The organism is Roseateles sp. L2-2, from assembly GCF_050613215.1.
GTDB lineage: Bacteria > Pseudomonadota > Gammaproteobacteria > Burkholderiales > Burkholderiaceae_C > Roseateles > Roseateles noduli.
In genome coordinates this window covers 2475214-2532069 of sequence record NZ_CP192509.1, presented here as the reverse complement: position 1 = coordinate 2532069, position 56856 = coordinate 2475214, and the positions used below count along the sequence as shown (strand labels likewise).

General features: G+C 68.5%; 47 protein-coding genes (2 of these 47 cut by a window edge). 16 read left to right on the top strand and 31 right to left on the bottom strand.

Going from position 1 to position 56856, the window contains the following annotated elements:
* The 7 genes in view from ACQZ13_RS11370 to ACQZ13_RS11340 are tightly spaced (at most 39 nt apart) and all read left to right on the top strand, a layout consistent with a single transcriptional unit that may run on beyond the window.
* A protein-coding gene (locus tag ACQZ13_RS11370; protein WP_431051967.1) for a hydrolase 1, exosortase A system-associated crosses the window boundary here: on the top strand, positions 1 to 681 show its 3' portion. The gene continues 324 nt to the left of window position 1, outside the view; only the last 681 of its 1005 coding nucleotides appear in the window; its start codon lies off the left edge, out of view; its stop codon occupies positions 679 to 681.
* A gap of 39 nt (positions 682 to 720) precedes the next feature.
* A complete protein-coding gene (locus tag ACQZ13_RS11365; RefSeq protein ID WP_431051965.1) occupies positions 721 to 1563 on the top strand; it encodes a hypothetical protein in 843 nt (280 codons plus the stop codon).
* A 16-nt stretch (positions 1564 to 1579) separates the two neighbouring features.
* Complete coding sequence (locus ACQZ13_RS11360; RefSeq protein WP_431051963.1) at positions 1580 to 2857, top strand: DegT/DnrJ/EryC1/StrS family aminotransferase; 1278 nt, start codon at positions 1580 to 1582, stop codon at positions 2855 to 2857.
* Between the two features lie 9 nt (positions 2858 to 2866).
* Positions 2867 to 4189 (top strand): glycosyltransferase, encoded by a 1323-nt coding sequence (locus tag ACQZ13_RS11355; RefSeq protein WP_431051961.1) that lies wholly within the window; start codon positions 2867 to 2869, stop codon positions 4187 to 4189.
* Between the two features lie 11 nt (positions 4190 to 4200).
* A complete protein-coding gene (locus tag ACQZ13_RS11350; RefSeq protein WP_431051959.1) occupies positions 4201 to 5403 on the top strand; it encodes a GNAT family N-acetyltransferase in 1203 nt (400 codons plus the stop codon).
* Positions 5400 to 6854: a lipopolysaccharide biosynthesis protein gene (locus tag ACQZ13_RS11345; protein ID WP_431051957.1), complete on the top strand. Its 1455-nt coding sequence runs from the start codon at positions 5400 to 5402 to the stop codon at positions 6852 to 6854. The genes ACQZ13_RS11350 and ACQZ13_RS11345 overlap by 4 nt, the downstream gene beginning before the upstream one ends.
* Complete coding sequence (locus tag ACQZ13_RS11340; protein WP_431051955.1) at positions 6847 to 8289, top strand: 3-deoxy-D-manno-octulosonic acid transferase; 1443 nt, start codon at positions 6847 to 6849, stop codon at positions 8287 to 8289. The genes ACQZ13_RS11345 and ACQZ13_RS11340 overlap by 8 nt, the downstream gene beginning before the upstream one ends.
* A 50-nt stretch (positions 8290 to 8339) precedes the next feature.
* Here ACQZ13_RS11340 and ACQZ13_RS11335 read toward each other — a convergent pair whose 3' ends face one another.
* Positions 8340 to 9554 (bottom strand): glycosyltransferase WbsX family protein, encoded by a 1215-nt coding sequence (locus ACQZ13_RS11335; protein WP_431051953.1) that lies wholly within the window; start codon positions 9552 to 9554, stop codon positions 8340 to 8342.
* 5 nt (positions 9555 to 9559) lie between these two features.
* The gene (locus ACQZ13_RS11330; RefSeq protein WP_431051951.1) at positions 9560 to 10705 is read right to left on the bottom strand and encodes a hypothetical protein; all 1146 of its coding nucleotides are present in this window, start codon (positions 10703 to 10705) and stop codon (positions 9560 to 9562) included.
* Between the two features lie 256 nt (positions 10706 to 10961).
* On the opposite strand from ACQZ13_RS11330, the gene ACQZ13_RS11325 reads away from it, so the two are divergent.
* The gene (locus ACQZ13_RS11325; protein WP_431051949.1) at positions 10962 to 12626 is read left to right on the top strand and encodes an asparagine synthetase B family protein; all 1665 of its coding nucleotides are present in this window, start codon (positions 10962 to 10964) and stop codon (positions 12624 to 12626) included.
* Positions 12627 to 12654: 28 nt separating this feature from the next.
* Here the strand turns inward: ACQZ13_RS11325 and ACQZ13_RS11320 are convergent, their stop codons facing one another.
* The 18 genes from ACQZ13_RS11320 to ACQZ13_RS11235 form a co-directional block, all read right to left on the bottom strand.
* Positions 12655 to 13929 carry an AAA family ATPase gene (locus tag ACQZ13_RS11320; RefSeq protein ID WP_431051947.1) on the bottom strand — a complete coding sequence of 425 codons (1275 nt, stop codon included), beginning with the start codon at positions 13927 to 13929 and terminating at the stop codon, positions 12655 to 12657.
* A gap of 36 nt (positions 13930 to 13965) precedes the next feature.
* Positions 13966 to 15198 carry an AAA family ATPase gene (locus ACQZ13_RS11315; RefSeq protein ID WP_431051945.1) on the bottom strand — a complete coding sequence of 411 codons (1233 nt, stop codon included), beginning with the start codon at positions 15196 to 15198 and terminating at the stop codon, positions 13966 to 13968.
* A gap of 221 nt (positions 15199 to 15419) precedes the next feature.
* Positions 15420 to 16382, bottom strand: coding sequence for a polysaccharide deacetylase family protein (locus tag ACQZ13_RS11310; protein ID WP_431051943.1), 963 nt, complete (start codon positions 16380 to 16382; stop codon positions 15420 to 15422).
* Positions 16382 to 17698, bottom strand: a complete 1317-nt coding sequence (locus ACQZ13_RS11305) for a putative O-glycosylation ligase, exosortase A system-associated (RefSeq protein WP_431051941.1) — start codon at positions 17696 to 17698, stop codon at positions 16382 to 16384. Before ACQZ13_RS11305 ends, ACQZ13_RS11310 begins: the two co-directional genes overlap by 1 nt.
* Complete coding sequence (locus ACQZ13_RS11300; RefSeq protein ID WP_431053193.1) at positions 17691 to 18917, bottom strand: glycosyltransferase family 4 protein; 1227 nt, start codon at positions 18915 to 18917, stop codon at positions 17691 to 17693. Before ACQZ13_RS11300 ends, ACQZ13_RS11305 begins: the two co-directional genes overlap by 8 nt.
* 5 nt (positions 18918 to 18922) lie before the next feature.
* Positions 18923 to 20134, bottom strand: coding sequence for a glycosyltransferase family 4 protein (locus tag ACQZ13_RS11295; RefSeq protein WP_431051939.1), 1212 nt, complete (start codon positions 20132 to 20134; stop codon positions 18923 to 18925).
* A gap of 58 nt (positions 20135 to 20192) precedes the next feature.
* A complete protein-coding gene (locus tag ACQZ13_RS11290; protein WP_431051937.1) occupies positions 20193 to 22109 on the bottom strand; it encodes an XrtA/PEP-CTERM system amidotransferase in 1917 nt (638 codons plus the stop codon).
* A 24-nt stretch (positions 22110 to 22133) separates the two neighbouring features.
* A complete protein-coding gene (locus ACQZ13_RS11285; protein ID WP_431051935.1) occupies positions 22134 to 23327 on the bottom strand; it encodes a TIGR03088 family PEP-CTERM/XrtA system glycosyltransferase in 1194 nt (397 codons plus the stop codon).
* Entirely contained in the window at positions 23324 to 24970 is a 1647-nt protein-coding gene (gene xrtA, locus ACQZ13_RS11280; RefSeq protein ID WP_431051933.1) for an exosortase A, read from the bottom strand. Before xrtA ends, ACQZ13_RS11285 begins: the two co-directional genes overlap by 4 nt.
* Positions 24971 to 25049: 79 nt before the next feature.
* Positions 25050 to 26321, bottom strand: coding sequence for a TIGR03087 family PEP-CTERM/XrtA system glycosyltransferase (locus ACQZ13_RS11275; RefSeq protein WP_431051931.1), 1272 nt, complete (start codon positions 26319 to 26321; stop codon positions 25050 to 25052).
* Positions 26322 to 26331: 10 nt separating this feature from the next.
* The gene (locus ACQZ13_RS11270; protein WP_431051929.1) at positions 26332 to 27390 is read right to left on the bottom strand and encodes a FemAB family XrtA/PEP-CTERM system-associated protein; all 1059 of its coding nucleotides are present in this window, start codon (positions 27388 to 27390) and stop codon (positions 26332 to 26334) included.
* Positions 27387 to 28256, bottom strand: a complete 870-nt coding sequence (locus ACQZ13_RS11265; RefSeq protein WP_431051927.1) for an XrtA system polysaccharide deacetylase — start codon at positions 28254 to 28256, stop codon at positions 27387 to 27389. Before ACQZ13_RS11265 ends, ACQZ13_RS11270 begins: the two co-directional genes overlap by 4 nt.
* Positions 28253 to 29341: an XrtA/PEP-CTERM system-associated ATPase gene (locus ACQZ13_RS11260; protein ID WP_088403734.1), complete on the bottom strand. Its 1089-nt coding sequence runs from the start codon at positions 29339 to 29341 to the stop codon at positions 28253 to 28255. The genes ACQZ13_RS11265 and ACQZ13_RS11260 overlap by 4 nt, the downstream gene beginning before the upstream one ends.
* Before the next feature lie 13 nt (positions 29342 to 29354).
* Positions 29355 to 30971 carry a TIGR03016 family PEP-CTERM system-associated outer membrane protein gene (locus ACQZ13_RS11255; RefSeq protein ID WP_431051923.1) on the bottom strand — a complete coding sequence of 539 codons (1617 nt, stop codon included), beginning with the start codon at positions 30969 to 30971 and terminating at the stop codon, positions 29355 to 29357.
* Between the two features lie 4 nt (positions 30972 to 30975).
* Positions 30976 to 31995: an XrtA-associated tyrosine autokinase gene (locus ACQZ13_RS11250; RefSeq protein ID WP_431051921.1), complete on the bottom strand. Its 1020-nt coding sequence runs from the start codon at positions 31993 to 31995 to the stop codon at positions 30976 to 30978.
* Between the two features lie 13 nt (positions 31996 to 32008).
* A complete protein-coding gene (locus ACQZ13_RS11245) occupies positions 32009 to 33601 on the bottom strand; it encodes an XrtA system polysaccharide chain length determinant (RefSeq protein WP_431051919.1) in 1593 nt (530 codons plus the stop codon).
* 160 nt (positions 33602 to 33761) lie between these two features.
* Positions 33762 to 34400, bottom strand: coding sequence for an XrtA/PEP-CTERM system exopolysaccharide export protein (locus ACQZ13_RS11240; RefSeq protein ID WP_431051917.1), 639 nt, complete (start codon positions 34398 to 34400; stop codon positions 33762 to 33764).
* Positions 34401 to 34700: 300 nt separating this feature from the next.
* Complete coding sequence (locus tag ACQZ13_RS11235) at positions 34701 to 35582, bottom strand: ThiF family adenylyltransferase (RefSeq protein WP_088403730.1); 882 nt, start codon at positions 35580 to 35582, stop codon at positions 34701 to 34703.
* Positions 35583 to 35996: 414 nt separating this feature from the next.
* Between ACQZ13_RS11235 and ACQZ13_RS11230 the strand changes: the two genes are divergently transcribed.
* Positions 35997 to 36956: a PEP-CTERM sorting domain-containing protein gene (locus ACQZ13_RS11230; protein ID WP_431051915.1), complete on the top strand. Its 960-nt coding sequence runs from the start codon at positions 35997 to 35999 to the stop codon at positions 36954 to 36956.
* Between the two features lie 61 nt (positions 36957 to 37017).
* On the opposite strand, the gene ACQZ13_RS11225 is transcribed toward ACQZ13_RS11230, so the two are convergent.
* From ACQZ13_RS11225 to ACQZ13_RS11210, 4 genes are all read right to left on the bottom strand, one after another.
* Positions 37018 to 38436, bottom strand: coding sequence for a TolC family protein (locus ACQZ13_RS11225; protein ID WP_431051913.1), 1419 nt, complete (start codon positions 38434 to 38436; stop codon positions 37018 to 37020).
* Positions 38437 to 38635: 199 nt separating this feature from the next.
* Positions 38636 to 39844: an HlyD family type I secretion periplasmic adaptor subunit gene (locus tag ACQZ13_RS11220; RefSeq protein ID WP_431051911.1), complete on the bottom strand. Its 1209-nt coding sequence runs from the start codon at positions 39842 to 39844 to the stop codon at positions 38636 to 38638.
* 56 nt (positions 39845 to 39900) lie between these two features.
* Positions 39901 to 42300, bottom strand: coding sequence for a type I secretion system permease/ATPase (locus ACQZ13_RS11215; protein ID WP_431051909.1), 2400 nt, complete (start codon positions 42298 to 42300; stop codon positions 39901 to 39903).
* 19 nt (positions 42301 to 42319) lie between these two features.
* Positions 42320 to 44176 carry a tetratricopeptide repeat protein gene (locus ACQZ13_RS11210; protein WP_431051907.1) on the bottom strand — a complete coding sequence of 619 codons (1857 nt, stop codon included), beginning with the start codon at positions 44174 to 44176 and terminating at the stop codon, positions 42320 to 42322.
* A gap of 442 nt (positions 44177 to 44618) precedes the next feature.
* Here ACQZ13_RS11210 and ACQZ13_RS11205 point away from each other — a divergent pair, with 442 nt between their 5' ends.
* Entirely contained in the window at positions 44619 to 45140 is a 522-nt protein-coding gene (locus ACQZ13_RS11205; protein WP_431051905.1) for a hypothetical protein, read from the top strand.
* Here ACQZ13_RS11205 and ACQZ13_RS11200 read toward each other — a convergent pair whose 3' ends face one another.
* Positions 45141 to 45653 carry a DUF1993 domain-containing protein gene (locus tag ACQZ13_RS11200; RefSeq protein WP_431051903.1) on the bottom strand — a complete coding sequence of 171 codons (513 nt, stop codon included), beginning with the start codon at positions 45651 to 45653 and terminating at the stop codon, positions 45141 to 45143.
* Between the two features lie 134 nt (positions 45654 to 45787).
* Here ACQZ13_RS11200 and ACQZ13_RS11195 point away from each other — a divergent pair, with 134 nt between their 5' ends.
* Genes ACQZ13_RS11195 through ACQZ13_RS11175 form a run of 5 tightly spaced genes read left to right on the top strand, consistent with a single transcriptional unit; the run spans position 45788 to position 49213 of the window.
* Positions 45788 to 46795 (top strand): D-2-hydroxyacid dehydrogenase family protein, encoded by a 1008-nt coding sequence (locus ACQZ13_RS11195; RefSeq protein ID WP_088403723.1) that lies wholly within the window; start codon positions 45788 to 45790, stop codon positions 46793 to 46795.
* Positions 46792 to 47448, top strand: a complete 657-nt coding sequence (locus tag ACQZ13_RS11190; RefSeq protein WP_431051901.1) for a chromate transporter — start codon at positions 46792 to 46794, stop codon at positions 47446 to 47448. Before ACQZ13_RS11195 ends, ACQZ13_RS11190 begins: the two co-directional genes overlap by 4 nt.
* Positions 47445 to 48065 carry a chromate transporter gene (locus ACQZ13_RS11185; RefSeq protein ID WP_431051899.1) on the top strand — a complete coding sequence of 207 codons (621 nt, stop codon included), beginning with the start codon at positions 47445 to 47447 and terminating at the stop codon, positions 48063 to 48065. The genes ACQZ13_RS11190 and ACQZ13_RS11185 overlap by 4 nt, the downstream gene beginning before the upstream one ends.
* Positions 48066 to 48089: 24 nt before the next feature.
* Positions 48090 to 48572, top strand: a complete 483-nt coding sequence (locus ACQZ13_RS11180; protein WP_431053191.1) for a GreA/GreB family elongation factor — start codon at positions 48090 to 48092, stop codon at positions 48570 to 48572.
* Positions 48560 to 49213: a glutathione S-transferase gene (locus ACQZ13_RS11175; RefSeq protein WP_431051897.1), complete on the top strand. Its 654-nt coding sequence runs from the start codon at positions 48560 to 48562 to the stop codon at positions 49211 to 49213. Before ACQZ13_RS11180 ends, ACQZ13_RS11175 begins: the two co-directional genes overlap by 13 nt.
* Before the next feature lie 33 nt (positions 49214 to 49246).
* Here the strand turns inward: ACQZ13_RS11175 and ACQZ13_RS11170 are convergent, their stop codons facing one another.
* Positions 49247 to 49786, bottom strand: a complete 540-nt coding sequence (locus ACQZ13_RS11170) for a hypothetical protein (protein WP_431051895.1) — start codon at positions 49784 to 49786, stop codon at positions 49247 to 49249.
* A 193-nt stretch (positions 49787 to 49979) separates the two neighbouring features.
* Positions 49980 to 52619: an AAA family ATPase gene (locus ACQZ13_RS11165; protein WP_431051893.1), complete on the bottom strand. Its 2640-nt coding sequence runs from the start codon at positions 52617 to 52619 to the stop codon at positions 49980 to 49982.
* 257 nt (positions 52620 to 52876) lie between these two features.
* Between ACQZ13_RS11165 and ACQZ13_RS11160 the strand changes: the two genes are divergently transcribed.
* Positions 52877 to 53743 (top strand): lipase family protein, encoded by an 867-nt coding sequence (locus ACQZ13_RS11160; RefSeq protein WP_431051891.1) that lies wholly within the window; start codon positions 52877 to 52879, stop codon positions 53741 to 53743.
* A gap of 183 nt (positions 53744 to 53926) precedes the next feature.
* On the opposite strand, the gene ACQZ13_RS11155 is transcribed toward ACQZ13_RS11160, so the two are convergent.
* The 4 genes from ACQZ13_RS11155 to ACQZ13_RS11140 all read right to left on the bottom strand — a co-directional run.
* The gene (locus ACQZ13_RS11155; RefSeq protein WP_431051889.1) at positions 53927 to 54508 is read right to left on the bottom strand and encodes a hypothetical protein; all 582 of its coding nucleotides are present in this window, start codon (positions 54506 to 54508) and stop codon (positions 53927 to 53929) included.
* 55 nt (positions 54509 to 54563) lie between these two features.
* Entirely contained in the window at positions 54564 to 55196 is a 633-nt protein-coding gene (gene upp / locus ACQZ13_RS11150; protein WP_431051887.1) for a uracil phosphoribosyltransferase, read from the bottom strand.
* Positions 55197 to 55281: 85 nt separating this feature from the next.
* Positions 55282 to 56058, bottom strand: a complete 777-nt coding sequence (gene rlmB, locus ACQZ13_RS11145; protein ID WP_431051885.1) for a 23S rRNA (guanosine(2251)-2'-O)-methyltransferase RlmB — start codon at positions 56056 to 56058, stop codon at positions 55282 to 55284.
* A gap of 25 nt (positions 56059 to 56083) precedes the next feature.
* Positions 56084 to 56856 carry the 3' portion of a DUF1624 domain-containing protein gene (locus ACQZ13_RS11140; RefSeq protein ID WP_431051883.1) on the bottom strand. It continues 13 nt past the right edge of the window, so 773 of the gene's 786 nt are visible here — the last part of the coding sequence; the start codon falls outside the window, past its right edge — the gene reads right to left on this strand; its stop codon occupies positions 56084 to 56086.

The following is a 56856-nucleotide window of genomic DNA, read 5'->3' as shown; positions in this document are numbered from 1 at the left end:
GATCAGCGCGACTTCGAGCAGGTCGACGCCGACATCGCCGCCGCGATCGACGCCTGGCAGCGCGAGCACCCCTCGCTCCAACGCGTGGTGCTCTGGGGCCTTTGCGACGCCGCCTCCGCCGCGCTGCTGTACGTCCATCGCCGCCGCGACCCGCGCGTCGCCGGCCTGTGCCTGGCCAATCCCTGGGTCCGCACCGCGACCAGCCTGGCGCGCGCGCAGGTCAAGCACTACTACCTCGACCGGCTGCGCCAGCCGGCGTTCTGGCGCAAGCTGCTCAGCGGCCGCGTGGGCCTGGGCGCCGTGCGCGAACTGCTGGGCAAGCTCGCGCAGAGCCGCGCGACCTCGGCCTCCGCCAACGCTGCGAATGCTGCAAAGGCTGCGGGCGGCGCATCCGCCGCGCGCGCCGCGGACACGCGTCACTACACCGAGCAGATGGCCGACGGCCTGCGCGCGTTCGGCGGCCCGGTGCTGCTGATCCTGTCGGGCAAGGACGTCTGCGCCAATGAATTCCTGGACCGCTGCCGCGACGGCGGCCCCGCCTGGCAGGGCCTGCTGGACCGCCCCGGCGTGCGCCGCGAAGATCTGCCCGACGCGGACCATACTTTCTCGACCGCCGCCTGGCGCGCCCACGTCGAACGGCTGACCGCCGCTTTCGTGCGCGGCGTGCCGGCCGCCGCCTGACCGCCTGACCGGTACACCCGGCCTCACCGGAGCTCCGCCATGTCCGTCCCGTCTTCCCTCCGTCCCGGCGCCCGCTGGCGCACCCTCGCGCTGGCGCTCGCCGGCGCCGTCGCCGCCCACGCCGCCGTCGCGCAGGGCGTCGGCTGCGGCGGCCTGGCCGCCAGTTACGGCCCCTTCGACTACCGCCAGTACAAGGACGCGCCGCAGATCGATCCGGTGACGCAGCAGATGTCGCCGCTGCAGATGGTCGAGGGCGCCCACTTCATCGACACCTGCGAGGCGCTGGTCAAGTGCAAGCGCGGCACCATCGGCAGCGACATCGACTACACGCTGCGCGCCTTCCCCAACCACCATCGCGCGCTGGTGGCGATGATGCTGTACGGCGACCGCGTCAAGCGCGACCAGCCGCCGGACGCGCTGTTCACCGTCGACTGCTACTTCAAGCGCGCCATCGCGTGGAAGGCCGACGACGTCATCGTGCGCCTGATCTACGCCGGCTTCCTCAACGGCAAGGGCAAGACCGGGCCCGCCAAGGAGCAGCTGGACGCCGCGAACAAGCTGGCCTCGGCCGGCGACAACGCGTTCTCGGTCTACAACGTCGGCATGGTCGCCATGGACCTCAACGAGGTCGACATGGCCGTCGAGGCCGCGCGTCGGGCCTACGGCGCCGGCATGACCCACCCGATCCTGCGTCAGCGCCTGATCGCGATCAACCGCTGGCCCGCCGACATCCGGATGCCGGGCGAGGCCGCCTCGGCCCCCGAGTCCTCCCCCGCGTCGGCACCCACGGGATCGGCCCAGGCGGCGCCTGCGGCATCGACCGCCTCGGCGCCTGAATCGGCCGCACCGGCGGCGCCGTCGACACCGGCCGTCGGCCATTGACCGGGAGGCCGCCGACTTGACTCCGCCGCCCACCCTGCCCGCGCCGCGGCTGCCGGTCATCGGCTGGCGCACCTTCGCGGGCGCCGCGCACGTCGACCAGCACAGCCTGCTCGACCACCCGCGCCATCTGCCCACCACCAGCGGCCGCGCGGCGATCCTGCTGGCGCTGGAGTGCCTGGACGTCGGTCCCGGCGACCTGGTGCTGCTGCCGACCTATCACTGCCCGACCATGGTCTCGCCGGTGAAGACGCTGGGCGCGGATGCGGCCTTCTATCCCATCGACGAGCACGGCGCGCCGCGCCTGGACTGGCTGTCGACCCATGCGCCGGCCAGCACCAAGGCGCTGCTGGTGCCGCATTACTTCGGGCTGCCGCAGCCGATGGAAGCGGTGCGCGCCTGGTGCGACGCGCGCGGCATCGCGCTGATCGAGGACTGCGCCCATGCGATGTTCGGTCGCGCCGGGTCGCGGGCGATCGGTGCGTGGGGCGACGTCGCCATCGCCAGCCTGACCAAGTTCTTCCCGACGCCCGAGGGCGGCATCCTCGCGCTCAACCACGCCGGGCTGACGATGCCGGCGTTGACGCCGGCCTCGCGGATCGACCAGATCAAGGCGGGGTCCGACATCCTGCACATGGGCGCCGCGCACGACCGCCTGACCGGCCTGAACCGGCTGATCCGCGGCGCGTTCGCGCTCAAGAGCCTGCTGCGCCAGCTGGTGCGCGGCGGGTCCGGCTCAGGCGCCGGAGCGGGCGGCAAGACCGCGGCGCCGAGCCGCCACGGCGAGCTCGACGAGGCCGAGGAGATCGACGCCAACATGGCGCTGATCGACCTGCCGCTGTCGCACCGCGCGCTGACGCACGCCAGCGGCTGGATCTCGCGGCGGGTGCCGCGGCGTCGCATCGTCGAGGCGCGCCGGCACCACTACGCCTTCTTCACCGAGGCTTTCTCGGGGCGCGACGGCGTCCGTCCGCTGCTGCCGGCGCTGCCGGCGGACTGCGCGCCCTACGTCTTCCCGCTGTGGGTGCGCACGCCCGATCCGGGCTACGCGGAGATGCGCAGGCTCGGCGTGCCGGTGTCGCGCTGGGACCGGCTCTGGCCCGGCGTGCCGGCGCTGCCCGGCGACGCCGGCAAGTCGTGGTCGCACCACGTGCTGCAGCTCGCCTGCCACCAGGACCTCACCGACGCCGACCTGCGCCGCATCGTCGAGCAGGTCGAGCGCCTCTTCATCACGTCGCCCGAGACGACGCTCGAGACGACGCCCGCTGCTTCGCCCCCCGTTGCGTCCGCGCCCTGAGAGCCAGCGATGCGACGCGTGCTCATGGTCTCCTTCCAGTTCCCGCCGATGGCGGGCACCAGCGGCGTGCAGCGCGCGCTGCGCTTCGCGCAGCAGCTGCCCGCGCTGGGCTGGTCGACCAGCGTCCTGACCGCGCATCCGCGCGTGCACGCGCAGACCGGCACGGACCTGGTCGACGAGATCCCGACTGACCTGGTCGTGCGTCGCGCCTTCGCGCTGGACGCCGCGCGGCACCTGTCGATCGTGGGCCGGTATCCGGGGTTCCTCGCGCGGCCGGACCGCTGGCACAGCTGGCTGCTCGGCGCCGTGCCGGCCGGACTCAAGCTGATCCGCGAGACCCGGCCCGACGCGATCTGGAGCACCTACCCGATCCCGACCGCGCACCTCGTGGGCTACTGGCTCTCGCGGCTCAGCGGCCTGCCCTGGGTGGCCGACTTCCGCGACCCGATGGCGCATGACGGCTACCCCGCCGATCCGGTGTTGTGGCAGAGCTTCGCGGCGGTGGAGCGCAAGGTCTTCGCGCGCGCGTCGCGCTTCACCTTCACGACGCCCGGCGCTGCGCGCCTTTATGCGAAGCGATTTCCCGCCGCCGCCGATCGGATCCGCGTGATCGAGAACGGCTACAGCGAGGACGCGTTCCGGCAGGCCGAGCGTCACGTGAACGGCGGCGTGAATGGCGACGCTCACGGCAGCGCGGGCGTCGACTCGAACCGCACGTCCAGCACCGCCTCGCGCGGCCCGCGCGTGCTGCTGCACAGCGGCGTCATCTATCCCGACTGGCGCAGTCCGGTGCGGCTGTTCGAGGCGCTCGCGGCCGCCAAGGCCTCGGGGCGTATCGACGCCTCGCGCTTGAAGCTGCGGCTGCGCGCGACCGCGCACGACGACTTCGTGCGCGAGCTGGCCGCGCGCCTGGGCGTGGCCGATCTGGTCGAGATCGCGCCGACGATCCCCTACGCCGAGGCGCTCGCCGAGATGCTCCGCGCCGACGGACTGCTGCTACTGCAGTCCAACGACTGCAACGACCAGATCCCCGCCAAGGCTTACGAATACCTGCGCGCGCGCCGGCCCGTGCTCACGCTGGCCGATCCGGCCGGCGACACCGCGCAGCTGATGCGCCGCGCCGGCCTGCCGCACAACGCGGCGCTGGAAGACGGCCCCGGCGTCGCCGCCGTGCTGGACCGCTTCCTCGACGACCTGTTCCACGACCGCGCCGCGCTGCCCGCGCCGCCGGCCATCGCCGCCGCCTCGCGCGAGTCCCGCACCGGCGAACTCGCCCGCGTGCTCGACGAGGCTTGCGCCCCCCGGATGCCTACCGCCGAGGCCCACCCATGACCCCGACGCCCATGACTTCCCCGCCCGCCAGCAACGCCTCCAGCACGTCGCCTTCCAGCGCCTCGCTGCGCTGGACCCTGATCCCGCTGCCCGACGCGGCCGCCTTCGCGCCGCATGCCGCGGCGTGGGACGCGCTGCAGGCGCGGGTCGCCGGCCTGCCCTTCCTGGAGAGCGCCTTCCTCGCACCGCTGTTGACCGTCTTCGGCACCGGCCGCGAACGTCTGGCGCTGCTGGGCGACGCGAAGGCGCCGCACGCCGCCGCGATCGTGACGCCCGCCGGCACCGCGCAATGGACCACCTTCCAGCCGTCGCAGCTGCCGCTGGGCGCCTGGCTGAGCGCGGGCGGCGAGCCGCTGGAGCCTTTGGCCGAGGGCCTGCTGCGCGCACTGCCGCTGCCCGCGCTGGCGCTGGGCCTGACGCAGATCGACAGCCTGTTCCATCCCCGCCCTGCCGATGGCGCGCGCTGGCGCGGCCAGGACTACATCGACACCGCGTGGGTCGACCTGACCGGCGACTTCGAGACCTACTGGGAAGCGCGCGGCAAGAACCTGCGCACCAACCTGAAGAAGCAGCAGAAGAAGCTGGACGCCGCCGGCACCGTCACGCGGCTGGAATGCCTGACCCGCCCCGAGGACGTCGCCCCCGCGCTGACGAACTACGGCCGGCTCGAAGCGAGCGGCTGGAAGGGTTCGGAGGGCACCGCGATCGCGCCGGGCCATCCGCAGTACGAGTTCTATCGCGCGATGCTGGAAGCCTTCGCGCGCGCCGGCCGGGTGCGGCTGTACCAGTACTGGTTCGACGACGCCGTCGTCGCGATGGACCTGTGCATCGAGTCCGGCGGCAAGATCGTGATCCTGAAGACCGCCTACGACGAGGCGCACAAGGCCGTGTCGCCGTCGACGCTGATGCGCCAGCTGCAGTTCCAGCAGCTGTTCGACGCGGCGGCCGCGGGCGGCCCGATCCGCCGCATCGAGTTTTACGGCAAGGTCATGGAGTGGCACACGCGCTGGACCGCCGACGCGCGGCCGGTCTATCACGGCACGCTGTACCGCTGGGGCTGGGTGCCGGCGCTCAAGCGACTGCTGCGCGGCGGCGGCGCCAAGCCGGCCGGGGACGCTGCCGCCGAGGCAGCCGGTGGTGCGGCCGGTGGCGCTGTCGGTGGTGCCACCCCGGCCGCCGATGCCGCCGCCAAGAAGGAAGAAGCCCCGGCATGAGCAAGAGCCCGTCCGTGCGCGGCGCGCTGGCCTGGTCCTTCGGCGAGCGCTACCTGAGCCTGCTGATCACCATCCCGACGACGATGATCCTGGCCCGGCTGCTGACGCCGACGCAGGTGGGCGTGTATTCGCTCTGCGCGGTGGTCACCAACCTGGCGTCCATCCTGCGCGATTTCGGCGTCAGCGAGTACCTGATCCAGGAACGCGAGCTCGACCGCGAGAAGCTGCGCAGCGCCTTCACCATCACGCTGCTGATGGCCTGGAGCATCGCGCTGGTGACGCTGGGCGGCCGCTTCCTGCTGGCCGACTGGTACCACGAGCCGCTGCTGGCCGACCTGCTGCTGGTGCTGAGCCTCAACTTCGTGATGCTGCCGCTGGCCTCGCCGTCCTTCGCGCTGCTCAACCGCGAGATGGCCTTCCACAAGGTCTTCATGGTGCAGGTCAGCGCCAACGCCGCCAACTCGGCGACCAGCATCGCGCTGGCCTGGACCGGCCACGGCGCGATGAGCCTGGCCTGGGGACCGGTGGCCGGCATCGCGGTGCAGGTGGCCATCCTCGTCTGGCTGCGCCCGCGCGACGCGCTGCTGATGCCGCGCCTGCGCGGCGCCGGCCGGCAGCTGCGTTTCGGCGCGATGTTCACCGGCTCGCGGCTCGTGGAATCGGGCTCGCGCAACGGGCATGAGCTGATCATCGGCAAGGTCTTCGGTTTCACCTCGCTGGGCCTGTTCAGCCGCGCGACGGGGCTGATCGACCTGCTCGGACAGACGGTGAGTTCGGCCATCCTGCGCGTGGCGACGCCCGCGCTGGCCGCGGATCATCGCGCCGGGCACAGCCTGGTCGGCCCGTATGCGAAGGGCACCGCCATCTTCACCGGCATCGCCTGGCCCTTCATGGGCGGCGTGGCGCTGATGTCGGGCGACATCATCGCGCTGCTGTTCGGCGCCCAGTGGCATGAGGCCGCGCCGCTGGCCACGCTGCTGGCGCTGGCCGGCCTGCCCTACGCGCTGGTCATGCTCGGCCCCAACGCGCTGGCCGCCACGGGCCAGATCCGCCGCCGGCTGTCGGTGGCGCTCTGGTACGGACCGACCCACCTGATCTGCGTGGGCATCGCCTCGTTCTGGAACCTCTACGCCGTCGCGAGCGTGTTCGTGATCGGCAACCTGGTGCAGGTCGCGATGTACACGCGCCACCTGACCGAGGTGCTGAAGGCGACGCCGCGCGAGCTGTTCGCGCCTAGCTGGGTCAGCGTGCAGCTGACGCTGGGCTGCTGCGCCGGCCTTGGCCTGGCGCAACTGGCCAGCTACGAGCTGGGCCTGCCGCTGATCCCGCGCATCGCCCTGTGCGTGGTGGCCGGCGCCTGCGCCTGGCTGGGCTGCGCCGCGCTGTTGCGGCATCCGGCGATGACCGAAGTCCGCCGAGCCCTCACCCACTTGCGGAGCCGCCATGCCTGAGTCGACCCCTTCCCGGGCCCCGGCCTCCGCGTCCACTGCGACCGCAACGACCGCAACGACTGCGGCGACTGCGGCGACCGCGTCCCCCTCGACGACCGCGGGGACGGTTGCCACCGTCCCGCTCGCCGCCGCTGCGCCGGTCCGGCCCGGCGAGGTCCTGCGCTGGGCGATGTTCCGCGCGTTGGAGCGCCTCAGCGACCTACGCGGGAACAACACGCTGGGCGCGTTCTCGGTGACGCCTGCGGACGCGTCGGGCCCGGCGCTGTGGTTCTACGTGACCACGATCGGCGAGCTCAACGCGGTCGCGCCGATGATCGAATGGCTGATCGCGCAGCGGCCCGATCTGCGGCCGGTGCTGATCACCGAGCACCCGCACTACCGAGACGCCTATCTGGCGCGGCTGCCGCAGGCGGTGGTCTGCACCAGCCGCGGCCACAGCGCCGACGCGGCCCGCCTGGCGCGCCTGCTGCCGCCGGCGATGCTGGCGGTGGCGGAGATCCCCTGCCTGCCGTCGGAGGCGCCCTGCCGCTTCTCCTACGCCTTCCTGCGCGAGGCCCGCCGCCACCACGCCGCGACGCTGATGCTCAACGGCTGGCTATACCACTACGACCCGCCGGCGCGGCTGGACCAGTTGGAGCGCCGGCTGCTGGAGCGCGATTTCCTGAACGCCTTCGACGTGCTGTGCGTGCAGGACGCCGAGACCGCGCGGCAGCTGGAGGCGCGCGGCGCGGCGCGCGAGCGGCTGCAGGTGACGGGCAACATGAAATTCGACGCGATGCGCCGTGCCGACTGGGGTGTCGAGCAGGCCACGCGCAGCCCGCGGCTGCTGGGGCATCTGCTCGCGTCGGCAAGGCCCATCGTGGTCGGCGGCTGCGTGACCGAGCTGCCCGAGCAGCGTCAGGTGCTGGGCGCCTTCGAGCGGCTGCGTCGCACGCATCCCGACGCGCTGCTGATCCTGGCGCCGCGCCATCCGGAGAACCTCGAACGGATGGGCGAGCTGCTGGCGCAACTGGGCGAAGCCGGACTGCGCGTCACGCGGCGCTCGCAGATCGAGGACGCGCCGCTGGCGGCCGAGGTGCAGTGCCTGGTGCTGGACACGGTCGGCGAGCTGCGGGACTTCTATGCAGCCGCGACGGTCGCGCATGTGGGCGTCGACCACAACGTGCTGGAACCGCTGGGACTGAACAAGCCGCTGACGATACGCGGCGGCTGGGACACGACCTATCCGTCGTATCCGGTCTACCGGCTGCTGCGCGATCGCGGCGTGCTGCACGAGTGCGACGACGAGGCCTCGATGTGCGAGTACTGGCTGGCCGCGATCGAAGGCGCACCGCGCATCGCCGAGGATCTGCGGCGTACCGAAGAGGCGCTGGCGTCGATGCGGGGCTCCGTCGCGCGGCACCAGGCCGCCTGCGCGCCCAGAATCGGACGCTGAGCACATCCAAGAGCCCCTCTCCCGCACTGCGGGAGAGGGAGCAAGAGGGGTCAGTCCTTGTGCACTGACGCCGCCGTCAAAGCATCACGCGTCGCTTCCAGCAGCGTGCGGCCGTTCACCGCGTCGGGCTCCAGGTGGTTGCCCTCCGCCCATTCATTCCACGCGTTGATGAACACCACCTGCCGCTGCGGCGGCTGATGCTGGCGCGTCCACGCGAGCGCCGCCTCCAGCCAGCGCCGATACCGCTGCGGCGTGTTGTTCATCAGGATGGTCGCGCCGCCGCTGGACCGCCTCGCGCTGTTGTCGAAGCCGGGGCTGACGCAGCGCAGGAACGGATAGTTCGGCGCGGGCTTGGCCAGCACGCCGTCGACCATGCGGTCGTAGTCGAAGAAGTTGTGCTCGCCGTAGGCCTTGGGCAGGAAACCGAGCTTCATCGCCAGCCGCGATTTCCAGCCGGTGAAGTGCTTGCCGCCCAGCTTGCGCCAGTCGGGCGCGAATTCGATCGACAGGTCCAGTCCGACCTCGCGCGGATCCGCGCCGGAGCCGCTGCCGCTCCATTCGAACTGCGCCAGCGTCAACTCTCCGACGCCCTCCTCGCGCGCGATGCGACGCCAGGTCGCCAGCGTGCGCTGCGGATCCGGCAGGTGATCGACCTTGTAGACGATGAACAGCGGCCTGCCGTCGATGCGGATATAGCGCGGATCGCGGAAGTGCGGCAGCAGCGTGCGGATGTGGGCCTCGTCGTCCTCGTCCGAGTAGCGCTGCTCGATCAGCATCTCGCGGTCCTTGCCGTTCCACGCGCGGGTCCAGTTCTCGTTGGCCCAGGCCAGGCAGTACGGGAAGTCGGGCTCGCCGCTGGCGAGGATCTCCTCGACGGGGCGCTCCATCAGGCGCTCGCCGTTGAACCAGTAGTGGTAGTAGCAGAAGCCGCCGATGCCGTGCTCGCGCGCCAGCTCGGCCTGCGCGGCGCGGGCTTCCGGCAGGCGCAGGTCGTAGAAGCCCAGCTCGCCCGGCAGGCGCGGCTGGTAGTGCCCTTCGTACAGCGGCTTGGCCTTGGCGACGTTGCGCCACTCGGTGAAGCCCTTGCCCCACCAGGCGTCGTTCTGGCGGAACGGATGGAACTGCGGCAGCACGATGGCGATGGCCAGCGGATCGTCCGGCGATGACGCCGGCATGGACGACGGCTCCGGGGACTGCACCGACGATGTCATCGTCGACGGCACGGCGTCCGCGCGGTCCGGCGGGGCGAGGGAATCGGGCGTCATGCGGTTCATCGGGAAACGGCTCGAGAAACGGCTTGGGCGTCGGCTTGGGGGGCGTCAACCTGGGAAGCGGAGGCCAACAGCGCCTCGCGCCATTGGGCGGCGATGGCGCGCGTGGAGTAGTCGCGCTCGATGACGGGCATCGCGGCGCGGGCACGGGCGGCCAACGGGGTCGGATCGGCGATGTGCTCGGCCAGGCGGTCCCAGTCGTCCAGCGCGCAATGCGCGCGCCAGGGCTGGTAGTCGGGCAAGGGATCGGCCATCACCGGCACGCCCTGGGCCAGCGCCAGCAGCATGCGGTTGTTGCTCTTGGCCATCGTGAAGGCGGTCATGCGGGCGGGCAGCAGCACCAGGTCCTGCTCGCCGAGCAGCGACAGGAAATGCAGCCGGTCCCAGGGCCGGTAACGATGCGGGAAAGCGGCCCGGCCAAGCAGCTCGCGGTAGCGCTGCTCGGAGTTGCTGATGACCGTCAGCCGCAGCGGCTGGCGCCGCGCGGCGGCCTCCAGCAGCGGCAGCAGCGGTTCGAGTTCGGCCATGCCGCCCGTCGCATACGCGCTGCCGTGATTGCCGAACCACACCAGCTGCCGGGCGACACGGCGTTGCGCGCGGTGCTCGCGCAGCTCGCGCCAGGCGCGCCATTGCCCGGCCCAGCGGCCGGGGTGCATGCGGTGCGGCCAGGATTCGAAGTCGCGCGCGGCGGCCGGCGTCTCGACCGGATCGCCGACGACGCGCACCGGCGCGGCGGCGCGCAGATCCGGCGGCAGTTCCGCTTCCAGCAGCGGCTTCAGGCCGGGCGAGGACACGGTGAACAGCGCGAAGAGCGGCAGCGCCTCGCGGTAGGCAATCAGGAGTTCGGCCCGGGCGGGATCGCCGGACTCGTTCAGGAAGTAGTTGTCGAAGCTGTCCAGCACCAGGCGGACGCCGCGATCGCGGGCCGCGGCCAGTCGCCGTGCCCGCTCGCGCAAGGCGGCGGGCGAGCCGGCGTCGAGCAGCCATTTCGCCTGGACCACGAGCACGCCGTCACCGGGCAGCGGCTGGGCGTCGGACGCCGGATCCAGCACGCGCGACACGAGACCCGAGCGGCGCAGTTCGCGGCTCGGCATCAGGCAACGCAGGCGCACGCCGGCATAGGCCGGGTTCAGCGCGTGAGGCATCCAGTGAATCTGCAAACCGGCTCCAGCGCCCGCCTCCGACAGCGGGCAGGCCGCGATTGTGCGGCATGGTCGCAAGCCTCCCCCCGAAGGCGGCCCTCCAAGTGGGTGGGGTCGGGGACGGGCGTGCCGACGCATTTCCACGCCAGAATCCGGCGGGGGCGCTCCACGCTGCGTGGCGCCCCCTTTTCCTGTCTCACTGCCTCACCGCTTCATTGCCTCACTGCCTCCTGGCCGCATCGCCGGTCCGTACACAACGATGACGACGAGCACCGCCACTTTCCTCTCCACGGGCCAACCGGTGCTGCCGGGCCTGCCCGCCGACGCCCCGGCCGCGCAACGCGACGCGGCGTGGCAGACGCTGCTGTCGGCGAGCCATCCCGCACCGGCGCTGGCCCAGGTGGGCGGACGCTTCTCGGTGGCGTGGCGCCAGCCCGGCGGACGCACGCTGCTGGCGACGGACCGCTTCGGCATCGAGCCGCTGTGCTACCGCATCGTCGGCCATGAACTGCAGTTCGCGACCCGTGCGGACGACCTGGCCGGCGACGACGTCGACCTGGACCCGCAGGCGCTGTTCGACTACCTCTACTTCCACGTGATCCCGTCCCCGCGGACGGTGTTCCGCAACATCTTCCGGCTGCCGCCGGGACACGTGGCGATCTTCGAGCGCGGCGAGCTGCGCGTGATGCCCTACTGGACGCCGACCTTCCGCGCCGATCCGGCACCGAAGCTCGAAGACCTGAAGGTCGAGTTCAAGGAGATCCTGCAGCGCTCCGTGCAGCGCGCCATGCACGCGCCGGACGCCGCCTGCTTCCTGAGCGGCGGCACGGACAGCTCGACGGTCGCGGGCATGCTGAGCCGCGTCGCGGGGCGGCCGGCGGACACCTATTCGATCGGCTTCGAGGCCGAGGGCTACGACGAGATGGCCTTCGCGCGCATCGCGGCCAAGCACTTCGGCGCCCGGCACCACGAGTACTACGTGACGCCCAAGGACCTGGTCGACGGGATCGCGAAGGTCGCGACCCACTACGACCAGCCCTTCGGCAACAGCTCGGCGCTGCCGGCCTACTACTGCGCCCGCCGCGCCTACGACAACGGCGTGCGGCACCTGCTGGCCGGCGACGGCGGGGACGAGCTCTTCGGCGGCAACACGCGGTATGCGAAGCAGACGGTGTTCTCCTGGTACGACAACGTGCCGGGGCCGCTGCGGGACTTCGTGCTGCAGCCGGTGTTCGGTTCGCCGATCGGCAAGCTGCCGCTGCTGAAGAAGGGCGCGAGCTACATCGATCAGGCGCGCGTGCCCATGCCCGACCGGCTGCAGAGCTACAACCTGCTGACGCGGCTGGGCATGGCCGACGTGCTGGAGACTGATTTCCTGCGCCGTGTGGACCCGCTGGGGCCGCAGAAGCAGCAGCGCCAGGTGTGGGGCGGCTTGAAGTCCGGCAAGCTGGTCGACCGGATGCTGGCCTTCGACTGGCGCTACACGCTGGCCGACACCGACCTGCCCAAGGTCGTGGGCACGACGCGGCTGGCGGGCACCTCGGTCGGCTTCCCGATGCTGGACGACGAGCTGCTGGCCTTCTCCGAGCGACTGCCGGCGGACTACAAGCTCAAGGGCCTGCAGCTGCGCTGGTTCTTCAAGGAGGCGCTGCGCGGCTTCCTGCCCGACGAGATCATCGTCAAGAAGAAGCAAGGCTTCGGCCTGCCCTTCGGCGTCTGGGCCACGCGCGACGCCAACCTGCGCGCGCTGGCGGAGGACTCGCTGGGCAGCCTGTCCACGCGCGGCATCGTCCGGCCGCCGTTCATCCAGAGCCTGCTCAAGGAGCGGCTGCCGGAACACCCCGGGTACTACGGCGAGATGGTGTGGATCCTGATGATGCTGGAGCAGTGGCTCAGAGGGCGGCGGCCGAACTACCGGGTGTGAGCCCACCGACCTTCGGCCCCGCCAGACATCAAGACAGCAGCACGGGGAACTCAGCGTTCTGCCCCGCCAGAATGTGTTGCGGGGACTCGTCGTGGTCGCCTCGAAAGTCCGCGAGGGGATCGAGCGAGAGCAGCCAATCCGCTGCACGCTGGTTCTCGAAGGCGAATCCGAGCTCACGCCAGAGAATGCCCCGAGCCACCAATCGGCTGAGGGCCGATTCGATGTCTTCATCTGAACGCTCCGGGTCTTGCGGCGAACCGAGCAACATCTCCATGATCGCGGCGATGCGTCGACGGCACCACGTGGCGTGTGGCGAGAAGCGTGGCCCGGTTTCTGCCATCACGCGCAACAACGCCAGCTCCAGATCGGTGAGCGACCGAAGCTTCGCGACAAATTCCTCTTTGCCCTCTGCAGCGCGATCGGCGACCAGCAACTGGAACAGCTGATCGACCGCACCTTCCGACCGGATATCGGTCCGTCCCAACCGCTTGCAGACATCCATCAGGTCGCGAGGCCGATACAACAGCAGCTCGAAGCCCTTCACCATCAGCTCGGGGTCAAGCCGCAGCAGTCCCGGCAACTTGCCCTTGAGCCAGAAGACGAACTCGGTGCCGAGGCAGGGCAACTCCATCACCGTGGCGTCGAAGAAGGCCTCCTCCTTGGAGGACATCAGCTTCCTCAGCTTGTGCGCATGCGATCCGGTCGCCACGACACGAACGCCGGCTCCCCGCCCGATGTTCAAGTAGTCGGAACAGCGCATGAGGGCAAAGAGTACGTGACGCCCGTGCTCGGTAGCCTGGCTGCGCTGCACTTCGTCGATGACGATGACCAGGCGCTTTCCGGCCTTCTGCGAGAGCGCCTTGAGCAGGTCGAGAACGCCGTCCGTGTACACCGCCTGGGCTTGGGCCACATTCATTTCCAGCCCTCCTAACCGAACGTTCGTCAGCCCGAGGCTGCGTGCCGCGCGCAGCACCAAGCCATCGAAGCGCTGCAATTCCGTCCTCAGCGCATGCAGGATCGCTTGGCCAGGCTCGGCATTCCGGTAAGCCGCGAGATCAATCTGGACGACGTGCACGTCGTGCTCGCTACGCAGCGCAGGCATCAGATCCTCGCGGACGAAGGTACTCTTGCCGGTACGACGCGGACCGGTGAGCAACAGCCCGGACTCGCGAGGGCGTGACATCAGATCGTTCGCGATATGCGACGCGAGCTGCCGACGCGGAAAGATCAGTCCCGCATCGACCCGGTCAAGATCGGAGGACTCCAGAACACGTTGACCGATCGGGGACGACATTTGAAGCATGAATCACCTCCTGACCACCAAGACTTGGCGCGCGGTTCACGCCGCCTCGACCGCACGCTGTTCATGCCCGAACAGCCTCGACAGATCCATCTCCCTGAGCCAGCCGACATGCCGGGCGTCCTCGATGACGTAGATGCGGCGGTGCCACAGCAGTTCCAGCTCCGCGAGTCGTGCCAGCGTGGCGTCGACGCCCTGCATGCTGAAGTCGGGGCGGATGGCCGTCTCGCCCATGAGGGCCAGCAACTGCATCACCCGCTCATGGGAACGCGAGAAGTGCGGCGCGAACTGGTGGCCCATCTCGGCCTTCAGCACGAGGAACGCGGTGCTGAGCGGCCCCGCCGAGATCAGACGCTCCGCAAAGATCCGCTTGTCGCGAGCCAGCGAAGCGTCGACCTTCTCGAACAACGAGCGATCGGCCTCCTCCGCATCAGGGAGATGCGCTCCTCGCGACGCGTCGCACACGTCGATGAAATCCTCCACTCGATGGAACAGGCGTTCGAACGCCTGCGCCATGACCGGCAGGCCGGGGCGCGCGTTCTCCGGCCAGAGCGCGCGCTGCCACTGGAGGAAGTCCTCCCCCATCACCGGCAACGCCCGCGTCCTCGCGCAGAGGAAGGGCTCCTGCTTCTCGCGCACCATGTGCTCGAGCTTGTGCGCGTGCGAACCCGTCGCCAGGAATCGGAAACCCGGGCCCGGCGTCAGCAGCAGGGCGTCGCGCGCGGCCTTCAGTCCATGGAGTGCCACACGCCCCAGCTCCGTCGTCTGCAGACGATGGGCCTCGTCGACCACCAGCACGACACGTCGCCCGGAGAGCTGCGTCAGTCGCCGCAGCGAGGTCGTGAGGGACTCGACCCGGCCGGCGTTGATCTGTTCCAGGCTGATCTCCACGCCGCACAGCCGCACGCCCTTCAGCCCGATGCGCCTGGCCATCCGGACCAGCAGTCCGTCGAAGGCGTCCAGTGCCAGCGCCAGCGCTCGATAGATCGCCAGGCCGGGGTCCATCTTCTGGTCGTCCCAGAGATCGACGTAGATCACGAGCGCTTCGTGTTCGCGCTCCAGCGCGGCGACCAGATCGCCGCGGACGAAAGTCGTCTTGCCCGTGCGGCGCGGTCCGGTCAGGAACAGGCCCGACTTGAAGCTCTCGGACATGAGCTCGCCGGCCACGGTCGACGCGAGGACAGAACGATGGAACAGGCGCGACGGTGCGCTCAGGTCCTCGTTGGATGCGATGGACGACGTGCGATTCGGAACGTTTTCAACTTGCAGCATGGAACACCTCCAGACCACAAATTCTTAGCCCGTCCGAACACGTCGAATTTCAGCGGAGCCGGCGAAACGGGGTCAGTCGTTGCGCCGCGCCCACGAACCGGCGGGAATCTTTTGGGGGTGTTTGTCGACCGACATCCGAAGTTCCATCCCTAGAACTTTGGCGTCCGGAAGCGGTGATTTTCGGCGGCAATTGCAGCGGCATCCGAAGATGCCAGGCGCTGTCAGACGACGGCTGCGGGTCCGCCAATGCGCGCGTTGCGCATCATCCGCGCCGCAAACATCGCGGTGGAGTTGCCCCACGGCGTGTACCGCGGCAGCTGGAACGGATCGGCGCCCGGCAGCGCCACACCCGGCGAGGTGCTGACCGCCGCCTCGAAGCCGAGCTCCCGCAGCATCGCCGGATGTCCGGCGTCGTAGTCGCGCACCGGCCGGCCGTTCGGGTAGGCAAAGCTGCGCACCGGGCGCCCCAGCAGCGCCGCGAGGTGATCGCGACCCGCCTGCACCTGCGCACGCGCACCGTCGAGCGAGAGCGTCGTCAGCACCGTGTGGTCCACCGTGTGTCCGCCGATCTCATGGCCCGCGTCGGCCAGATGCCGGAGCTGCGCATCGGTGAGCATCAGATCGTCCGGCAGCGCGCCGACCGGCTGCGCCGCCAGCATCCGCCGCACCTGCGCATCGCGTTCCTCCGGCGCCAGGTACTTCAACTGCACCTGAAGCGCCGAGACGGCCTTCAGGCGCTCCTCGTCCGTCGCCACCGGATGCACGCCCATGCCGACCGAGGACAGGTCCAGCACCGGTCCCGGCACGCGGCGCACGAACTCGATGACCGTGTCGCTGAACATGCGACCGCCGTTCAGGTAGCCGGTCGCGATGTAGATCGTCGCCCGCGCGTCGTGACGGGCCAGGATCGGATGCGCCACGGTCCAGTTGTCCGCGTAGCCGTCGTCGAAGGTGATGCAGGCCGCGCGGCGCGGCAGGCGGCCTTCGCGCAGTGCGAGCGCCGCGTCGCTGACCGTCATCAGCGAGAAGTGCTTCGCCAGGAAGGACACCTGCGCCTCGAAGCGCTCGGCGTCGATCTCGCCCGGCCGCATCGCGTCGGGCGCGGGCAGCACGCGGTGGTAGATCAGGATGCTCAGCGCGGGCTCGCCCCGCGGCCAGCCGAGCAGGCTCAGCGACGCCAGCATCAGGTGCCTCCCCAGTACGGCGAATGCACGTCGCGCGGCACCTGCCCTGCGGCGACCGCCGCCTTCTTCCGGTCGGCCACCTCCGCGACGACGACGCGGTTCACCACCACCACGATCAGCACGAGGTAGTACGGCAGGTCGAAGTACACCAGGCTCAGGAAGGCCCCGCCCGTGGCGTACCCGATCAAGCCCACCTGGCTCATCGCCGCGAGGTCCCGCGCCCATTGGAGATCGGCGTGGTCCTTGGCGGCGCGGATGGTCGCGCTCGCCAACCGCCAGGTCGTCACGAAGATGCCGACGAACAGGAACAGCCCCATGAAGCCGTGCTCGCCCAGCGCCTGGAAGTAGATGCTGTGCGCCGTCAAGGGCACCGTCGGATCGGGCGCGTATTTCGCGAACACCGCCTGCCCCGCCACCGTGAAGCCGCCGCCGAACGGGAACAGGTCCAGCGCCAGCCGCCACGCCATCTGCCACGCATTGATCCGTCCCATCGCCGACGAATCCTGGTCGTAGGTCTTGATGGTCTCCATGCGGTCGGTCCAGCTTTCGGGCATGAACACGAAGATCAGCGGCAGGGCCACCAGCACCACCAGCGCCAGCGGCAGCTTGTTGCGGCTCTTCATCCACATGAAGAAGGACATCGTCAGGATCGCCAGGAAGGCGCCGCGCGACTGAGAGCCCACCGCCGACGCCATGCACAGCAGCATCGCGCCGGCCGCCAGATGCCGCTGCCAGCGCTTGCTCGCCTGCAGCTGCAGGTAGCGGATCAGCGGCACCGTCATGATGGTCGCCAGCGCCAGCGAGTTGTTGTCCTCGATGAAGGAGCCCTCCGGCCCCCACACCCGCGCCGAGCCGCCCGACAGCACCGTGAACACGCCGCCCTTGATGCCGTAGTACCCGATCGAGATCACCAGCACCAGCACCAGCCAGTCCAGGTCGCGCCGCCGTTTCACCACCAGCAGCGACACCAGCACCATCAGCAGCACCTTGAAGGCGCGCGACCAGAAGTGCATCTCCTTGTCCGGATAGAAGGAGAACAGCAGCGGCGACACGCCGATCCACAGGATCCAGATCGACAGCAGGATGGTCACCGCGTTGACCGGGAACTTCACCAGCTTGTCGCGGTGCACGATCAGGCTCGCGAACAGCGCCAGCGCGATCACCATGGACCACGGCGCGTCGTGCGCGAAGCCGTAGGCCAGCCGGTGCGGGTTCATCACCCCCATCCAGACCCAGCCCAGCACGCCCCAGATCGGGTCCTTGAAGGTCTTGTAGATCAGGGCCACGAACAGGCCCAGCATCAGCAGGTCACGCATGGCGCAGCTCCGGCGACCGCCGCGCGGCCAGGATGCGGTGGAACAGGTCGAGCTGGCCTTGCGTCGTCGCATCCCAGCTGAAGCGCTCGGCGTAGCGCCGGGTCGCCGCACGGTCGCGGGGCGACGCGCGCAGCCGGCGCACCGCTTCGGCGACGCCGGCCGCGGTGCGCGCGGGCATCAGCTCGCCGGCCTCGGGGCTGGCCACCACCTCGGGCGTGCCCCACACGTTGGACGCCGCCACCGGCGTGCCGCAGGCCATCGCCTCCAGCAGCACGTTGGCCCAGCCTTCGCGGCTGGACGCCAGCACCAGCGCGTCGACGCCGACATAGACCTCGCGCAGCCGCGCCTGCGGCAACGCGCCGAGGAAACGCACGCGCGAGGCCACGCCCAGCGACTCGGCCAGACGGCGCAAGGCGCCCTCCTCCGGGCCGGCGCCGGCGATCAGCAGATCCACATCGGGCAGCTCGGCCAGCGCGCCGATGACCAGCTCATGGCCCTTGCGCTCGATCAGGTGACCGACCGAGGCGAGCGTGAAACGGCGCGTCGTCGAGTCGGCGGCCGGTTCGACCGCCAGACCCAGTGCGGCACGCGCCTCGTCCCGACCGGCGGGATGGAAAAGCGTCAGGTCCACGCCGTTGCGCAGCGCGGTCACCTTGGCCGGATCGGCGCCCAGCGCGACCAGTTCCTCCCGGAGCGCCTCGCACACGGTGATCATCGCGTCGGCCTGTCCGGCCGCGCGCAGGATCAGCTTGCGCGGGAAGGCGTGCTGGGGAATCAGGTTGATGTCGGTGCCGCGCGCGGTGATCACCACAGGCTTGTTCAGCGCCCGCGCCACCATCGCCGCGGCGACGCCGTCGGGATAGAAGTAGTGCGCGTCGATCAGGTCGAAGTCGTAGCCGCTCGCCTGCAGCTGTCGCGCCGCGCGCAGGAAGGTCCAGGCCAGCGTGTACGGCGCGCTGCTCATGCCCACCTTGGGCAGGCGCACGAAGCGCGGATGCGTGATGTCGAGCCCGTGGCGAGATTCGCGCGCCGGCGTCGCGGCGAACTTGCCGTACTCGCCGAAGCGCTCGCCCTTGAGCGGGAACCACGGCACCGGCGCGATGACGCGAGACTCCGCCTGCCCCGAGGCGATCAGGTGGCGCAGACGCGTCTCCACGAAGATGCCGTGGCTGGGCATCACCGCACTCGGATACAGCGTCGAGAAGGTCAGCAGCTTCAGCATGCTCAGGCCTTCGCGTCCTCGACCGGCGTCGTCGCCGCACGCACGCCGCGGCCGCTCTTGAGCGCCTGTCCGATCGCCACGACGCGCGCGGCGTTCCCGTGCCAAGTCAGTTGCTGTCGACCGATGGTGGCACGGGCGCCCTCGCCCAGGCGGCGGCGCAGCGCCTCGTCCGAGGCCAGCTTCGCCAGCAGCGCTTCCAGCGCGCCGGACTGCGTCGGGTCGAAGAGCAAGGCGTTGAGGTCGTCGTCCAGCACTTCCTCGATGTTGGGCTGGTTCGGCGCGACGATGGCCTTGCCGAGCGCCAGGTATTCGAAGAGCTTCAGCGGCGACGCATACGCGACGACCGCCGGCTGGAGCGCGATGTCGAAGGCGGCCACGTAGGCCGGCACCGCGTCGCGCGAGACGACGCCGGTGAAGCGCACGCGCTCGCCAAGCTTCAGCTCGCCGGCCAGCGCCTCGAGGTCGGCCCGCGCCGGACCGTCGCCGACCAGCAACAGCCGCGCATTCGCGGGCGCCGCGTCTGTCGCCATCCAGCGGATCACGCGATCCATGCCGTGCCAGTCGCGCACGAAGCCGGTGAAGCCCAGCACCAGCGCGCCGTCCCAGCCGAGCGCGCGTTTCGCGTCGTCGGGCGTCGGCGCCGCGTCGAAGTGTTCTTCGTTGATGCCGTTGGGAATCACGACCAGCCGGTCCTGCGGCACGCCGCGCGCGCTCACCATCGCGCCCAGCACCTTGGTGACCGGCAGCACCGCATCGGCGCCGCGCCAGACGGTGTCCTCGGCCCAGCGCGCGATGCGCGGCAGGGCCAGTCCGCCGAACTTGGTCCGCTCGTCGACCAGCGGGGCATTCACCTCCAGCAGCAGCGGCACGCGCAGGCGTCGCTTGAGCATCAGCCCGCTCAGCAGGAAGAGGTTGTAGCGCTCGTAGATCAGGTCGGGCTGGAAGTCCTTGGCCGCTGCCGCCAGGCGTCGGTAGGCCACCAGCGAATACGCCAGCTCCAGCAACTCGTAGACGAACTTGGGCAGCTTCGCGCGCAGGCGATGCACCCAGCCGGTGTCGTCGCCCATCTTCGCCTTGTCCTCCGGCGCGGACTCGCCGCCGGGCGCGACCACGCGCACCTCGTGGCCGAGCGCGCGCAGCGAGCCGATCATCTCCTCGATGTGGACCGCCTGGCCGTCCTTGGACGCGGTGCGATGGTGGTAGAGGATCTTCATTCGGAGCGGAGGGACATCGGGGACTCAGGGATCACGGGACTCACAGCACTCACAGGACTCAAGCGGCCTCGCGCATCGAGGTCGCGCCCATGACATTGCGCAGGAAAGCGTCGTACATCAGCAGCGTCCACAGCGGCGTGCTGTGGTCGCGGCTGCCGTTCTCGTGCTGCTCGACCATCTGGCCGACGGTCTTGAGGTCGAACATGCCAGAGTCGGCCAGCGGACCGCCCAGCAGCGAGTGGCGCACGCGCTGGCGCAGCGGACCGCGGAACCAGCGCGACAGCGGCACGGCGAAGCCCATCTTGGGCCGGTACAGCACGTCGTTGGGGAGATGCGGTTCCAGCGTCTTCTTGAAGAGGTACTTGCCCTCGCCGCCGCGCAGCTTCAGGTGGGACGGCAGCGTCGCCAGCCACTCGACCAGCGGATGGTCCATCAGCGGCTCGCGGACTTCCAGCGAATGCGCCATCGACGCGCGGTCGACCTTGGTGTTGATGTCGCCGACCAGGTAGGTGTGCGTGTCGATGTACTGGATCAGCGCCAGCGGATCGTCGGTGTTGGCGCGCTGGGCGTGCTGCAGGAACAGGTCGCGCGCGTTGTAGCCGCCCAGCTCCGACTTGAAGCGCGCGCTGTACAGCGGCATGCGCTCGTTGTCGCGGATCACGGACATCGTGTGGAAATAGGCCTCGACCGAGTTGCGCGCCAGCGCCTGGAAGGTCGTCTTCGCGCGGAACACGCGCGGCGCCCAGTCGGCCTTCGGATAGAGCCGGCCCAGCGTGCCGAACAGCGGCTTGCGCAGCCCCAGCGGCAGGCTGGCGCGCATGCGTTCCTCCATCATGTGCAGCTTGTAGCGGCGGTAGCCGCCGAAGCTCTCGTCGCCGCCGTCGCCCGACAGCGCCACCGTCACGTGCTTGCGCGCGAGCTGGCAGACGCGGTAGGTCGGGATCGCGGAGCTGTCGGCATAGGGCTCGTCGTAGAGCCGCGCCAGCGTGTCGATCAGGTCGAAGTCGTCGCTCTGGACGGTCTCGACGTGGTGCTCGGTCCGGTAGCGGTCCGCGACCATCTGCGCGAACTCGGACTCGTTGTACTGCGGGTCGTCGAAACCGATCGAGCAGGTCTTCACCGGGCCGTTGGTCTCGCCGGCCATCATCGCCACGACCGCGCTGGAATCCACGCCGCCCGAGAGGAAGGCGCCCAGCGGCACTTCGGAGATCAGTCGCAGCTTGACCGCCTCGCGCAGGCGGCGGGTCAGCTCTTCCTGCGCCTGGACCTCGTCGATCCTGTTGTCGGTCGTGAAGTTCACGTCCCAGTAGCGGCGCGGCTGGCCCAGCGCTTCACCGCGCTTGATGACCAGCGTGTGCGCCGGCGGCAGCTTGAGGGCCTGGCGGAAGATGGTGCGCGGCTCGGCCACGTAGCCCAGCGCGAAGTACTCCTCCACCGCCTGCGGGACGATGTCGCGCTTCATGCCCGGATGCGCCAGCAGCGCCTTCAGCTCGGAGCCGAAGACCAGCGTGCCGTCGTCCAGCAGGCCGTAGAACATCGGCTTCACGCCGAGCCGGTCGCGCGCCATGAAGAGCTGGTCGCGCGCCTTGTCCCAGATCACGAACGCGAACATGCCGCGCAGCTTCTGCACGCAGTCCTCGCCCCAGGCGGACCAGGCGTGCACGATGGCCTCGGTGTCGCTCTTGGTCTGGAACTGGTAGCCCAGCGCGGTGAGTTCGGCGGTCAGTTCGCGGTAGTTGTAGATCTCGCCGTTGAAGACGATGCCCACCGAGTGGTCCGCGTTGAACAGCGGCTGCTGGCCGGTCGCGATGTCGATGATGGACAGCCGGCGGTGGCCGAAGGCCAGTCCGGGCTGCAGGTGGATGGAGCCTTCATCGGGGCCGCGGTGGTGCAGCGAGTCGTTGATGCGATGCATCAGCGCGCCGTCGAAGTCGCGCCGTCCCCGGGTATCGAAAAGTCCGCTGATTCCGCACATGGTCCTACCCCGCGTCCGTCCGTGTCAGTTCTTGTGGCTGCCGGCATTGTGGCCGCGCAGCGTGTCATACAGGCCCTGGTACCGAGCGACCATGGCCCGCATGCTGAAATCCTGCTCCACCCGCGTTCGGCCGGCTTCGCCCATCGCGGCGGCCCGCGCAGGATCGCGCGCCAGGCGCAGCAGCGCGGCGGCCATCGCGTCGGGCTCGGCGGCCGGCACCAGCAGGCCGCTGACGTCGCGCGTCACCAGGTCCGCATTGCCGCCGACCTCGGTCGCGACAACCGGCAGTCCGCTGGCCATCGCCTCGAGGATGGTGTTGGAGATGCCCTCGGCCAGCGAGGGCAGCGCGAAGACGTGCAGTCCGCGCATCACTGCGGGCACGTCGGTGCGCTCGCCGGGCAGCCAGGCGAGTTCGCTCAGGCCGGCGTCGTCGAGCAGCGCCTGGCACTGCGCGCGCAGCGGGCCGTCGCCGATCAGCACGAGCCGCGCCTGATCACGCAGGTCCGGCGCCTGGCCGATCAACGCGATGAACGCGCGCGTGAGCATCAGCTGGTCCTTCACCGGCGCCATGCGGCCGACGGTGCCGATCAGCCAGTGCGTGGCCGGATCGAAGGGACAGCCGGGGATGGCCTCGACCTGCTGACGCTGGAAGCGCGTCGTGTCGACGCCGTTGACGAACTGGCTCACGCGCGCCGGCGGCACGCCGACCGGACCGGTCAGGTAGTCGCCGAGGTCGCGCGACAGCGCGATGTAGTGCGAGACGAACGGCTTGTAGAAGCGGCGCACCCGCTGGTAGGCGCGGTTGCGGCCGTCGAGGTCGCCGACGTCGCGGCCGTGCTCGCCGTGGATCCGCACCGGCACGCGCGCGGCCCAGGCCGGCAGTTGCACTTCCAGCGCCGCCAGGTTGCGGCTGTGCACGATCGCGGGCTTGAGCGTACGGAACAGCTTGTAGAGCTTGGGATAGAGCCAGAAGCCCTGCCCCGGCGGCTTGTTCAGCGCGTAGCACTCGACATCATCGCGCTGCAGCCGCTTGCGGAAGTCGGTCACCTCAGTCAGCGCGACGATCGCATGGCGGTAGCGGTCCGCCGGCATGTGGTTGATCAGATTGACCACGCCATTCTCGAGACCGCCCGTGTCGAAGCGGTACATCACATGCAGCACCAGCGGCCGCTCGTCGGCGGTCGCCAGCGCGCGCCCGACGCTCAGGCCGGCGCTCATGTCGATGCCCCCGACGCGCCCTGGGCGCCCGGCAAGGAGGTCGAGGATGGCTTCGCCCCCGCGTCGCCATCCCGCACGCGGCGCAGCTGCGCATCGATCGCGCCCCAATGCTGGCGCAGGAACAGGCTCAGGCGCTGCGGCGCCTGCTCGTCGGCCTCGGTATAGACCAGCACCAGCGCCGCGTCGTCGCCGCGGCCCTGCAGACGCTCCAGCGCGCCGCGCACGCGCGCCTGCCAGGCGCTCGTCATCGGACGGCCGTTGATCCAGTACACATGCCACACCAGCATCCGAGGCGCGGTCACCGCGTCCAGCGACGAGGCGCGCACCTGCGTGGTCAGCACCGGGACAGCGGCCGCCGAACCGCCCGTGACCGGCGCGAACTCCGCCTGTCCGCGACCGGTGACGGCCCACTGCTTGTCCTCGGCCGACACGACGGCATTGCTCGAACTCACCAGCTTGCGCTCGTAGTCCTGGTCGCGGAAGTACTGCAGATGCAGGCCGACGCGCGCCTTGTCGGCGCCGACCTGGGCCGGACCGGTGAATTCCTGGTGCCGGGCGACGTTGGCGCCTTCGAAGTCCGGCACCCAGGCGTCGGACGGCACGACCTGGTCCTGCCAGCCCGGCTCCACGAGCACTGCGGGCAGCGCGGCGATCGGGGCCGAGTGTCCTTGTCGCAGCCAGCCGCCGGCGGCGATCGGCAGCGCGATGGCCAGCAGCACGACGACGGCGGCCGTCCAGCCTGTGCCGGCTGCGGACGGCGCGAGATCGCGCGGCGGCGGCACCAGCGGCAGGTCGGGCTGAGCCCAGCGAGCGCCGATCAGGAACATCGCCAGCATCACGATGCCGAAGAACAGCCAGCCGTAGATCAGGTGGTCGACGCCGACCGCGAGCGTGTTGCCCGACAGGTGGCCGATCATCACGATCAGGTAGGCGCGCGCCCAGTTGGCCACCAGCGGCAGGGCCAGCGCGAAGGCGATGAATCCCAGCCGGCGGCGCGTCGAGTGGTAGCTGAGGTAGGCGTACAGCGTGCCCACCATCGCCGAGGCGATCAGGTAGCGCACGCCGGAGCAGGCTTCGACCACCGACCACTGGCCGCTGGGGATGATGAACTGCAGGCCTTCCTGGTAGACCGGCAGGCCGCTGAGTCGCAGCGCGACGACGGTGAACTTCGCGGTCCAGTCCATCAGCTGGGGCAGCAGGAACTCGCCCACCGGCACGCAGAAGAACAGGAAGCCGAGCGGGAAGGACATCTCCCGCGCGACGCGCCACCCCAGCACCGCCGGCACCAGCAGCACCAGCATCGCGACCAGCGTGAACTGGGTGACCGCGTTGATCGCGGCGAAGTCGGCGAACAGCCAGACCGCGCCCAGCGCCACGATGGGCAGCGCCAGCCACGGCACCGGCCGAGGCGTCAGCGGCGCGACCATCGCGCGGCGCCGCCAGGCGAGCCACAGCACGATGGGCGGCACCAGGAAGGCATGCGTGAAGGTGCCGGAGCGCCACCAGATCGTGACCATGCCCAGCGCCGTCTGCCGGTACAGCAGCAGCAAGGCGACGACGAGCAGCACCAGCACCGCCAGCGGACGGCGCCATGCATCGGGAATGCCGCGCTGCTGAAGCGCGGATGAGGTCGTCGCGCTCATGTCTGCCCCTCGTCTGCGTCAAGCCGCAGCCGGTCCCTCGAGGGGACTCGAGCTTGCTTGGGACGGTCCTGCGCTGCGCTCATGCCGGTTGTCCCTGCACGTGGCCGGGCAGATTCCCCGGCGTGTTTCTCTGTCCGTTGCCTTGAGGCAGGTAGCCGTCCAGCTTGGCGAGGTGGGCCTGCCAGCTGAACTGGCGCAGCACGCGCTCGCGCGCCTGCTGGCCGATCGCCTGCGCGCGGGTCGGCGCGCTCAGCAGCGCGTGGACCAGTTCGAGGTAGTCGGCGGCGCTGTCGGCCGACAGCAGGTCCTGGCCGGCGAGCACGCCGTCGGCGCCCAGCGCCTCGACGCAGCTGCGCGCCGCCACGACCGGACGGCCCACGGCCATCGCCTCGAGGATCTTGTTCTGCACGCCGCGCGCCAGCCGCAGCGGCGCGACGACGGCCGCCGCGTGCTGCAGGTAGGGCCGCACGTCCGGCACCGTGCCGGTCACGCGCACCGCATCGCCGGCCAGCGCCAGCACCGCAGGCGTCGGCGCCCGGCCGACGATGGTGAAGCGCAGCGTCGGCCAGCGCTGGCGCAGCTGCGGCAGCACCTCGGCGGCGAACCATTGCACCGCGTCGACGTTGGGCCAGTAATCCATCGCGCCGGTGAAGACCAGCGGCAGCTCGTCTTCGGCGAACGGATTCGCCTGCTGCGGCAGCGGGGCGAAGTAGCCGCTGTCGACGCCGTTGCCCAGCGCCTCGATCGGCGCGCCGGTGGACGACAGGCGCTGGAACAACGCCTTCTCGCCCTCGGTCACGAAGAAGGAGCAGCGCGCCTGCTCCGCGACGCGGCGCTCGTAGGCCAGCAGCTCGCGGCCTTCGCGGCGGTACAGCCACGACATCGGCCAGCGGTTGGCCTTGGCGTAGTCGGTCCACTTGGCCGAATCCACGTCGACGAAGTCGACCAGCATCGGCACCGGGCCGGCGATCTCGCGCAGCTGTTCGGCGTACTGCGCCATCGTCGACGAGAACACGACGATCGCGTCGAAGCGCTGCGTCTTGGCGATCTTGGCGATCCAGTCGCGCATCGCGCGGTGGCGGTAGTACGGCAGGCTCAGCGCCTCGCCGGTCGCCAGGCCGCGCAGGCTGGCCACGCGCGCCAGCAGCGGATTCAGGTCGACGGCGTAGAGCGCCTCGCACTGCGCCTGCAGCGCGGGCACGTGGGCCCAGTCCTCGGCGTCGTCGACGAAGGTGCCCAGCCAGACCTTGTGATGCGCCGTCAGGTGCTTGAGCAGGTGGTACGAGCGCAGCTTGTCGCCCTTGTTGGGCGGGTACGGCAGCCGGTGGACCAGGTAGAGGATGTTGGCCATGGCGGCGTCCTCAGCCCAGGCTGCGCACGATGTGCGGGCCCAGCCAGTTGGCGACGGCGATGGGCAGCTTGCGCCAGGCCTTGATCATGAGCTGGTACTTGGCGTTGCTGGGGTTGTTCTGGGGCACGGCCTCGCGCTTGTAGAGGCAGTACTCGTAGTTCAGCGGGGTCGGCTCGAAGCCCCAGTTCTTCTTGAACGAATAGCTGCCCGTGCCCTGCTTGCTGCGGCCGTAGTCGAAGACCTTGAGGCCTCGGCCGCAGGCGCGGCGCATCAGTTCCCAGTACTTGAAGTCGTTGGCGGCCAGATCGCGCGCGGCGACCGCGTCGCCGGCGTAGTACGGCAGCACCTCGTCGCGGAAGTAGAAGCTCAGCACGCCCGACAGCGGCTCGCCCTGCGGGCTGCTGACGATCAGCACCTCGGCCGCGTCGCCGAATTCGTCCAGCAGCGCCTGGAAGTAGCGCCTGGGCATGGCCGGCGTGCCGTGGCGGTGGACGTTGTCCGCGTAGAGCGCGAAGAAGCGCGAGACGTCGCGCTCGACCTCGGCCTTCAGCTCGTTCTTGATGCCCTTGCGCACCATCGCGCGCTGCTTGCGCGGGATGGCCAGCATGTTGGCCTCCTCGTCCTCGAGGATCTCCTTGCGGAAGGTGACGTAGAGGTCCTGGTGCGGCCAGTCGAGGTGGCGGCGTTGGACGTTGCGCAGCTCCAGGTGCTCGACGCCGAGCTGGCGCGCCAGCGCCTGGGCCTCGCCCTCCAGCGCGGCGGCCGCCTCGTCGTTGACCGCGGCGACGCCGCCGTAGACCGCGAACGGCAGGCCCACCAGCGCGTGTCCGAAGAGCCGGCTCTTGTTCTCGGCCAGCGGCAGCACGCCCTCGATCACGCCGTCGCGCTCGGCGTAGAGGAAGTAGCCCGCATGTCCGAACTGCTGGCGGATGATGCGCTGCCACGCGGCCAGGTGGAAGAAGGTGGCCGACGGGCAGCCCTGCACGAACGCGTCCCAGCGCTTCGCGCCGTCCGCGTCCTTCAGCGCCAGCCGCTTGACCTGGACCGGACTCGTGGGCACCGGGCTCATGCCGCCAACCGCTCGGCGCCCGGGGGCGCGAGGAAGATCTCGTCCATCCGCGCCCAGGCGAAGTCGCCGAGCAGCTGCTCGATGCGCGACTCGGTGCGGCCGATGTTGACGTAATGGCGGAAGCGCGTCTTCGGGTCGATGCCGGGGATGCGCGGCTGCTCCGGATCGATCTCCCACGGGTGGAAGTAGAAGACCGCACTGCGGCCCTCGATCCGGTTGAAGCGCTCGATCATCCAGCGCGACACGCCGTAGGGCAGCAGCCGGAACCAGCCGCCGCCGCTGCTGGGATAGTTCTTCCCGCGCCAGCGCAGCGTGGTCACCGGCACTTCGATCAGGCCCGGACGCACCTCGTAGGCGAAGCGCGGCGAATCGGGCATGCCGTAGTGGTCGTGCTCGATGGGATAGACGCTGGAGCTGTAGCGGTAGCCGCATTCGGCCAGCACGTCGAAGGCCCAGAGGTTGTCCTTGCCGATCGAGAAGCTGGGCGCGCGGTAGCCCTTGACCTCGACGCCGCCCAGGTCCTCCAGCAGCGCCTTGGCGTCGCCCACGTCCTTCAGGAATGAGGCGCGGTCCAGGTCGCTGGCGCGCTCGTGGCCGAAGCCGTGGCTGGCCAGCTCGTGACCGCGCGCGACGATCTCGCGCACGATCTGCGGATAACGCTGCGCGATCCAGCCCAGCGTGAAGAAGGTCGCCTTGACCTGCTTGGCGTCGAGCAGGTCCAGGATGCGCGCGATGTTGCGCTCGACGCGGCACTCGCGCGCGTCCCAGTCGCCGCGGGCGATGTAGGGGGCGAAGGCCGAGACCTGGAAGTAGTCCTCGACGTCGATGCTCATCGCATTGCGGATCACAGGACGGTTGGTGCTCATCGCATCGCTCCCACGAGTTTCTGCAGCAGCGCCAGCGTCTGCTGGTTGATCCGTTCCAGACGCGTCAGGCTGTCCTCGATGCGCTGCAGGCGTGCGTCCTGGTCGTCCAGGTTCAGGCCCGCGAGGCCGTCGGCCAAGGCGCCGAGTTCCCCGTTCAGTCCGCCGCCCGCCACGCGCGAGCGCAGCCGCGTCAGGTCCAGGTCGACCGCGAGGTCGCCGTCGGACGCATCGCCGTTGATCTGCGCGCCATGCACGGCCGGCGCCGTCGCGGAGGCCGATTCGGCGGCCAGGTCCTGCACCACCTCTTCCACGTCGGCCGCGGTCAGGTGCGGGTTCTCGTGCATGAAACCCAGCAGCAGCAGCCGGTCGCACAGGGTGTTGATGCGGCGCGGGATGCCGTGGCTGGCGCGGTGCAGCGCGGTGAAGGCGTCGGCGTCGAAGCGGGGCTTGTCGGCGGCGCCGGCGCACTTGAGCCGGTGCTCGATGTAGCGCTGCGTGTCCTCTTCGTCGAGCGGGCCGATGTGGCAGCTCGCCGCGATGCGCTGGCGGAACTGCTCCATCTCGGGCCGCTGCAGGATCGCGCGGAACTCCGGCTGTCCGACCAGGAAGGTCTGCACCAGCGACTGGTTGCCGAACTGGAAGTTGGACAGCATGCGCAGTTCCTCGACCGCGCGGGCGCTCAGGTTCTGCGCCTCGTCGACGATCAGCAGGCAGCGCTTGCCGCGGCTGGCCTCGCTGACGAAGAAGGCCTCCAGCGCCATCAGCACTTCGCTCTTGGGCAGGTCCTTGACCCGCACGCCGAAGGCCGCGCCGACCAGGCGCAGGGTGTCCTCGGCGTCCAGCTGCGTGGTGACGATGTTGCCGATCACGACGTTGCTGCGGTTCAGGCTGTCCAGCAGCCCGCGCACCAGCGTCGTCTTGCCGGCGCCGATCTCGCCGGTGATGACGATGAAGCCGTCGCTGCGCAGCACGCCGTAGTCGAGGTAGGCCTTGGCGCGGCGATGCTGCTTGCTGCCGAAGTAGAAGCTGGGGTCGGGACTGAGCTGGAACGGCTTGCTGGCCAGCCCGTAGAAGGCCTCGTACATGTCGGTGACTTGCTTAAAAGCGCTGGGTCAGCGATGCGTAGATCGCGTGTTCCTGATAGCTGGAGGCGAACAGGCTGGTGTCGTCGAACTTCGTCTGGCGCAGGCCGAAGGCCGCGTCGGTGCGCGGTCCCAGCCGGTAGGTGGCGTTGGCCGTCAGGGTGCGCATGTCGTTGCCGCCGAAACCGCCGTCGCCGCGGGAGTTCTGCCGCGAGTAGCTCACGTTGGCGTTGGCCAGCGGCGTCAGCCGGTAGCCCACCGACAGCGTCGCGCCGCGCTGCCGCACCCGGTCCGTCAACGCCAGGTCGCCGGAGCCCACGCCCAGCGCGGAGTTGATCAGCCGGCGGCTGTTGTTGTCGTTGCCGCTGAGCGTCAGCGTCATGCGCTGGCCGGCCCAGATCATGGACAGATCGGTGCGGCGCTGCAGCGTCGCGGTGTTGCTCAGGAAACCGGCGCCGCTGAAGGAGTTCGGATCCAGGCCCAGCGCCGCCAGCAGCCCGCGCACGAAGGCGTCGCGCTTGACCGGATCGGGCTCGACGCCGCCGAACTGCAGGTCCAGCAGCTGGTAGTTGGTCGCCTGTGTCGGCGTCTCGCCGCTGCTGACGCTCTGGCTGCTGTTGGCCCGCACCGAGAACTGCGCCATGCGGTGCTCGAAGGTCAGGTTGTGGCTGGCGCCGTAGCTGTGATGCTGCCAGTCGGCGGAGAGCTTGGTGCGAGGCCCCGGCGACCAGCGCAGGTTGGCGCCGTAGACGGACGTCGTCTCGGGGCCGAAATAGTCGCTGCGCTCGCGGCCGCCGGTGAGGCCCACGCCCCAGTCGATGTCCGGCGCCCAGTTCAACGAGGCCAGCACGCTGGTGGTGCGGTAGTCGATGCCGGTCTGCTCGAAGTGCATGCGGGTCGTCGACCCGCTCAGGCCCCAGTTGAGCTGGCGGCCGACGGGGCCGAACAGGTTCAGCGACAGCGCGCCCTGCTTGCTGTTGCCGCTGCCGCTGGTCGCGCCGGCACCGCCTTCGCTGGTGTCGCGCATCTCGCCCGTCGCGCGCAGCTCGAAGCCGGCGAAGCTGCCCAGCCGGCCGCGCCAGTACGGCGACACCTGCAGGGTGCGGGTTTCGGTACGGTTGGGGCTGTCCAGCGAGCCGTCCGGCGACTGCTGGCCGAAGGCCGAGATCGATTGCTGGCTGATGTTGCCGGTCACGTCCACGAACAGTGCGGACTGCACCAGTTCCGCCGTGAGACGCGTGCTCAGCTGGTTCTGCAGCCGCGCGTCGCGGTCGCTCTTCGTGTAGACGATGCCGTCGAGCGTGTAGTCGAAGGTGCCGCGGATCATGCCGCTGCCGCTGGAGATCGTCAGTCCGGGAGAGACCGTGGTGATGAAGCCGCGGTCGCGCGAGTTGTCAGGCGACAGCGCGAGGTTGTCGCTCCAGGTCTCGGACACGCTGACGCGCGGCGTGAAGGCGATCCCCTTGCGCGCGCCTTCCGCGCCGGTGCCGGCGTCCTGCGCGGCCGACGGCGCGTGGGCCATGGCGGCCGCCAGGCTCAGCACGGCCATGCAGACGCCGCGGACTGGACGGGCCGCGGCGACTGCGGTGACCGGGAACGTCGGCCGGCGGCGGAGGTCGTTGGCCCGCGTCATCGTGTCAGGCCTTGTCCGATGCGCCAGCGGCCGGCGCGCCGTCCGCCGCGTGGCCTTTCCCGTCGGCCTCGCCGTAGCCGTACCCGTAGCCGTAGCCATACCCGTAGCCATAGCCGTAGCCGCTGCTGCGCTTGTTGCTGGCCTGGTTGAGCAGCAGCATCTTCAGCGGGCAATGCTCGATCGCGGAGACCGCCTGCTGCACCGCGCTCTGCGGCGTGCGCTCGGCCTGCACCACGATCACGATCTGGCCCATGTGCGTGGCCAGCACACGCGACTCGGTGGTCAGCAGCAGCGGCGGGCTGTCGAAGATGATGATCCGGTCCGGATAGCGCTTGGCCATGTCGTCCAGCAGCGCGGTCATCGCGTCGCTGGCCAGCAGTTCGGTGGCGCGTGCGTGGGGACGGCCGCTCGGCAGCAGCGTCAGCTTGTCGACGTTCGTCTTGAGCAGGACGCTGGCCATGTCGGCCTCCTTCTCCAGCACGTCGAGCAGGCCCGGGCCGGGCGGCAGGCCCAGCATGCGCAGCATCGACGGCCGCGCGACGTCGGCGTCGACCAGCATCACGGTGCTGTCGAACTCGGCCGCGATCGACATCGCCAGGTTCAGCGAGGTGAAGCTCTTGCCCTCGCCGGGCAGCGCGCTGGTCACCATGATCAGGTTGGCGTGATTGAGCGACGAGGCGCCCTTGTTCATCGCGTTGCGGATCAGCGGGCGCTTGATGTTGCGGTACTGGTCCGCCATCACGGTGCGCGGCGCGTTGGGCGTCAGGAAGCCCTGCGCCGCGAGCGCTTCGAGGTCCAGGTCGACCCGCTTGGAGGTGACGTCCGGGGAGCGGATCACCGCCGGCGCGGCCACGGGCGTCGGCGCGGCGTGGAGCGCCGGCTGAACCGTCGGTTGGGGCACGGCTTGAGGCGCCGGCTGAGGCACCGGGCTGGGCGCGGCAGCGGCCGGCGCCGGGCCGACGTCGACGCCGGCCTGCTTCAGTTGTTCCAGCCGCGCGGCGGCTTGTTCGATCAGGCTCGTCATGTGGAAGCTCCCCTCACCCGGCCTGGCGGCTGATCCAGATGGCCATGCCGATCAGGCCGACCGCATACAGGCTCACCAGGCTGCCCGACGCGACGCCGAAGCGCAGCAGGTCGACCTTCTGGCGGCGCCGGTCCTCGCGCGTCTCCTGGCGCGACACGGCGCCCAGGATCGGCAGCTCCAGACGGTGGCGCAGTTCGTTGAGGTCGTGGAAGACCGGGCGGATCTGGCTCGCGGCGAAGGCCGTGACCAGGCCGGCCAAAGCGGCCACGACGAGGCCGGCGGCCAGCAGCATCAGGCGGTTGGGCGACACCGGCTTGGGCGAGGCGCGCGGCGGATCGATGATGCGGAAGTCGGCGACACCCGAGGTGTTGTCCAGGTCGTTCGACAGCGAGGCCGACTCGCGGCGCTCGACCATCTCCTGGTAGTTCTTCTTGATGATGTCGTAGTCGCGGTTCAGCTGGGCGAACTCGGCCTCCAGCTGCGGCGCCAGCTTGATCGCGCCCTGCGCGGAGCCGTAGCGCGAGCTGTACTCGTCGACGCGGGCGCGGATCTGCGCGACCTCGACTTCCTTGGCCGCGAGGATGCGGGCCAGTTCCTGGTTGGCTAGGCTGTCGTTGGCGCCGCCGGTCGGCACCGGGTTGGCCAGCGCGGCCTTCTGCAGATCAGCCACTTCCTTGCGACGCTGCTCTTCCAGATCGCGGATCTGGCGCTTCACGTTCATGATGTCCGGATGCGCGTCGGTGTAGCGCTGCTGCAGCTGGTCCAGCCCGCGCTTGAGTTCGGTGATGCGGTTGTCCAGCTCGGGCGTCGCGAACTTCTGCGCGCTCTCCTGCATCAGGCTCTGCAGGCTGGTGCCGGGCTGGGCGCGCTTGCGCTCCGCCTCGATCTGCTGGCGGGCGGCGTCGCGGGCGTTGACGGCCTCGCGCAGCTGCAGCCGGGCGGCTTCGAGCTGGTTGCTGGTCTCGGCCAGGCGCGCGGCGGCGTCCTTGCCGTCGGCCTGCGTCAGCTGCAGGTTGCGCAGGCGGAACTCCTTGCGGCGCGCCTCGGCTTCCTCCAGCTTGGTCTCGTAGGTCTTGATCTGCTCGTTCAGGAAGGTCGCGGCGGTCGTGCTGTCCTTGCGGCTGGCGCCCAGGCTGGACTCCATGAAGATCGACAGCAGCGAGGCCACCACCTTCTTCGAGATCTCCGGCGACGAGTCGCGGTAGGACAGCAGGTACAGGTTGTTGGCCGAGTTGCCGGCGGTCTGGATCGACAGGTTGCGCGTGACGCGGTCGATCAGCGCGTCCTGGTCCGACTTGCTGGTCGCCTTCAGGTCCAGGTCGGCCATGCGCACCAGCTTCTCGACGTTGGGGCGGCTGATCAGCGTGCGGCTGAGCATGTTGACCTGCTGCTCGGTATTGGTCAGCACGGCCATGCCCGACATCAGCGGCTTGAGGATGGACTGCGTGTCGACGTAGACCCGCGCGCTGGCCTCGTAGCGGTCGGGCACGACGAACACGACCACGGCCGCGGCGATCGCGGCCAGCCAGGAGGCGATCAGCCCCGGCCAGCGGTAGCGCCACATCCGCTTGAACACGGCCATCAATTGCGCGATGAGGGAATCCATGCGGCGATCTCGGTTGCACCGGCGGGAGCGCCGGCGGGGCCCGGTTCGGGGCGGGCCTGTACTGCTGAAGGTTCTGGAAGCGCGGTCGTCGACCCCGGGGCCGTCGCCTGGACGTCGCCGCCGGCCCGGAGGTCCGCGCGCGCGGCCGTCCGGGCGGGGATCAGAAGAAGCTCTGCGGAATGATCAGGATGTCGCCCGGGCGCATCTCGACGTTGGCGGACACGTCTCCGCGGCGGATCAGGTCCTTGAGGCGCACCGAGTACTGCTTGTTGCCTTCGGCGGTGCGCAGGATGGAAGCCGAGTTGCCCGCGGCGAAGTCGGTCAGGCCGCCGACGGCGATCATCACGTCCAGCAGCGTCATCTTCTGCTTGTAGGGCAGGAACATCGGCTTGGCGGCTTCGCCGACCACGCGGATCTGCTCGCTGTACGGGCCCACGAAGCTGGTCACGATCACGGTCACCACCGGATCGCGGACGTACTTGCCGAGCTGCTTCTCGATATCGCGGGCGACCTCGACGGAGTTCTTGCCCTGCACCGGCATCTCGTCGATCAGCGGCGCGGCGATCTTGCCGTCGGGGCGGACCGGCACCGTCAGCGACAGCTCCGGGTTGCGCCACACGATGATGTTGAGCTGGTCGCCGGCACCGACGACATAGCTGTAATCCGCCTGCGACGCCGCGATGGGCGCGGGCGGCAGATTGCCGGTGGTCGAGCAGCCGGCGAGCACCGCGGCGGCGGCCAGCAACGCAGCGTGTGCCGCCTTGATGGAAGCGATCTTCAATCCAGTGTTCTTCATCATGTCCACCCCTCTGGAAGCTGACCGGATTGCACCTCAGCGCGCACGGGTGTGGAACCCCCTGGACTGAGGGCGATCCCTCCCTGGCGTGATCCAATTCCGTGCTAGCGGATCGGCGTCGGGAACCGATCGGATACAACCCCGAAACAACTCGGCGCGCGGCGCGTCGAAAACCCGGCAGGAAGCGCCCCGGAACCGCTCGCGACAATCCTTGAAACAAACCTTGCAGGATCCTTTGCTGGACCCTTCACGCGCCCCTTCCGGAAACCTCACGGCCCGATCCAGACCGGCGCTCATCGCGGCCTATTTTCCACGCAGTACCGGCTTGATCAACGCAATCAGCAGGCGCTGCAGCGGATGGGCGTTCCCCCAAGGTCGCCAGGTGTGCTTGAGCTTGCCCCGATAGGCATCGAAGTGCATGCCCCAGGGGGCCGCGCGCAGGTCACCGCGATTCAGCAGCAGCTTCAGCACGCTGGTGCCCATGAGCCCGGCGCACAACTCGCAGGCCATACCCGTGGAGGGGCCGCGCTTCTCCTTGAAGTTGACCGCCTCCGGGGCGACCAGATACTGGCGACTGAGCATTGCCGGCGATACCCCGGCGATGAAGCGCGCATACTGGTCCTCGTGGTCTCGGCCCTCGACCTGGAAATAGTCGTCGAAACTCATGCCGGTCGGGCTGAAGTACAGGAAGGCGGTCCCCATTCCCAGAGGGGCGGCGGTCATCGCCGGGATGCCCAGCTCACGGCAGCGGCGGAAAACCTTGCGGCGCACTTCGAGGACGAAGAAGTCGAGGCTGTCGACATACACGTCGACGCCCTTCAGGAATTCATCGAGGTTGGCGTCGGTGACGCCCTCGCGGAAAAGGCGGATGTCGCTTTCCGGATTGATGTCGCGGGCCATTTCCGCCACCACCTCGATCTTCGTGCGCCCCATCGACGACATGAAGGCCGCGGCCTGGCGATTCATGTTGTGGACGTCGAACTCGTCGAAGTCGGCGATATTGAAGTTGGCAATCCCCAGGCGCGACAAGGTCAGCGCGTGCGCACCGCCCACGCCGCCCAATCCGGCGATCGCCACGCGAGCCCGGCGCAGCCGCTGCTGCTCGTCCTTCGTCACCCAGCCGATATTGCGCGAGAACGCGCGGTCGTAATCGAAGACGAATCCGGAGGGGTTGTCTCGCGTCATGGGATCTCCCTTTATTTGAATCGCACCGCCAGCGGATCGCGAGGAACCGGCTGTTGCGACGCAGTCGGCGAGTATGCGCCGGCACCATGACGGCAAAGGCCGGAAAAGCTCGGAAAGACACGGCGGTCGACGTCCTCATGGGACTCACGTCGCAAGGTCAGCCACCCGACCCCCTTCGCGACTCGCCCCCTCGACAACCCTGACACCCCCCTCGAGACCCCCCGATATGCGGGCCAGACCGCTGTCGAGAAACTTGACAGGATCCGTAGAAGATTCCCGCATCTGAATGTTAAGTCATTGATTTCAAATGAAGAAAGATGCCTGGCACGGTACTCGCTTTGATGTCCGCCAAGAAGCCGGCACGTGCCGCTTCCTAACGTGCTTCTGGCAAGACGCATCCTCAAGGAGAGACACATGTTCAAGCAAGCAAAGCTCGCACTGGCCGCCCTGGTGGTCGCTGGCGCGGCGCTGCCGGCGATGGCCGCCCCGTTGTTCATCAACACCGGGACGGACTTCCTGCTGCAACCGGACGGTTCCACCCGTACCAGCAACTTCTCGGCGCTGGGTTACACCGGCACCCTGGCCACCTCGGTCTATCTGGGCAACCCGGCCATCCCCGGCACGTCCGTGATCGACACCAACCGCCAGGTGACGATGGACAGCTTCGGCTTCCCGTCGATCAACGGCATGGCCAACCCCGGCGTCCCCGGTGAAAACTTCCGCTACCCCGGCGACCCGGGCGAGAAGAACATCGACTCGCTGAACAACTCGGGCACGAACCAGAACGGTTTCGTCAAGGGCGACAGCTTCCCGACGTACGGCGTGGGCGCCGGCGCTGACGGCCGTGGCGGCACCTGGGGCCTGACCTACAGCTATGACCTGTTCGGCCAGACCATCGACACCAACGGCGACGGCTTCTCCGACAGCGTCGCCTACACCGGCGGCGTGCTGAACCTGATCTATCAGGGCGGCCCGGCGGATCCCAACACCGGCAAGACGGTGCTGAGCCTGAAGGTGACCGGTTCGAACTCGCAGCTGAACAACCTGTTCATCAGCGGCATCGTCGACTACAGCGCCAACGGCGGCGACGTGTTCGTGCAGGACTTCTTCAACTCGGGCACCGGCCTGGGCACCCTGTACAGCAACTGGCTGCAGAACAACATCTCGGTCAGCTGGATCCTGGACACCAACGTCAACCCGCCGGTTCCGGCCCCGGGCGACCTGGTTCAGACCAACACCGGCGCGCTGATCCGTCAGTCGACGCTGGACGGTTCCGTCGTGATCAACGTGCCGGAACCGGGCTCGCTGGCCCTGGTCGGCCTGGCCCTGGCCGGTGTGGGCTTCGCCCAACGCCGCCGCGCCCTGCGCAAGTAATTCGGTTCACCCGAATGCAAAAGCCGCCCCTCGGGGCGGCTTTTTTCATTGGAAAGGCGCTTCAGCGCAGCGGCGTCACGACGCCGCGGCCTTGCGACCAGATGATCGCCACCACCTGCTGCGCGTCGTACAGCGCGTTCACGTGGGCGATGCGGTTGGAGTAGTAGTCCCCTTCCGCCGCCATCACGTCGAACAGCGAGCGCTTGCCGAGCTGCTGCCACTGCTGCAGCGTGAACCCGCGCACGCGTTCGCTGCTGCGCAGGATGTCGACGAGCCGGCGCGAGCGGTCGAGCGACGAGGACGCTGCCTCGTACATCTCCTGCACGCGATAGCGCTTGGCCTCGATGGTCTCGTCGCGCTGCAGCGATGCGGCCTGCGCGCGTCGGCGCGCCGAGGTCAGCGCCGAGTCGGCGCCCGGCTGCACGATCGGGATGTTGACGGTGACGCCGCCTATCCAGTCGGTCTGCCGCGCCTGACCGATCGTCGAGTTGCCGCTGACCAGCAGGCTCACGCTGGGCTGCTGCCCGGCGCGCACCGATTCCGCATAGCTGCGCTGCGCCTGGGCCTGGGCCGCGGCGGCGGAGACATCGGGCGAGACCATCACGTCGGCCAGCATCTCGTTGAGGTCGGGCAGGCGCGCGAGCACGGAGCTCATCGCCGCGCCGCGCGGCAGCTCGTCGCCGACGAAGCGCTTCAGGCGCACCTCGGTCTGGCGCAGCGCCGAGGTCGTCTGTTCATACGACAGATCGGCCTGCTGCAGGCTCTTCTGCGCCTGCACCAGCTCGCTGGCGCGGCCGCGATCGGCCCGGGTGATGATTTCGAGCGCCTCGACCAGGCAGGACATCTTGCGCACGTACTGGCTGTACACCTGCGCCTGCAATTGGTAGCGGCCGCGGTCCAGCGCGAGCGACACGGTCTGGAGGGCGACCTGCTCCTCCGCGCTCGACTGCCCGTACCGCGCGGCTTCGAGCAGCTGCGAGCGCCATTCGGTGAGCTTGGTGATGCGGCCCGAGTCGTAGATCGGCGCGGTCACGCTCAGCGAGCCGCGTCCCTGCAGGCCGCTGGAGTTGTCGATCGAGCCGTTGCCCGGCACGACGGTGCCGGTGTGGCCGGCCGTCAGGCCCATCGTGACCGTGGGCAGCCGTTGCGCCTTGGCTTCCTCGAAATCGGCCTCGGCCGCCTGCGTCAACAGCCGCGTGGCGCCCAGCGCCTTGCTGCGGTTGAGCGAGCGGTTCACCAGGTCCTGCAGCTGCGCACGCGGATCGGAGTCGGCGACCTCCAGCAACGCCGTGTCCTTGGCGGACAGCTGCGCGGCCGGGAGCGTGCGCTCGTCGGAGCAGCGGCTGGGCGGCGGATCCTGAGCCCAGGCGGAGGCGCTGAAGGCGCACAGCGCCGTCAGCACGACGGTCGCGCCGGCGGTCAGTCGGAAGGACGAGACGGAGGCCTGCCGCGGGCTGCGGCGACTGGTGGTTGCGGTCATGGTCACGCGTACTGCAAGCAATTTCCCATGGGCTCTACTGGACCATTCCGGCGGGGAATCGAAGCGTGGATAAGCGGCGCGCAACCGGACTGTTCGTGACCTTCAGACGTGGCTTACAAATGAAACCGCCCGCGTGAAGCGGGCGGGCGGGCGCAGGGGGTGGGCGGGCGAGAGGCGACGGCGCGAATGCGACGCGGGGTCAACGTTCCCGGAGCGCTTCCTTCGACTTCAGCATCGGACGCAGGAGGTAGCTCAGCACGGAACGCTCGCCGGTGCGGATGTCCACCATCGCCGTCATGCCCGGGATCACCGGCAGCGGCTCGCCCTTGGCGCGCAGCGTGTTGCGCTCGGCCGTGATCACGACGCGGTAGTAGGTGCCTTCATTGTTCTTCTCGGTCTCGCCGAGCGCGTCGGGGCTGACGTACTCGATCTTGCCGTGCAGGCCGCCGTTAACGTTGAAGTCGTAGCCGTTGAGCTTGACGATGGCCGTCTGCCCGACCTGGATGTAGCCGATGTCCTTGGGCTTGATCCTCGCCTCGATCAGGATGCGGGGACCGATGGGGACGATCTCCATGATCGGCGTGCCGGACGTGATGACGCCGCCCACGGTGTTCATCTTGATGTTCTTGACCAGGCCCTTGACCGGCGATTTCAGCACCGACCGCGTGACCGCATCGCGGCGCACGACCAACTGCTCATCCAGCTGCGCAAGGTCGGTCTGCGCCTTCGACAGCTCGGAGCTCGAATCCTGGCGGAAGCGGCTGATGCGCTCGTTGCGCTGCTGCTGCAGTTCGTTGACCTGGCGCGTGACGCGCATGACCTCGACGTTGGACATCAGGCCCTTGGACGCCATGTCCTGCGCCATCTTCTGCTCGGTGGCGAGCAGCCCGATGCTGCGGTTGATGCTGGCCGTGGCCTCCTCCAGGACACGGCGGCGCGTCTCGAAGACCTCGGACTCGCTGTCGACGAGTCGCTGCACGCCCTTCACTTCGTCCGGGAACTTCAGCGGCACGCCGAGTGCCTCGGCGCGCAGTCGCGCGACCTGCGCCATCAGGCCCAGGCGCTTGGCCTGGCTTTCGTTCTCGGCGGCCTCGGCGCGCGTCGGATCAAGCTCGGCCAAGGCCTCGCCGGCCTCGACTTCCTCGCCCTCATGGACCAGCAGCTTGCCCAGCGTGCCGGACTCCAGGCTGGCGATGACCTGTTCCTTGCCGTCGGGCACGATGCGTGCGTCGCTGCGGGTGACCTCGTCGACGGTCGCGATCGACGACCAGGCCAGCCCCACCAGCAGCACCGCGGCCATCAGGTAGAGCGCCCAGACGGCGCGCGGCAGCGGCTCGTCGATCAGCGCCGACTGGACGCTGCCGACGAACAGGCCTTCTTCGCGGCTGAGGGTGCGGGACTGCGACATGGAGGAGGACTTCAGAACGGAGGTCGGGCGGACAGGACGTGGACGTCAGGCGGACGTCAAACGGACGCCGCGCGGTTCAGCGCCTGCGCGGCCGGATGGACGTGCACGGGGGCGCCTTGCGGTTGCTGGCCGGCTTGACCCGGCTGGGGCTGTTGTTGCTGCGGCTGGCCGGGCGGACGGGCGCCGGACAGCGCCGCCAGCACCTGATCGCGCGGACCGTCCATGACGAGGCGGCCGGTGTCGACGACGACGATGCGCGACACCAGTTCCAGCACGGCCGGACGGTGCGTGACCATGATCAGCGTGCAGTCGCCGGCGGCGTCGCGCAGCTGGCGGAGGAAGGCGATCTCGGACTGCGCGTCCATCGAGCTGGTCGGCTCGTCCATCAGCAGGATCTGCGGCTTGGTGACCAGGCTGCGCGCGAGCGCCACCAGCTGGCGCTGGCCGCCGGACAGCAGCGAGCCCATTTCGCCCACCGGCAGGTCCCAGCCCATCGGATGGCCGGCGACGACGCGGTCCAGGCCCGTGAGCTTGGCGACCTCGACGAGCCGCTGCGCATCGACGTGACGCCCCATCAGCACGTTGTCGCGCAGCGTACCGTGGAAGAGCCGCGGCTCCTGCGAGACGAAACCGACCTTGCTGCGGAACTCGGCCGGATCGACCTGACGCAGGTCGATGCCGTCGATCTCGACGTGGCCCTCGGTCGGCTGGTAGAGGCCCGCCAGCATGCGCAGCACGGTCGACTTGCCGCTGCCGATGCGGCCCAGGATCGCCAGACGTTCGCCCGGCTGCACGCGCATCGTGACGTTGCGCAGTACCTTGGGCGACTGCGCGTCGCCCTGTGCCGGATAGGAGAAGCCGATGTCGTTCAGGCCGATGCGGCCGGTGATCTGGTTCAGCGGGACGTAGTTGCGGGTGGAGTCGCGCTCCACCGGCGCGCTCATCACCGAGTTCAGCGACAGCATCGCCGCGCGGGCGCCCTGGTAGCGGGTCGCCAGGCTCACCAGGCTGTTCAGCGGCACCGTGGCGCGGCCGGCGAACATGACCGCGCCGATCAGCGCGCCGGCGCTGATGACGCTCTCGTTGATCAGGTACACGCCCCAGACCAGCATGACGAGGTTGATCGCCTGCTGCATGGTCATCGAGATGTTCATGCTCCAGCTGGCCATGGTGCGGGCCTTGAGCGCGGACTCCGCGACGATGGCGGTGCTGTGCTCGTAGCGGCGCAGGAATCGGCCTTCGGCGCCGGTGGTCTTCAGGTCCTCGAGGCCTTCCAGCGCTTCCACCAGCGTGCCGTGCAGGTCGGCGGCCTCGGTCATGTTGGTGCGCATCGCGCGGCGCAGGTAGCCTTGGATGCCGAAGCTCATCAGCAGCATCAGCGGGATGGCGATCAGCAGCACCCAGCCCAGCGGACCGCCGATGATGAAGGTCATCGCGACGAAGAGGATCACGAAGGGCAGGTCCGTCAGCACCGACATCGTGGCGGAGGTGAAGAAGTCGCGCACGACTTCGACCTGGGCCAGGTAGTGCGCGTAGGAACCAGCCGACGCGGGTCGATGTTCCATGCGCACGCCCAGCGTCTGGCGGAACAGCTTGGCGCCGACGATCAGGTCGGTCTTGCGGCCGGCGAGGTCGATCAGGTGCGCCCGCAGCTGGCGCGCGAAGAGGTCGAAGACCAGCGCCAGTCCGGCGCCGACCGCCAGGGTCCACAGCGTGACGAAGGCCTGGTGCGGGATGACCTTGTCGTAGATGACCGAGGTCACCAGGCCCGACACCATCATGAGCACGTTGCTCAGCAGCGCGGCGAGCATCGCCGAGCGGTAATACGGGATGAAGCGCTTGAGCGTGCCGAACAGCCAGTGCGAATCGGCCTGCAGCAGCGGGGTGTCGTCGTCCTTGGCGCCGCTGATCGGCTTGGCCTGCGAGACCTCCTGCGGCGCGATCGCGAGGATGAAGCCGCTGTATTCCTGGTCGAGCTCGGACGCCGGGGCGACGCAGCTGGCGGCCTCGGGCCCGGGGAACACGACCTCGTAGCGGACGGCGCCGGAGCCGTCGTCGTCCAGGCGGCGCACCAGCACGCAGGCGTCGCCGCCGTTGAGCAGCAGCACCGCGGGCAGCAGCAGCTGGTTGATCTCCTCGATGCCCTTGCGCAGCAGGCCGGCGTTGTAGCCGGCTTCGCGCATCAGGCGGATGGCCTGATCCGGGCTGAGCGCGCCTTCGACGGGCGCGCCGGCGCGCAGCGACTCGACCGAGCGGGCGCGGCCGTGATGCTGCGTCAGCCAGGACAGGCACTGCAGCAGCGGATCGATCGCCGGCTGCTGCGCCAGGTCCGCGAGCGGGTCGTGCGGCGCGTCCGGAATGCCGGGCGCACGCTGGCCGTCTTCCGCGGCCAGGCGCAGGCCGGGGCCGCGGGCGCGCTGGTCACCGTCGAAGAAGGGGTCGTGGGGCCGGGTCATTGATCAAATCTTGTCAATTTCAGCTTCTATGTGCGAGTGCCAATTGCTCGAATTCGCGCTCGATGTCACGAACGATGGCTGGCATGTCGAAAAGTGCGCTGTTGCGCCCTTCGTCCCGCAGATAGCGCTTGTAGGACTTCGCGCGGCCCGGATTGAGGCCGATCTGGATGGCGCGCTGGACGTATTCCTCCACCGAGAAGGTGATCAGGTCCGGCAGGCCGACGGCGGTCAGCAGGCTGCCGCACATGCGGGAGATGTAGCTGCGGCCGGAGCGGGTCAGGATCGGGGTGCCCATCCAGAGGCAGTCGCTGGCGGTGGTGCCGGCGTTGTACGGGAAGGTGTCCAGCACCAGGTCCGGCAGTTGGAAGCGCGCCAGGTAGTCCGGCGGCGCGACGCGCGGGGCGAAGATCAACCGCGAGGCGTCGATCCCGGCGGCCTCGGCTTCGCGCCGCAGGTTGGCCTTGGCCCACTCGTTGTCTGCCAGGAGCCACAGGACCGAATTCGGCACGCCGTGCAGGATGCGCATCCAGGCGCCGAACATCTCGGCGTTCATCTTGTGGTTGTTGTTGAACGAGCAGAAGACGAAAGCGTCTTCGGGCAGCTCGTACTGGGCGCGGGTGGGGTCGGCACCGATCTCGCGCTTGCGGTCGCTGACCTGGTAGCAATGCGGCAGGAAAATGGGCTTTTCGCTGCAGTACGGCAGGTATTCGGGCGGCATCGTGAAGCGATCGGCCAGGATCCAGTCGACGCCGGGCAGCAGCGAGGTCGCCGGCAGGCCCAGGTAGCTCACCTGAACCGGCGCCGGGCGGTGCGCCAGGATGTTGGGGCGGGCGCCGCTGGTCAGGCCCTGGAGGTCGACCAGCACGTCGATGCCGGCCTGTGCGATCAGCTTGGCGGCGGTCGCGTCGTCCATCGCGTTCAGGCGCCAGACCTTGTCCATCGACATCAGGATGCGCTTGCGCAGCGAAGTGCCGTCTTCACGACTCCAATCGAAGGCATGGATCTCGAACTTCTCGCGATCGTGCAGCTCGTACAGCTCGGCGGTCAGCAGACCGACGGCATGCATGCAGAGGTCGCCGGAGAGGTAGCCGATCTTGATCTTGCCGCCCTGTTCGCGGGCGGCGACCGAGACCGGATGGCGCCAGAGCGCGTCCTTCTGCTTCGTCACCTTCTCGTGGACGAAGCGCTGGGCGGCGCCCATCTGCAGCGCGGGGTCGTCGGTGGCGCTCAGCGTCGCCAGCAACGAGGTCGCAATCAGCAGCTTGTTATGGGTAACTTCGCCGAACGCCTGATAAACCGGCCACTTGCACTGCTTCTGACGGATGTGCACGTAATGCTGCATCACGTCCGTCTGGTCCGGATTCAAGGTGAGGCTGCGCACCATGAGCGCCTCGGACTCGTCATAACGACGCTGCACTTCCAGCAGCCGGGCGGCGTTGTTGAAGGCATGGGTGCGCAGGCCGGTCTGGTCGGCGCCCAGCGCCTCCATCGGGCCGGCGCCCTCGTACACCTCGCGCCAGGCGTCCAGCGCCTCGTCGACGCGTGTCAGATGCTCGAGTTGATGGCCCAGGTTCAGGCGCGCCTGCGCGAAGGTCGGGCTGATCGCCAGCGCCTGGCGGTAGACCTGCTCGGCGCGCTCATGCTGCTGGATGTTGCCCAGCACGGTACCCCAGTTGTAGAGGGCGACCAGACGCGCCGCAGGCGGCTGGCCCTCGTGCGACAGCCAGGTCTCATACAGATGCGCGGCGGCATCGCCGAGATTCTGGCCCTGGAAGAAGTTGCCGCGGTCCATCAGCTCCGGCAGGGGGAGCGAACCCTCGCGGGCACGGGTCAGCAACTGCTCCCATTCCTGGGCCAGCGGGGCGGGAACGCTCAAGTTCGGCATGCTGGGGCGGGCGATGTCCATGTGATCGGGCTTTCGGGGCACGGTGGCGCGGATCCGGCGGACACGACCGGACATGCCGGCTCGGGCCCTCTGGCCGCCTGTACGGGATTGTGTCCGTGCGTTCCGGAAGGCATCCCGGCAAATGGACGGTGCCGACCGTCTATTTCCCTGCCTGGGAACCCTGCCCTGGACGCGCCGCGGACACCGGCGGCACGCCCATTCAGCCCGTTATCGGCCGCCGGAGTGAGAACTTGAGCACGATTTGAGGCCACCGTCACGGCCTTTTCGGCGCTTCTTGTTACAGGTCCGACTTCCACAATCGTCTCGCGATCCGGGCCTTCAAGAGTCTGGACGCCGCGCGATAGAGCAAGCCCGCAAAAGGGACGTCGAGGGACGCGCGTTCGATCAACCAGGACAAGAAGAACGCAAGCCCATGAAAGCGATTCCGAGTCTGTCCCGATGGGATGAGATCGTCGAGGCGGCGGAAGCGGTGGAAGCCGTGGAGCCGGACGATTTCGAAACGCGCGCGGTGGACACCCAGTCCTGGGTGGAGCCGGCCGGCCGCCTCGGTGGTGCCGGGGGCGCGGCGATGAACGATGCGCCGACGCGGCGGCGCAACGGGGATTCCATCTTCCAGAGCCTGATGCGGCTGTGGCCCGGCGAAGGCCGCCGGCCCCAGGCCAGCGCGCGGGCGATGGCCAAGCTGCGCACGGCCTTCCGAGCCAGCGTCACCGACCTGGCCGGCGAGGCCGATCCGGACGCACAGGAGCGCGTGACCGCCCTGCTCCGCCACATCGTCCATGCGCGGCATCCGCAGGACCTGTGGCACCTGCGGACGGCGATCTACACGGAAGTGGCCCGCTGCTTCGACCAGGCGGAAGCCGAAGCCCGCCTGATCGCGCTCAACCGGCAGCTGGAACAGGGCAAGAGCCTGCTCCGCCGGCTGCTCGGCTGATCACTTGGGCTGAGGCTGACCCAGGAAGTCCATCTTGCCCAGCGGCACGCCGGCGTTGCGCAGCAGCGCGTACAGCGTGGTGGCGTGGAAGAAGAAGTTGGGCAGGTTGTAGAAGCGCAGGAAGTCCTGACCTTCGAACTTCAGCGGCTCCTTGTCGCGACGCGGCACGCTGACCGCACGGGCCTCGGAGCCGTTGATCTGTTCGGGCGTGACCGTCTTGATGAAGTCGCGGGTCTTCTGGATGCGCTGGATCAGTTCCTCCAGGCTGGCTTCGGTGTCGGGCCAGCTCGGCACCTCGATGCTGGCCAGGCGCGCGGTGCCGCTCTTGGCGGCGTCGCTGGCGATCTGGACCTGGCGCGGCAGCGGCAGCATGTCGGGCGCCAGGCGCAGCGTCAGATAGACGGACTCGTCGAAGCCCTTGGCGAGGGCGTGATCGCGCGCGGTGCGGATCCAGGTCTGCATGTTGCTCAGCATGCGGTCGAACACCGGCACGGTGGCGGCGTACATGTCCATGGAAGTCTCCTTGTCTGGGTGGGGGGATGCGATGCGGGCCGGATGCTAGTGCCTGTTCCGATCTGTTGCACGACGCTCGCCCAATGGCCTTGGGGTGACCGATTCAGGCGAGTAGGATCGGTGCCCGCACGCCTATGAACATCATCATCCTCGACGACTACCAGGACGCCGTGCGCAAGCTCCCTTGCGCCGTCAAGCTGGACGCGCTGAACGCCAAGGTCTTCACCAACACCGTCAAGGGCATCGGACAGCTGTCGGTCCGGCTGCGGGACGCCGAAGTGCTGGTGACGATCCGCGAACGCACCCACTTCCCGCGCCAACTGCTGGAAAAGCTGCCCAAGCTCAAGCTGATCTCGCAGACCGGCCGCGTGGGCAAACACATCGACGTCGACGCCTGCACGCGGCTCGGCATCGCGGTGGCCGAAGGCGGCGGTTCGCCCATCGCCCCGGCGGAGCTGACCTGGGCGTTGATCATGGCGGCGATGCGGCGGCTGCCGCAGTACATCTCGACGCTCAAGCACGGCGTGTGGCAGCAGTCGGGCTTGAAGTCCGGCTCGATGCCGCCGAACTTCGGCCTGGGCATGGTGCTGCGCGGCAAGACGCTGGGCATCTGGGGCTACGGCAAGATCGGCCAGCTCATCGCGGGCTACGGCAAGGCCTTCGGCATGCAGGTGCTGGTCTGGGGCAGCGAGGCCTCGCGCCTGCGCGCGCAGGCCGACGGCCACCAGGCCGCCGACAGCCGGGAAGCCTTCTTCGAACAGGCCGACGTGCTGACGCTGCACCTGCGGCTGTCGGACGAGACGACCGGCATCGTGACGTCCGAGGACCTGGCGCGGATGAAGCCGACCTCGCTGTTCGTGAACACCTCGCGGGCGGAGCTGGTCGCCGACGGGGCGCTGGTGTCAGGCCTGAATCGTGGCCGGCCGGGCATGGCGGCGGTCGACGTGTTCGAGTCCGAACCGATCCTGCAGGGCCACCCGCTGCTGCGCCTGGAGAACGCCGTGTGCACGCCGCACATCGGCTACGTGGAGCAGGACAGCTACCAGATGTACTTCGACGCGGCGTTCGACAACGTCCTGAACTACATGGCCGGCAAGCCGAGCAACATCGTCAACCCGGACGTCCTGAAGGGGAACCGGTGAGCGCGGGGACGCCCTCCGGACCGCCCTCCTCCCCTGAAGGCGCCGCGGCGGACGCCGCGCCGCCTCCGAGCCCCGCCCCGCTCTCGCAACCCGAGTCCCTCTCTCACCTGTTCTGGGCCTTCACCTGGCTGGCGCTGCAGGGCTTCGGCGGCGTGCTGGCGGTGGCGCAACGGGAGCTGGTCGAGCGCCTGAACTGGATGACGCGCGAGGAGTTCGTCGAGACGCTCGCCGTCGCGCAGGTGCTGCCGGGGCCCAACATCGTCAACATCTCGCTGATGATCGGCGACCGCTTCTTCGGTCTGCGCGGCGCGCTGGTCGCGCTCGCCGGGATGATGCTGTTTCCGGCGGTGATCGTGCTGATCCTCGCAGCCCTGTCGACGACCTGGCTGGCGTCGCCGCGCATGACCGGCGCGCTGCGCGGCATGGGCGCCGTGTCGGCCGGACTGATCCTGGCGACGGGCTTCAAGCTGCTGCCCTCGCTGAAGAAGAACCCGATCGGCCTCGCGCCGGGACTGGCGCTCGCGGCGCTGGTGTTCGGCGCGACGGTCTGGCTGAAGCTGCCGCTGTTCTGGATCGTGCTGAGCGTCGGCGGCCTGGGCATGACGCTGGCGCTGATCGCGCTCAAGCGCGCCCGCGCGGGAGTGCGCGCATGAGCGCCGTCGCCCAGGTCGGCGCGCAGGTGGCGCAGGTGAGCGCTCATGCCGGATGGACGCAGATGCTGGTCGGCACCCTGAGCTGGTCCGAACTCGGCGCGCTGATGCTGCATTTCCTGATGCTGTCGCTGCTGTCGATCGGCGGCGCGATCACGACGGCGCCGGACATGCACCGCTACCTGGTCGACGAACGCCACTGGCTGACGGACCAGAGCTTCACCAGTTCGATCGCGCTGGCGCAGGCCGCGCCGGGTCCGAACATCCTGTTCGTCGCAGTGCTGGGCTTCAACGTGTCCGGCCTGCTGGGCGCGGCCGCGGCGATGGCCGGCATCCTGCTGCCGTCGACGACGCTGGTCGTCGCGGCGACGCGCTGGGCGCGCAACAACCGCGAGCACCTCGGCGTTCGCGCGTTCACGGTCGGCATGGCGCCGCTGACGCTGGGCCTGATGATCGCGACGGGCTGGCTGCTGGCCGCGCCCTACCTCGTCGAGCCGTCGCACCGCTGGGCGACGCTGGCGATGATCGTCGCGACCGTGGTGCTCACGATGCGGACCAAGATCGGGATCGTGTGGATGGTGCTGGCGGGTGGCGTGCTGGGCGCGCTCGGGGTCGTTTAGAGACCGGGTTGCTGACCTTTCATGATGGATAAATCCTTGCTGCAGCAGCAGGTGCTGGAACGGCTCGCCGAAGACCTGCTGCAAGTCGAACAGGCCGCGCGCGTGGCGCATGAGACGGCGACTCACGAAGAGAACATCGCCGAGAACAAGTACGACACCTTGGGTCTCGAAGCCTCCTACCTCGCCACCGGTCAGGCCCGCCGCGCGGAAGCCATCCGCGAGGCGATCGCCGAGTGGCGCCAATTCCGCCCGCGCCCCTACGACGCCGAAAGAGGCATACAGCTCGGCGCGCTGGTCTGCCTGGTCGATGCCGACGACAAGCAGCAATTGCTCTTCCTCGGCCCGGACGGCGGCAGCATGAAGCTGGTCAACGACACTCAGCCTGTTCAGGTGATCAGCGGCGAAGCCCCCTTGGGCAGGGCCTTGCTGGGCAAGTGCGATGGGGATGAGGTAACGATACAGATCGCTTCCACCCGGCAGCATTTCGAGGTGCTATGGGTTCAATGAGCCGCCTGCCGCTGCTCTACACCTTCCGCCGCTGCCCCTACGCGATGCGCGCACGGATGGCGCTACTGCAAGCCGGGCGGGACTTCGACGCGGTGGAGGTCAGCCTGCGCGCCAAGCCGGCCAGCTTGCTGGCCCTGTCTCCCAAGGGGACGGTCCCCGTGCTGGAACTGCCCGATGGCGGCGTGATCGACGAGAGCTGGGACATCATGCGCTGGGCACTGGCCGCGCCCGATGCACAGGGCTGGTGGGCGCGGGCGCAGTCGCCGGAGAACCTGGACCTCGTGCGGCGGAATGACGGCGACTTCAAGCGCCACCTGGACCGCTGGAAGTACCCCCAGCGCTACACGGGTGAGACGCTTACGCCGGAGGCTCATCGCGACAGCGCGGTGGATGTGCTTCTGAGACCGCTGGAAGCGCGGTTGAGCAGCGCCCCCTTCCTGGGCGGCACCACGCCCTGCGGCACCGACCTGGCCGTGATGCCCTTCGTGCGCCAGTTCGCCGCGGTGGAGCCGGAATGGTTTGCAGCGCTGGACTTGCCGTCGCTGCGTTCCTGGCTGAACAGCTGGCTCGTTGACCCGCTGTTCACTGCGTGCATGCACAAGCTGCCCGAGGAAGGCGTGAATCGTTTTCCGCCGCTCTGACCCTGCCGGAAAAGTCAGGGATGCCGCTGGAAGCTACCGGCGGTAGCAGTCGAAAGCGGGTGAGCGCGTCGCATGGCCGTCCGGGTCATTGACCGCTGCATGCGCCTCAATCGATTCGCAAGGCAGCTTCGCCACGCCGAAGCGTGGGCGAGGTGCGTTCTCCAAGCCGTACGAATCCAGGAGCAACTGCCACGCACCGTCGGCATCCTTCAGCACGACGACCCACACCTCGGAGTCGATGCCGTCTGCTTCTGACGCCACCCAGTAAGGTAGTTGATGCCGTTCAGCCTGTTCGACGCACTTCAGCGCGGCAGAGCGATCGTCATCCAGTGCAACGAAGCCGCAGGCGCGCAAGCCCTCGGGGACGATGCCGAGCACCGCTTCCTGTGCCTCGACCCGCCACACTTTCGCCTGCTGCTCCCGCAGCGCGGTCTGCTCTGCGAGCGACAAGCGTGGATGCAAGCCCAGGCAGACCAGGCACACGCTGATCCCGACCCCGGTCAGGAGGGAGGCCAGGGTGCTGAAGCCGGAATTGACGATCATGGCTGACGAGAAAGCGGCCTTCGCCCCCATGTCTGATTGCTCCCGCAAGGATTGATGACAAGGGCAACTTTGCTTGACTCAGCTCCGCCGAGCAGAGCTTCACTATCAGTGTTCATAGATGCTCGTCGCCAACCTTCTCTACATCGTCTCCGGTAATTTCCAAGTTCATCTGATCATCCAAAAAACGTCAACAGCGGCCATGCGGTTGGCCCAGGCAATGAGTTCACGCTGGCGTTGCTTGGCCAGCATCCACGCGCCGCTTCTCGGTTGCCTTCTTGTTGTTGTCGATCAACTGCAGAGCAGCACCGATAGCCTCGATGTCGGCGAGAAATTCGTGGGGTTCAGGAAGCGCCGGCGGTGCCTCGGCGCCTCCTTCATGCGTGAAGTTCGAGCACCGAGTCATGCCGTTGTAGACGGCGCTGGCCTCGGCATCATCAACGGAAACGTACCGCAGCTTGGACGTCTCGATGGATCGCCTGAAGCGCTTGACGGTTCCAGCAAACAGGTGCTCCTCGATGAGGAGCTCCCATGTGTCGCGCATCCGTCGGTATCCATTGCGAACGATGTCGTTGTAGCGATCGTGGTTGTGCTCTTCCTCTAGTACCTTCTTGGCCAGCTTCGCCTGCTCTCGCAGTTCGTTAACCCGGGCGCTAAGTCGCTTGCCCTCAAAAGGCAGCCCGTCACCGCAGATACCTTTCTTTGAGCCGGCCGCGAACACATGACGGTCGACAGACGCCACGCCGTTCTCTTCTGCGAAATCCTTCAACGCCCAGGCGAAGGCTAGGTCGTGCGTGAACACGATGATCTGACGCTGCTTCGCCTCTAGCACCAGGCGCTTCGCGATCCTCTCTCTGCGCACATGATCGAGCGACGAGACGGGATCGTCGAAGATGAGCCCCGAGCGACCAGGCTCGATGCCGACCTCGGCCAGGAAAAGCGCCATCGCGATGACGCGCTGCTCTCCCTCGCTAAGGACGTCGGACACCTTTGCCCGCGCAAACTGCGCCGCTGTTCGAAGCTTAAGTTGCTGCATGCGTGCGCCCTTCTGGCCGGTCATCTCCAGGATGACGTCCAGCTTGCCCAGCCCCAAGTTTCCTAGCTCCTTCGCAAACGCCGTGCGCAGCTCTTCGGTCACATGCGCTTCATACAGCTCACCGATCTTCCCCGTGACTAGGCGGGTGCCGCAGCTCTTGATTGCCTCTCCAAACGCGTGGTCGCGTTTGTGCCACTCGATAGCGTCCTGCACCTTGGGCAGCAAATCCGCGAGCTTCAACCTAGCCTCCAGGTCAGCAAGGGTCCTGGTTTTTTGCTGGCGCTCCTCGGGAGTCATCGCCTTTTCGAGTCGAGCTGCCTGGTCGAGCTGCATGGCGATCAGCTCGTTGAGCGTTTGCACGGGCGATCCGGGCAGCTCCTCCAAGGGATCCAGCTTCCTGTTGCGCGCCATCGCGAGAACGCTTGCTTGACGCGTCTTCAAAGCAGTCGAGTACTCGTTGATCGCCGCCACCAGCTCGGGCCGGCTTTCGTGGAGTTCTTCCAGAAGCGTCGGGTCTGATGGAAAAGCGTCGAAGACCAAGGATTTGACCGCCAAGTAGAGCCGCTTCGTGATTTCACGTGCGGCGGAGGCCTTCTTCTGCGCATCGGCCTCCAGGAAGTTGACGAAGGACTTCAACCTGCCGGCGGCCTCTTCCGTCAGCGGCTGTTGGCAGAGAACGCAATGCGCATCGTAGTCCGGCCCGGGGAACTCGTGACCCGGATACGCCACCTCCGTGGCGTACTTCATTGCACTGCGTAGGAGAAACTCCCACGGCTCGCTGCCAGTGCCAACGACCTTCGCACCTTCTGCCTGCAGCGTCTCCGCCGCTAGATTGGACGCAGCTTCTGCTGTGACCATGGTGACGAAGGCGGCCGCCAACTGGGTAGTTGCCACGTCAACCAAGGGCGCCTCCAGCGAAGCAAGCTCATTGCGCAGCGTTCCCAGGCGTGTAGCTGTACGCCGGATGGCTGCCGCCAGCTTGACCGGATCCTCATCATTGAAGAGCTTGATGAGGATCTGCCGCTCGGCCTCCTCGTCAGCGGACAGCACGGCCAGCTTCTTGAATGCGTTGTAGTCGCTCTTGCGGCCAAGCGTACCGTGAGCGCGCCCGACAACCGTATTTCCCACGAGCGGCCCAAGCTGCGCATGATCGAACACATTGGCCTTGCGGGCCTCCTCAACTAACCGCTGGACGGGACCCAGCGCGTCGGACAGCCCATGAATGACTTCCATGCCATCCGGAACAAAGAGCACTTTTGCCTGGTTGTCCACGAACACGCGCGCGCAGTGCGCGTCGAAGACAGACATCTGAGACAGCGGCGCCGGTGGGTCGGTACCAACGGTCCATCCCTGCGAGTTGGCGACAGCACCTTCTTTCCAATCGAATACAGCGCTGGCGAGCAGCGGTCCTTTTGATTCGGCGTAGACGTCGGGAAGGATGTCCTCAACGTTGCGCGCCCGGCACGCCTTTTTCAGAGCTCGAGCGTAGCCCGACTTCCCTGCGCCGTTATGCCCGTACACGATGGTCAGGCCGGCGGCTTCGAAGGTTAGCGCTTGATCGGCGGAAATTGCATTCAAATTCTGAGGTGAGCGCAGCGCAACCAGACTAACGTCCACGCCGTCTCGCGCTCCCACAGGCAATGTCTTGGGGTCGAGTCGAACAGCAACCCGACCGTCCGGATCGGGTAGCCCGTGCTCTGCCTTGGCAAGAGCACAAAGATCCTGAAGGTCTTGGGGCTTCAAGCCACCGGCCACCAATCGACGTACCGCGTCGTCAATCCATGCTGGCTGCTCCGCGGCCCAAGCCGCGATGCTCTGGATGATTTGCATCCGCTCCTCCCTGCCCATTTGTTGAGCTATCTGCCGATGTTGCCACGGACCGACGAGGTCGAGAACATCTCCCGCGAGGGGTGACCCAGGAGGGTGAAGCCCAGGTGTGACCCTGGTGAGCAACACGTTGTCTGGGATTCAGCAGCATTCCTCCATAGAACTGATGATGCCTGTCCACTGTGCCGTCGTAGACCATGAACAGAAGCTGCCCAGCGATGGGGTGCCTTCACTCAATCCCTTTTTTTGGAACCTGCGGAATGATTGCCTACGACAGCTCGCCGACGGCGCTGTTCTTCCCCGAGACTCGTCCGACGGTGTTCGGGACCGCCGCCATCCCCAGCGAAGAGGCCCTAGCAATAGAAGCGGCTCGCCTTGCGTACTTGTGCTTCGAGACCCAGGTCCAAGCCAGACTCGACCTGACGTCTGCGCTCCGAGCCGCAGATTTCGGTGGGCCGACCACGTTCAATGACCGTTCGGTGGTTCCTATTGGATTCTTCACCGATAGCCAAGGCTATGCGGCGCTACGCAAGGCCGATGGCCTAGCGATATTGGCTTTTCGGGGCACTCAGCCAACCAGGCCCAGGGACATCCTTCTGGATTTTGACTTCCATACCGCAGCCTCCCCTCACTGGCCAGGCAGCGTGCACCACGGCTTCCTCCACGCCGCCGAGGCTCTATGGCCTGACGTCAAAGCGTGGCTGGAAGGAGAAGGTGCCTCGCGCAAGTTGCTTCTCGTCTGCGGCCACAGCCTGGGAGCGGCCATCGCCACCTTGATCGCCATGCGATCAAAGGCGGAGCGGCTCATCACGATCGGTGCGCCTCGGGTGGGCGATGCAACGTTTGTGGCTGGCTTAGCAGCGACACAGATCAAGCGCACTCGCATCGTTGACTCGGACGACATCGTCACCCAGCTTCCGCCCAAGTTTCTTGGGTATCGGCATCCCAACGACGGTGTGCTCATCGAGAAAAACGGACACATCAATCTGATGCCCAATCCCGCGCAGGTAGACCAAGACGTCGGGCTGCAGATCCTGTTCAATCTGGCCGTACCTTCGATCGAAGCATTGCCACCTGTCTTGTCTGACCATGCAACGGTCAACTACCTAAGGGCTTACTGGCCATAAAGATGACGGTTCGCCCTCATCTAGCGCCACCGAACGAGCTTCAACCACGGATCGATGTCCTCGATGGAGAGAGTCCGCCAGCGCCCACACTATCGACCGGCAGGCAACTGGCGGCGCCGCTCGAAGCGGCTACTTGGTAACGGCTTCTGAAGAATGCCTCTGGAATTCCCGCGCCTCTCTCCGCTACGGATCAATTGGCTCATACCCCACCACACTCATCCCGAGCGTGCCTCGATACCCCATGTCCGCGAGCCCGGTGACCTTCGCCACGGCGATTCGCACTGACGCAGCCTCCGCCGTCTCACCGGGCATCGGCGCGTGCCAGAAGGAATTGGCGCCGTAGCCGCCGGTGCCGTTCAGCAGCACCAGCGATCGCAATCCTGTCGTGACCAGGGACACCCGGCAGACCAGCGAGCGCCCGACCATGGCCGAATGCGACTCGACGGCGGCGAAGTCGGAGAGCGCGTACCTGCGCTGCTTTGCCGAGAGCCCGAACCGAGGCAGCCGCTCAATCAACACGAGGTTGCGAGCCCGATCGATGGTCGTGACATGGATGCGTGCCTGGACGAATTCCAGAATCACCCCGCACAGCATCATCGACGGGAAGAGCAGGAGCCAGAGCGCCTTCGGACTGGTGTCGTAGAAGGTGAACTTCCAGAACATCCAGCTCAACGCGGCCGCGAAGGCGAACAACCACAGCCACATCGTCGTCGGCCTGGGCCGGATGACGACGGTGGTGTCGGTGACTTCGAGGGAACGGGACATGACCGCGACAAGAGCGGAGCCCGGAGCCCCGCCGCTCATTCAGCGCGCCAGGACTTCAGAGATCCTTCGTCCCGAAGATCTTGTCCCCGGCGTCGCCCAGGCCCGGGATGATGTAGCCGTTCTCGTTCAGGTGCGAATCGATCGCCGCGGTCCAGCAGCGGATGTCCGGATGCGCCTTGTTCAGCGCCGCCACGCCTTCCGGCGCCGCGACCAGCACCAGCGCGCGGATGTCCTTGCAGCCGCGCTGCTTCAGCAGGTCCACCGTCGCGATCATCGAGCCCGCCGTCGCCAGCATCGGATCGACGATCAGCGCGGTGCGCTCGTCCAGCTTGCCGACGAACTTCTCGAAGTAGTTCACCGGCTGCAGCGTCTCGTGGTCCCGCGCCAGGCCGACCACGCTCACCTTGGCGTTGGGCATCATGTCCAGCACGCCGTCCAGCATGCCCAGACCCGCGCGCAGGATAGGCACCACCGTGACCTTGCGGCCCGCAATCTGGTCGATCTCGACCTGGCCGCACCAGCCCTCGATGGTCGTCTTCTCCAGCGGGAAATCCGCCGTCGCCTCGTAGGCCAGCAGCCGTGCCACCTCGCCGGTCAGCTCGCGGAACTTCTTGGTGGACATGTCGCCCTCCCGCATCAGGCCGATCTTGTGCTTGACGAGGGGATGCTTGACTTCGATGACTGGCATGGCGATACCCGGGGGATGGGGGATGCGGAGTTGGGAACGGCGCCTCGTGGGCGCCGGAATGGTCGCGATTATCTCGCGTCGGTGTTCAGGCGCCCTCGGCCTTCTTCTGACGCTGGCGCAGCGCCTCGTACAGGCACACGCCCGCCGCGACCGACACGTTCAGGCTCTCCACCGCGCCCTGCATCGGGATGCGCACCAGCTCGTCGCAGGTCTTTGCGGTCAACTGGCGCATGCCGTCGCCCTCGGCGCCCAGCACCAGCGCCACCGGACCGCTCAGGTCCAGGTCGTACAGCGTCTTCTCCGCCTGGTCCGAGGTGCCGATCACCCAGATGTCGCGCTCCTTGAGCTCGTTGAGCGAGCGCGCCAGGTTGGTCACCATCAGGTAAGGCACGGTCTCCGCGGCACCGCTGGCGACCTTGGCCACCGTGGCGTTGAGCCCCACCGCATGGTCCTTGGGCGCGACCACCGCATGCGCGCCGGCACCGTCGGCCACGCGCAGGCACGCGCCGAGGTTGTGCGGATCGGTGACGCCGTCCAGCACCAGCACCAGCGGCGGGCCCTCGACCTGCTCCAGCACTTCGTCCAGCGAATGCGACTTCGCCACCGCCTTGACCCGCGCCACCACGCCCTGGTGGCGGTGCGTGCCGCACAGCGCCTTCAGCCGGTCGTCGTCGCTCTCCACCAGCTTGGCGCCCGCCGCCTCGGCCTTCTCCAGGAAGCCGCGCATGCGCTGGTCCTTGCGGGTGGCGTCGAAGAGGATCTCCTGCACCGAGGCCGGCGCGGTCTTCAGGCGGACGGTGACGGCGTGGAAGCCGAACAGGATCTGGGTCTTGGCGGGAGAGGAGGAGGAGGAAGAGCTCATGGGCGCGATTGTCGCGCACCCGCCGTCACAGCCAGCCGAAGTGTCTCGCCGCCATCAGCGCGCCCAGCATCACCGGCTGGTGGAGCATGTAATACGACAGCGACCACCGCCCCATCACCGACAGCGGTCGCACGCCCGGCAGCAGCGGACGCTGCATCCAGGCGCGCACCGCCTCGATGCGCATGAGCGCGCAGCCCCACAGCATCGGGCCCAGCCACGGGAGGATGGGGACGAAGTCCTCGGTCAGCGGCTTGCGCGTGACCAGGCCGACCCAGTTCGTGGTGCGGGTGTCGAAGAAGGGATGCGCGATGAAGAACGGCAGCGCGACCGCGACCGCGCCCAGCCCCCACAGCGCGGCCGTGGGCAGTCTGGAGAAGCCGAAGCGCACCAGGATGAGCATCAGGGCCATGCCGTGCAGCACGCCGAAGCTGATGAAGGAACGCGGGTACATGAACCACGAGCCGATCGACACCAGCAGCGCGCACGCCATGACCTGACCCCAGCGGCGCCAGAAACGGTAGGCCGTCTGGCCCTGCGCCAGCGCCACCGCCTGGCCCATGCCGGCGCACAGCAGGAACAGGCTGACGATGGAGCTGCGCTGCCAGGTCCAGAACGGGTCGCGGTAGAAGTCCTCCACGATGACCTTGAAGTAGCTCAGGTCGAAGCAGAAGTGGAAGACGGTCATCCAGACCATCGCCAGCCCGCGCAAGGCATCGAGCCGGTCGTAACGCGGGGTCGTCGAAAAGGCGCGGGACACGGCCTCCAGGCCGGGGTCAGGCGTTGCGATCGGGAAGCGGG

Bases quoted from the DNA above. Each gene is read 5' to 3' on its own strand.
- ACQZ13_RS11245 (WP_431051919.1), bottom strand. From the start codon at position 33,601: ATGGATTCCCTCATCGCGCAATTGATGGCCGTGTTCAAGCGGATGTGG.
- ACQZ13_RS11185 (WP_431051899.1), top strand. From the start codon at position 47,445: ATGAGCGCCGTCGCCCAGGTCGGCGCGCAGGTGGCGCAGGTGAGCGCT.
- ACQZ13_RS11260 (WP_088403734.1), bottom strand. From the start codon at position 29,341: ATGTACGAGGCCTTCTACGGGCTGGCCAGCAAGCCGTTCCAGCTCAGT.
- ACQZ13_RS11270 (WP_431051929.1), bottom strand. From the start codon at position 27,390: ATGAGCCCGGTGCCCACGAGTCCGGTCCAGGTCAAGCGGCTGGCGCTG.
- rlmB (WP_431051885.1), bottom strand. From the start codon at position 56,058: ATGAGCTCTTCCTCCTCCTCCTCTCCCGCCAAGACCCAGATCCTGTTC.
- ACQZ13_RS11225 (WP_431051913.1), bottom strand. From the start codon at position 38,436: ATGACCGCAACCACCAGTCGCCGCAGCCCGCGGCAGGCCTCCGTCTCG.
- ACQZ13_RS11330 (WP_431051951.1), bottom strand. From the start codon at position 10,705: ATGCCTCACGCGCTGAACCCGGCCTATGCCGGCGTGCGCCTGCGTTGC.
- ACQZ13_RS11275 (WP_431051931.1), bottom strand. From the start codon at position 26,321: ATGGCCAACATCCTCTACCTGGTCCACCGGCTGCCGTACCCGCCCAAC.
- ACQZ13_RS11220 (WP_431051911.1), bottom strand. From the start codon at position 39,844: ATGTCGCAGTCCCGCACCCTCAGCCGCGAAGAAGGCCTGTTCGTCGGC.
- ACQZ13_RS11290 (WP_431051937.1), bottom strand. From the start codon at position 22,109: ATGTGCGGAATCAGCGGACTTTTCGATACCCGGGGACGGCGCGACTTC.
- ACQZ13_RS11250 (WP_431051921.1), bottom strand. From the start codon at position 31,995: ATGACGAGCCTGATCGAACAAGCCGCCGCGCGGCTGGAACAACTGAAG.
- ACQZ13_RS11305 (WP_431051941.1), bottom strand. From the start codon at position 17,698: ATGCGTGACCTGCTGATGCTGGGCCTGTTCGTGGCCCTGATCTACAAG.
- ACQZ13_RS11180 (WP_431053191.1), top strand. From the start codon at position 48,090: ATGGATAAATCCTTGCTGCAGCAGCAGGTGCTGGAACGGCTCGCCGAA.
- ACQZ13_RS11170 (WP_431051895.1), bottom strand. From the start codon at position 49,786: ATGGGGGCGAAGGCCGCTTTCTCGTCAGCCATGATCGTCAATTCCGGC.
- xrtA (WP_431051933.1), bottom strand. From the start codon at position 24,970: ATGAGCGCGACGACCTCATCCGCGCTTCAGCAGCGCGGCATTCCCGAT.
- ACQZ13_RS11195 (WP_088403723.1), top strand. From the start codon at position 45,788: ATGAACATCATCATCCTCGACGACTACCAGGACGCCGTGCGCAAGCTC.
- ACQZ13_RS11215 (WP_431051909.1), bottom strand. From the start codon at position 42,300: ATGACCCGGCCCCACGACCCCTTCTTCGACGGTGACCAGCGCGCCCGC.
- ACQZ13_RS11235 (WP_088403730.1), bottom strand. From the start codon at position 35,582: ATGACGCGAGACAACCCCTCCGGATTCGTCTTCGATTACGACCGCGCG.
- ACQZ13_RS11200 (WP_431051903.1), bottom strand. From the start codon at position 45,653: ATGGACATGTACGCCGCCACCGTGCCGGTGTTCGACCGCATGCTGAGC.
- ACQZ13_RS11285 (WP_431051935.1), bottom strand. From the start codon at position 23,327: ATGAGCGCCGGCCTGAGCGTCGGGCGCGCGCTGGCGACCGCCGACGAG.
- ACQZ13_RS11155 (WP_431051889.1), bottom strand. From the start codon at position 54,508: ATGTCCCGTTCCCTCGAAGTCACCGACACCACCGTCGTCATCCGGCCC.
- ACQZ13_RS11160 (WP_431051891.1), top strand. From the start codon at position 52,877: ATGATTGCCTACGACAGCTCGCCGACGGCGCTGTTCTTCCCCGAGACT.
- ACQZ13_RS11345 (WP_431051957.1), top strand. From the start codon at position 5,400: ATGAGCAAGAGCCCGTCCGTGCGCGGCGCGCTGGCCTGGTCCTTCGGC.
- upp (WP_431051887.1), bottom strand. From the start codon at position 55,196: ATGCCAGTCATCGAAGTCAAGCATCCCCTCGTCAAGCACAAGATCGGC.
- ACQZ13_RS11205 (WP_431051905.1), top strand. From the start codon at position 44,619: ATGAAAGCGATTCCGAGTCTGTCCCGATGGGATGAGATCGTCGAGGCG.
- ACQZ13_RS11295 (WP_431051939.1), bottom strand. From the start codon at position 20,134: ATGAAGATCCTCTACCACCATCGCACCGCGTCCAAGGACGGCCAGGCG.
- ACQZ13_RS11240 (WP_431051917.1), bottom strand. From the start codon at position 34,400: ATGATGAAGAACACTGGATTGAAGATCGCTTCCATCAAGGCGGCACAC.
- ACQZ13_RS11325 (WP_431051949.1), top strand. From the start codon at position 10,962: ATGACGACGAGCACCGCCACTTTCCTCTCCACGGGCCAACCGGTGCTG.
- ACQZ13_RS11355 (WP_431051961.1), top strand. From the start codon at position 2,867: ATGCGACGCGTGCTCATGGTCTCCTTCCAGTTCCCGCCGATGGCGGGC.
- ACQZ13_RS11365 (WP_431051965.1), top strand. From the start codon at position 721: ATGTCCGTCCCGTCTTCCCTCCGTCCCGGCGCCCGCTGGCGCACCCTC.
- ACQZ13_RS11310 (WP_431051943.1), bottom strand. From the start codon at position 16,382: ATGCTGGCGTCGCTGAGCCTGCTCGGCTGGCCGCGGGGCGAGCCCGCG.
- ACQZ13_RS11165 (WP_431051893.1), bottom strand. From the start codon at position 52,619: ATGCAAATCATCCAGAGCATCGCGGCTTGGGCCGCGGAGCAGCCAGCA.
- ACQZ13_RS11265 (WP_431051927.1), bottom strand. From the start codon at position 28,256: ATGAGCACCAACCGTCCTGTGATCCGCAATGCGATGAGCATCGACGTC.
- ACQZ13_RS11230 (WP_431051915.1), top strand. From the start codon at position 35,997: ATGTTCAAGCAAGCAAAGCTCGCACTGGCCGCCCTGGTGGTCGCTGGC.
- ACQZ13_RS11320 (WP_431051947.1), bottom strand. From the start codon at position 13,929: ATGCTTCAAATGTCGTCCCCGATCGGTCAACGTGTTCTGGAGTCCTCC.
- ACQZ13_RS11315 (WP_431051945.1), bottom strand. From the start codon at position 15,198: ATGCTGCAAGTTGAAAACGTTCCGAATCGCACGTCGTCCATCGCATCC.
- ACQZ13_RS11255 (WP_431051923.1), bottom strand. From the start codon at position 30,971: ATGACGCGGGCCAACGACCTCCGCCGCCGGCCGACGTTCCCGGTCACC.
- ACQZ13_RS11340 (WP_431051955.1), top strand. From the start codon at position 6,847: ATGCCTGAGTCGACCCCTTCCCGGGCCCCGGCCTCCGCGTCCACTGCG.
- ACQZ13_RS11335 (WP_431051953.1), bottom strand. From the start codon at position 9,554: ATGACGCCCGATTCCCTCGCCCCGCCGGACCGCGCGGACGCCGTGCCG.
- ACQZ13_RS11175 (WP_431051897.1), top strand. From the start codon at position 48,560: ATGGGTTCAATGAGCCGCCTGCCGCTGCTCTACACCTTCCGCCGCTGC.
- ACQZ13_RS11350 (WP_431051959.1), top strand. From the start codon at position 4,201: ATGACTTCCCCGCCCGCCAGCAACGCCTCCAGCACGTCGCCTTCCAGC.